Consider the following 57671-nt stretch of genomic DNA (forward strand, 5'->3'; position numbering starts at 1 on the left):
GCCTCTACAGCTTGCTGATAATTTTCCGCATGTCTGGCAATATGCGCTATTACAGGCAGGCCCTCGTTAACATGACAGGCAGAACCAAAACGCGCTGCTGTCGTAACACTGTTCAATGATTTTATATGAATTGCCTCTTCAAGCAGGGGCGCCAGTTTTTCTCCCGAATACTGCAAAGACACGGTTAATGCTGCTTCAATAGGATTACCACTCAGTATATTATTCAGCACAGCAGCAGCATATTTTGCGGCCGCAACCGCAGTCTCGTTATCATTCGTCAGACGCACAGCAATCTCAATTTTTTGCAGCAAAGCATCTAGCGTTCCATGATGCGCCGCCGTGATGACAGGCACAGTCGCCAGCGCTGCAAACTGATCATCATCGGCGCCGGACGCTTCAGGATACGTTTGCGGAGTCAGCGATATCAACTTTAACAGTGTCAGACGTGTAGGTGTGTCGATATAACCCGTATAAGTGCCACCTGGGCCAAAATGATTTCTGTATTCGGATTGAAATTCGACACGATTGAATTCCCCATGAGCCGCCAGATGCCTCAACATCAGTAGACAGACTTCACCATAACCTGACGCATCGCCAACTGTTTTACTGCCGTGTGCAAAAAAACCTTCAGCATCGGCATAATGATCTTTCTGCGGTTGTAAAAATACCAATCCTTTGTTTTGTTCAATTTGTGCGATCCGCTCTGGATCGTACAACCAATGCAAACCCAGTGCGGCTGAATCTGCTATCAACGCGCCCATAACAGCTGCTACGCGCGGCTTTAAACCTGTACTAACATTCATAGGTGTGGTGTTGTATTATTTTAGTGAAACTACAGGTAAGAGTGGGGTGAAACATATCCAGGGCTTTTTAACTGATCTCCACTTCATCGGGTATTCTGCGAGCCTCTTCTTCAAGCATAATGGGTATACCGTCCTTGATCGCAAAGGCCAGTCTATCCGGTTTACAAATCAATTCATTATCCTGTTTTTTGTAAAGCAATGGACCTTTACAAAGCGGACATACCAGTATATCAAGTAGTTTTGAATCCATAATTTTCCTGTTATCAGTTAACGTGATTGATCTGTTTATTTTAAAGCTTGTTTAATATATCTTCCAACTGATCCAGACTCGTGTAATGAATTATCACATTGCCTTTGCCATTCTTCCCGGATTTAATCCTTATCTGCGTACCAAGCCTTTCTGATACCGTTTCCTCCAGTGCCAGCAAGTCACGATCAATTTTTCCAGATTTGGAAATTGGTGATTGATTACGCTGCTGTATCAGTTTTTCTGTCTCGCGCACCGACAGTTTCTGCATCACTATTCGATTTGCCAGCGCAATCTGTTCAGCAGGTGTCAGGGCGAGCAAAGCACGCCCGTGACCCATATCGATTTTTCCCTGCATCATCAATTCCTGTACCGCCTCAGACAGATTAAGCAGGCGTAACAGATTAGAAACCGCGCTACGTGAACTTCCGAGTGCATCAGCAGCAGTTTGATGTGTCATTCCAAATTCATCGATTAATCGTTGGATACCCATTGCTTCCTCGAGAGGGTTCAGGTTCTCACGCTGAATATTCTCGATTAATGAAATTGCCAGTGCCGTTTCATCTGCCACTTCGCGGATTATTGCCGGTACTGCTGTCAAACCTGCCAGTTGTGCAGCACGCCAGCGCCTTTCTCCTGCAATGATCTCGTAACTGTCAACACCGGTTGCCCGAACCAGTATCGGTTGCATAATACCTTGCGATTTGATCGACTCAGCCAGCTTCTCCAGCGCTGGTTTATCCATATTGGTTCTGGGCTGGTATTTTCCGGGTTGTAATGATGTGATTTCGACATCCTGTAATTTATCTGCTACACCATCACCACCGACATCATTTCCGGAAAACAATGCATCCAGTCCCCTTCCCAGGCCTTTCAATCGTGCCATGAAATTTTCCTTCCATAATTGGTACAGTATTGATCAAACATTCAATACCTCTTTTGCCAGTTCAAGATAAGCCTGCGCCCCTTTCGATTGTCTGTCATGATACAGTACTGGTATCCCAAAACCCGGTGCTTCCGCCAAACGGACATTTCGAGGTATGACAGTACGATAGACTTTATTGCCAAAATGCTGCTGTAATTGATCAGAAACCTGTTGCGCCAGTATATTGCGTGGATCAAACATGGTACGCAGCAATCCCTCGATACGAAGTTTTGGATTGAATTTGGCACGTACTTTTTTGATCGTATTGACAAGATCACTGAGCCCTTCCAATGCATAATACTCACACTGCATCGGAATCATCACTGCATGTGCCGCGCATAATCCGTTAAGTGTCAGCAAATTCAGTGCTGGCGGACAATCGATAATAATGTAATGATATTCACTCTCGATTTGAGACAATTCAGTCTTTAAACGCGTTTCTCTTTTCGTAAGCGTCACCATTTCTACTTCGGCGCCAGCCAGTTCACGGTTCGAAGGAATCAAATCGTATTTAGCCTGCAGATTTTTGACGCGTACAGATTCGATTGATATCTCGCCGAGTAATACCTGATAAACTGTCTGCTTTACGGTCAACTTATTTGTGCCACTGCCCATTGTTGCATTGGCCTGTGGATCGAGATCTATCAGTAAGACTTTTTTTTCAGTCGCAGCCAGACTCGCAGCCAGATTGACGCTGGTGGTGGTTTTGCCAACACCGCCTTTTTGATTTGTTATTGCCAAGATCTTAACCAAATCTACCCTCGATCCGAAACGGATGGCCCGGTCGATCGGGCAATAATAATCAATTCCCGTTTTGCCATAACTCCCGGAACGGTCAGCGAAATTTTATTTTCAACATAGAAAGGCGTCTCGACTTCCTTGAGTTCCTGCTCGGAGCAACTACCTTTCATTGCAATCCAACGACACTGCGCATCATCTGCTGACACCAGATGGCATGTCGTTTTAACAAAGATACCCAGATTCGCATATGCTCTCGAAATAATGGTATTTATTCTATCATTCAGCATTAAGCTCTCTACCCGTACCGAGGCAATCGAAACATTGACGAGTCCGAGCTCAATTTTCACTTGTTGCAAAAAAGCGGCTTTTTTTTGATTGCTTTCGACCAATACTATCTGCCAGTCTGGGCGCGCTATTGCCAGTGGTATTCCAGGTAATCCCGCACCACTGCCAATATCGACTATTTGAGGACCCTGCAGGTGCGCTGTGACCGATAAACTGTCCATAATATGCTGATACAACATGCCTTCTATGGTTTTGATTGCCGTCAAATTATATCGCTTGTTCCACTTCTCAATCAGTCGCAAATACTGAATCACCCGACCCTGTATATCTTGTTTCTGTATCGAAGCAGGATTATTCAATTCAGATAATCCCTGTTCGAGTTGTTCAACAAGATTCATGCTCGCTGTTTCAAATTGGAAGAGTCTGATTTTCGCCTGATATGTACCAGTAACAATGAAATTGCCGCTGGTGTCACACCGGAAATTCTGCTGGCTTGGCCTATCGTCTCAGGTTTATGCAGATTTAATTTCTGCCGCACTTCGTTTGATAGCCCTTTGACAAGTGCATAATCCAGATCATCAGGTAAAGGTGTTGTTTCAAATTGTGACTGACGATTGATTTCTTCCAGCTGACGTTTGATATATCCCTGATATTTAATCTGAACTTCAACCTGCTCGGCGACCCGCTCATCCACATCAGCCTTTATTCCCGGCAACAGCATCAGTTGTGTATAGCTTACACCGGGGCGTCGTAACAATTCAGTCAGCGTATATTCACGATCAATTGATTTACCCACGACCTGTATTAACAAATCGTCAGGCACTGATCCGGGATATATACGCATACTGTCCAAGCGTAGTTTTTCTCTCTCGACTGCTTCATATTTACTGGCAAAAGCTTCCCACCTTGCGTCATCCACCAAACCAAGCCGTCTGCCGGTCTCTGTCAAACGCTGATCGGCATTATCTTCTCTCAATTGCAGGCGATATTCCGCTCTGCTGGTAAACATTCTGTAAGGCTCAGTAACACCTGATGTTATCAAGTCATCAACCAGAACGCCAATGTAGGCTTCACTTCTTTGCGGACACCAGACCGGTTTCTGTTGCACACTCAATGCAGCATTGATACCGGCCAGCAAACCCTGGGCGGCGGCTTCCTCGTAACCGGTTGTACCGTTTATCTGGCCCGCAAAAAACAATCCTGAAATTGTTTTAGTTTCAAGAGAGCGCTTTAGATTTCGCGGATCAAAATAATTATATTCAATTGCATACCCCGGTCGTGTCACATGTGCGTTCTCAAGCCCGGCTATCGAATGTATCATATCTATCTGTAATTCATATGGCAGGCTTGTTGAAATTCCATTCGGATAAATCTCGTGCGTATCCAGTCCCTCCGGCTCAAGAAAAATAGCATGGCTTTCTCTGCCAGAAAACCTTACCACCTTGTCTTCTATCGATGGGCAGTATCTTGGGCCGACACCCTCTATTTGACCCGTAAACAAAGGCGATTCTGGCAATCCATTATGTATGATTTCATGCGTCGTTGGATTCGTGTTGGTGATCCAGCAGGACAACTGCCTAGGATGTTGTATCGTATGCCCCATGAATGAGACGATGGGTGTCGGCGTATCTCCGGGCTGCTCTTTCAATTTACTGAAATCAAGGCTACGACCATCAATACGCGGCGGTGTACCGGTTTTCAGCCTGCCAACCGGCAATTTCAACTCATTCAATCTGTGTGCGAGAGTGACTGCCGGCGGATCTCCAGCTCTGCCAGCCTTAAAATTGGTTTTTCCAATATGTGCCAGACCAGCCAGGAAAGTACCTGTTGTTAATACAATTGCTCTAGCATAAAACTTTACACCAAGCTGTGTCACAACACCAACGACACGATCATCAACCATTATCAAATCGTCTACAGCCTGTTGTATCAAACAGAGACAACGCTGATTTTCTATCCTTTTGCGTATTGCCTGGCGATATAATACCCGGTCAGCCTGCACGCGCGTGGCACGGACAGCAGGCCCTTTACTCGAATTCAAAACTCGGAACTGTATTCCTGCCTCATCTGCGGCAAGCGCCATGACGCCACCCAACGCATCTATTTCCTTAACCAGATGACTTTTACCAATGCCACCAATTGACGGATTGCACGACATCTGACCAATTGTATCAATATTGTGCGTGAGCAACAGCGTTCTGCACCCCATTCGTGCAGCCGCCAAAGCTGCCTCGGTTCCAGCGTGACCGCCGCCCACGATGATGACGTCATAGTCTTGATTGTTCATTTTAAAATGCTGATTCAATTACATGAATTATGAGTATTTGAAAGATTGTTGTGCCTGTTTCACGTGAAACATTTACTTGCAAATTATAGGTGGGTGCTGTCTATGATTGCAACACGTATAACAAAAAAACCGGCATGTGTTTATAAAATGCCGGTTTTCAATGTCTGCGACACCCTTTATTTTGTCGGGTGTGAAATGTCACTAAATCAATTCATTTTCCTTTATCAGCGTCCGGGCTGAAATATACATATGACTTCTGCGCAACACTCGACTCTTTAAATCGTTTTTGTTCCTCTCTATTAAGTTGTCTATCCCACCAGATACTTCGGGCTGTCAAGCGTTTTTCCTGAACTTGTGGATTTTTTTCCAGAAATTCCCGCATGAATTTTGTTTGTTCAGATTCGTAACTGTAGTCCATTGTTCAATTATATTGTTGGTTCATGAAAAATGACAGCATGTACTGTACCATACTATTTTTTTACAATACAATATCCTTAGAGACCAGTACCCGAACCAAACCCGTGTGCAATGCAAACAGCCATTCCCTACTAGTCATATTTTTGCATTTTTGCCACAAAATCTGTAAAAGGCAAAGCATACTGCTTTTCTAATTCGTATGCGGCTTTACGAAGAGATTTCCATGAATGCTTGCGTGGATTCCTTTTGAAGGCAAAAACAATCAGGTTACCCCGGATTTCTGACAGCATCGCGATCATCTGACCATTAAAGGACTGCTCGATTCTACGCAAAAGTGTTTTAACCTGCTTGTCCCGACTGAGCAGATTGATTACCAGCATACCGTTTCTGGTCAGCATTCGCCGCGCCTGATCGTAAAACTCCTGACTGCAAAGGGATGGTGCCTGATAATCATCGTCGAACCCGTCAATCATGATCACGTCCGTTGAAAGCGGCTGCTTGGCAATAAATTGCCCGCCTTCGCTGATAATTATTTCAAATCGATTATTTTCCTGCGGTAATTCAAAATACTGACTGGCAGCAGACACTACCTTTGGATTGATTTCAACCACTGTAATCCGGGTATTCGACAGATTGTGATAAATAAATTTAGCCAGAGAGCCACCTCCCAGGCCTATCAATAACATATGAACAGGATCAGGATTAAACAGTAAAAAACCCATCATGCATTGTGTATATACAAGTTCGAGCTCATTGGGCGCTGTAATCCGCATTGCGCTTTGAACCATGGATCCGTTTAAATGCAAAGAGCGAACACCATTACATTCGCTGATTAACACTTCAGGACCATCATAGAACTGTCTATTTGTCGATTTAGTCATTGCCGTACATAAACATCAAAGATGTGTGCCCAAGCTTGCCACAATCAAAGCCCATATAACACCCTGCGATAACAAATTAAATTCTCACAAAATATCATCGTAAATGATGCATTAGAATTGCTCATCTGTCTCCAGATAGCGCCACCGTCCTTCCGGCAGATTTCCGAGCCTGACATTGCCGATACGCACCCGCTTTAGTCCGGTTACCCGCAAACCGACCTGTTCACACATACGACGAATCTGGCGCTTTCTGCCTTCGTGTAGCACAAAACGTAACTGATCTCTGTTCTGCCAGGTAACCTGTGCCCTTTTTAATGCTCTTCCATCCAGTTTCAAACCATAATTGAGTAATGCTAATTGCTCTTCAGAAAAACGACCTCTCACTCTAACCAGATATTCTTTGTCGACAAGTGATTCATTACCGATTAACTGCCGGGCAATGCGACCGTCCTGAGTAAATACCAGCAGACCCTTCGAGTCAATATCCAAACGACCTGCAGGCGCAAGATTTTTCAGGTGTTCGGTTTTAAAAGCTTTTCGGATACCTTTGTTATGAAATTGAGTTTCTGCCTTGATTAATTGAATAGCCGGCCGGTAACCGGATTCAGGCTGGCCGGAAACATAACCGACTGGCTTATTGATGATGATGGTAACAAGCTTCAACTGTTGAGATCGTGCAGCAGAATGCAGTGTGATTTTTTGCTCAGGAAAAATTTTACTGCCAACTTCCAAGATACGCTTACCGTCCACAAAAACCCAACCTCGCTCGATATAATTATCAGCTTCTCGTCGCGAACACAGACCCTGTTCAGCCATCAGTTTAGATATGCGAATTTTTTCCATGAGTACTCGTGAACAGAATAAACTATCTATCAGTGTAAATATCTTATTATAGAGATTATCTATCAGCCAGAGATTTTTCTTTGTACAATATATTTTATGGAGAATACTGAAACTTTATTACTTAAGGCCCAGCGACGGGCCAGAGAGATGGGGCTACCATATAAAGGTGCATTACTGCCCGTTGAAGCGTACCACATACTTCAAGAATCGACGCAGGCACAACTGGTGGACGTACGCACCTACGCAGAATTGGATTGGGTCGGACGCATACCCGGCGCCAAGGAAATAGAATTGCGTTCCTACCCCAGTATGCAACCCAACCCGCATTTTCTAGGCGAACTTGCCAGGCATATCGATAAACATTTGCCTGTACTGTTTATCTGTCGCAGTGGCGCACGTTCTGGCCATGCCGCTGCATTGGCTACAGAAGCCGGGTTTAGCGACAGTTATAATATTCTCGAGGGTTTCGAGGGCGATAAAGATGAAAAAGGACATCGCGGTACAGCTTACGGATGGAAAGCCGCGGGACTGCCCTGGGTACAAAGCTGACAACTTCTGGTCTGCAGGCTTTTACAGTGTTACATCTCATTTGTACAACAGATTTCAGGACGTGTCTGTATAGCCTTTATGACAGCAGACTCTATTTAGCTTGTTGTTGACTGTTTATGCCTATAGCGCTGCCTGCTGGCAGCAGCAACAATACCAAAAAAACAAACTTGATTACGTAGTAAAATTATCAAGCATTTCCAGAACAAAATCGATATCCTGTGTCGTATGATTCGCATTGATCTGAAAGCGGATCTCTTCATCTCCACGAGGAACGACCGGATAATTCAACCCGGTAGCAAGTATCTTATTCTCAAACAGATAATTGTTGAGTCTCATCATCTTGGAGCTGTCGCGTACGATCAACGGTGTAACCGGATGCTCTCCAGGTATAGTTTCAAACCCAAGTGCCTGCAAACCAGATTCAAAATGCGAAGTCAATGCACGTAATTTTTGTAATCGTTCAAGCCCTGCTTTACTTTCCAGTATTTCCAAAGATGCTTTTGCGGCAAGTGCCTCGGATGGGGTAACAGGATTGGAATAAATGTAACAAGGTGAAGATTCGCGCAAATAATCGATCACTGCGTTACTGGCAACTACATATCCACCATTAACGCCCAGCGCTTTACCCAGAGTTGCAATCAAAATATCGACTTTGCATTGTGTGTATTCTTCAGTCCCCCGTCCCGTTGCGCCAAACGCACCAACACCGTGAGAATCATCAACGACCGTGATAATCCCTTCATCAAAATACCGCTCATAATTGCGACAGATTTTGTCAATATCGGCTAACGGCGCATGATCCCCTCGCATGCTGAATATGCCGTCGGTCACCACCAGAACCCGCTTTATCTTTACCGGTTCAGGCTGTTTACCCGTGGCGTAACGTTCAATAACACTATCCAGCTCGGACATATTAAGATGTCGGTAAATGGCTTTGTCAGCAGGGCGTGATAATCGGATTGCATTGATGATACTGTTGTGATTGAGCTCATCGCTGACCACCAGCGTATTACCATCGATCAACGGTGGCAATACACCCAATACAGCTGCATAGGCCGCGCTGAAAATCATTGCTGCCTCCCGCTGATGAAAAGCCGCAAGCCTGTTTTCGAGCTCTACATGCGGCACATACGTGCCGGATATAAAACGTACGGCGCCGGGGCCGGCACCAAATTCATGCACCCCTTTCTCTTCTGCCTGTATGACAGCCGGATGCATGGACAACCCCAGATATGAATTTGAATTCATCAGCAGATAAGGGCTGCTATCTGCAGCCAAAAAATAGCGCGGCCCCGGTGTGTTATCCTCATCGCCAACAGGCAGTAAACCATTTTTTGCCCAATCGGGTAAGCTGATCCGTGCTATAGCACGCTCTGCACCTTTTAGCACACCTCTGTTTTTAATTGCATCCACTTTCTCAGAACATATGACATTCAGTTTTTCCAGTGACATATAATCCCCTACATTTGATTAAAAACGTTAGTCGCCCAGTTTGAACGACAAACGGTCAATCATTTCCTGTGTCATGTTTTCCAGGCTATACCGGGGTTCCCAGCCCCATTCTTCACGTGCCGCCTGGTCATTCATATGACGGGGCCATGAATCGGCTATTGCCTGTCGCACCGGATCAACAGCATAATGCATCGAAAATTCGGGTATAAACTGTTGAATACAAGCCGCAAGCTCCTTTGGCGCAAAACTCATGGCGGTTATATTGAAGGCGTTGCGGTGTTTCAATCTGTTTGCGTCGGCTTCCATCAATTCAATAGCAGCTCTAATGGCATCGGGCATATACATCATGTCCAGATATGTGTTCTGCTTCAGAAAGCAGTTATACTGTTTTTCTGTTAAGGCATGATAGAAAATTTCAACTGCATAGTCCGTGGTTCCACCTCCCGGCATGGTTTCATGTGAAACCAGTCCCGGGTAACGCACGCCACGGGTATCAACACCGAAACGTGTATAATAATAATTGCATAGTAATTCGCCCGACACTTTGCATACGCCATACATGGTATTTGGATGTTGCAATGTATCCTGAGGGGTATTGTCGCGCGGCGTATCAGGTCCGAAGGCACCAATAGAGCTTGGAAAAAATACGGCACACCCGTTTGCGCGACTGACTTCCAGAATATTGTACAAACCATCCATATTGACTTTCCAGGCCAATTGCGGTTTTTCTTCGGCCTTGGCCGATAACAACGCGGCCAAATGAAAAATTGTGTCGATCTTATGTTGTTTTACAACAGCATCAATTATCTTGATCTGGGTCACGTCAAGCGTTGTATACGGACCATTATCAGCTAGACCGGGCTGCGGTTCATTTTGGTGACCTGCAGCAATTACCTGAGCACTTCCGTAACGTTGGCGCAACGCAGGAACCAATTCTGAACCAATTTGTCCAGTTGCGCCAGTAACCAAAATACGTTTCATGACCCTTATTTCTCTATGACTAACACCACCTTGCCTAGCGGGTGCTGATTCTCGAGATAATCCTGGGCAGCCGCGGCTTCTGTAAGATCGAATGTTTTCGCAATTTCAACGATCAGCTTCCCTTCTTCCATCAATATTGAACAGCGTCGCAGAATTTCGCCCTGCAGCTGCATTGCACTGTCAAGCTCCAGCATCACCGGCGTCAACATCAATTCAAAGCTGAAACGAAGATTACGCAGCCTTGCTTCACGCCAGTCGGTGTCTGCAGCCGGTTGCAAAATAGTCACTACATCCCCGTAAGGTTTCACACAACTAAAACAATTTTGCAACACCGATGACCCTACTGTATCCAGCGCTATATCCACGCCGGAATCGTCGGTCCACCGCATTACTGCTTCAGACACATTCTCTAGTTTATAGTTAATCGTCTTGTCCGCGCCCAGTCGTTTGGCAAAATCGGCTTTCTCGTCGGTGCTGACAGTAGTGATCACATGCGCGCCGGCAAGTTTCGCCAGTTGAATTGCCACATGACCCACACCACCAGCGCCAGCGTGGATTAAAACTGTTTGTCCGGCAGATATGCGCGCACGTCCATGCAGCGCCTCCCATGCCGTGATCAACACCAAGGGGGCTGCTGCTGCCTGTTCGTATGATAACGACCTGGGTGTTTTTGCCAGCAGCGCCTGATCCACAAGCACGTATTCGGCATAGGTACCCTGGCGGCGATTGAAACCAGGCTGTGAAAAATAAATTGAATCCCCCGGTTTAAAGGCTTTTACGTTGTTTCCAACAGCCTCTACAATACCGGCTCCGTCACAACCTGGTATCACAGGGTAAGAGACTGGGAAACGATCTGGAGCGGCACGAATTTTACAATCAACCGGATTGATCCCCACAGCCTTAATGCTTACAAGCACCTGATTCTCTCCACAGGGTCCAGGTATATTCCTTTCACCATATTCTAATACTGCAGATGCACCGCCTTTTTCAAAATAAACTGCTTTCATCATAACTTCCCTTCGCTTTTTTCTTTTTCTAGCTGCAACAGTGAGATCACTGGCGGCTATTACAGAAAAACGTGAAAATTGTATCGTTTTCCATCAAATGTATAATGGGACTGATACTTTATTATGGCATTTGCAACCCTTTACGTCGTATCTTTTTCATGAGCACAAAACAGCAAAAACTCAAGATTCTGTTTGCAACCAGCGAAGCGCATCCACTCATAAAAACCGGTGGTCTTGCCGATGTATCAGGCGCTCTGCCTATCGCCCTGCAGAAACTAGGATGCGACCTTCGGGTTATTTTGCCCGCTTACGGCGATATCCTGGATAGCAAACTTCAGATAAAGCCATTAACGGAAACATACCTGCCAGGTATTCCAGGAAAAATTACACTGTATTCTGCTCGTCTGGGAAACAGCCGGGTCAAGGTATGGCTTGTCGAACATGCTTCCGCTTTCACACGCAAAGGGAACCCATATATCAACGGAAACGGCGATATATGGCCCGATAACGCAGAGCGTTTTGCTTTGTTCAGCAGGATTATTGAGCAGGTTGCACTGAACCGAATGCAACTGGACTGGACCCCTGACATTGTGCATTGTAATGACTGGCAGACCGGGCTTGTACCGGTGTTATTAAAACAAACACCCAATGCGCCGCCCTGTTTATTTACCATACACAATCTTGCATATCAGGGCCTGTTTCCGCGCAGCACTTTTAGCGCATTGAGCCTGCCCGCCACACTTTGGTCACCTGAGGCTTTGGAATTTCATGGCCAGTTGTCATTGATCAAAGGCGGGCTTGTTTTTGCCGATCGTATCAACACGGTCAGTGCACAATACGCGAATGAAATACAAACACCTCAAATGGGCTACGGCCTTGAAGGATTATTGCAATATAGGCAACAGGCACTCACAGGGATCGTCAACGGAATTGACGATAAAATCTGGAATCCCCAGACTGATCAGCTAATCGCTCAAAATTATACTGCAAATTCACTCACCAGAAAAAAAGCAAACAAGACTGCATTGCAGCAACTGTATCAATTGCCTGCTGATAGTAACGCATTTGTTTTGGGCTGCGTCAGCCGGCTTGTCGAACAAAAAGGTATCGATTTAATCCTTGAATTTCTCAAAACCATTAAAACCAGGCCACTACAATTTTGTCTTTTAGGTAGCGGAGATCAGGTTTTTCAGAAAAAATTTATCAATATTGCGAAAAAATACCCGGACCGAATTGCAGTCAATATCGGTTACGATGAAAAAATCGCCCATCAGATCGAAGCCGGCGCTGACGTGTTTTTGATGCCTTCTCGCTTTGAACCGTGCGGATTGAATCAGCTTTACAGCATGCGCTACGGCACGATTCCCGTAGTACACCATGTTGGAGGGCTTGTCGATACAGTAACTGATACTACTGAGGAAACAATTGCCGACAACACTGCTACAGGATTTGTGTTTAACCAGCCGTCAGTAGCTGCATTAAATGCAGCAATCAACAGGGCGCATCATTTTTTTAACAAACCCGTAATATGGCAAAAATTAATTAAAAACTGTATGAATGCAAACTTCACCTGGCATAAAAGCGCTGAAAAATATTTCAATCTATATCAGCTCATTCAGCGTCGACGATCATAAATATTAATATAATACAATGGGTTGGTTGCAACATTAATAATTACTCCAAATAAAACTGTAACGAAAAAATAATACACGTATTCCAATTCGTGCAAGTTCCAAGTAAAATTCCGCACTTTCCTTTTACGGATTGACGAGACTCAGAAAAATTTTCAAAGAGTTTCTAAAACAAACATACGCTCGGTCGAAGCCGAATTCTTAACCAGGTGGCTGTATTAAAGTATCAGTTGCCTACGTTGGGTTTTGCACGAATTGAACGAAAACGAAGATTCCAAGATTCTGCCACAAAGCAGCAACTTCAAAATTTTACATTCAACAAATCGTCTTGAACTGTACCAACCATTAAGTCAGGAGTTGCAGACATGAATGGTTTGCATCTGATTGGCGATTTGAGCGGTTGTCGCTGCGATCCGTCGCGACTGCTTAATGGTGTCGATTTTAAAGACCACTGTATAGAAATGGTTCATGCAGCCGGATTAACCGTGATGGATGCCACATTCAAGCAATTTGACGATTCCGGTTTTACAGGTACTGTTGTATTAGCCGAATCTCATCTGGCTATTCATACCTGGCCGGAAAACAATGGATTAACGCTGGATGTCTATGTCTGTAATTACAGTGCGAATAATAGCAATAAAGCACATAAACTGTTTGATGCGATTATCGATTACTTCCTTCCAGCTGAAATCGCCAAACATGAAATCGAACGCGGTGAACACACGCTTGTTGAGCCTCTAAACGATGCAACTGGCTTTTATGTTAAGGCCCGTCGCCAAATTGGAGAATGGCGTACAAAATATCAAAAGCTTTCAATCTACGATACACCCCAATACGGCAAAATTTTTCGTTTGGATGATTTTAATATGACTTCGGAGCAAGAGGAGTTTATCTATCACGAAAACCTGATTCATCCTGCTTTAACGATTCTCGAGGCCCCCAAAAATGTGCTTATAATTGGTGGTGGTGACGGCGGTTCTTCCGAAGAAGCTTTGAAACATCCATCAGTGGAGCAGGTGACGATGGTTGAAATAGATGAAGATGTTATCAAAATCGCCAAGCAGCATTTTCAAGCAGTACACAAGGGTGTATTCGACAATCCACGTTTACGGGTGGTTGTTGATGACGGCATACAGTTTCTGCGTAAGACACAGGATAAATTTGACCTTATTGCACTGGATCTTAATGATCCGGTCGGGCCGGCAGCAGCGCTTTATTCCAATGAATTTTTTTATCTTTGCAACCAGTCACTTAAACCGGAAGGGCTGATGACGCTGCATATCGGCTCACCTACAGCACATCCTTCCCGCGTAGCTGAAATCTCGCATCGGCTGAATCAGGTTTTTCAAATTGTGCGACCATATACGATGTATATACCGCTTTATGGTGCCCTATGGGCATTGGCTGTCTGTTCCAATAAGCTTGATCCAAAAGTATTTACAGCAGATGAAATTGATAACCGTATCAAATCACGCAATCTTCAACAACTTCAGTACTACAACGGTGAAGCGCATTCAGGTGTATTTGCATTACCAAATTACGTAAAAGAAATTGTGACTGGTAATATACACTCTACAAAATAATAAATGCGGCCACCTGTGTCGCGAGGCATTGATACATCGTGCTGAACGACAAGTACCGCACTAACCGACCCACATGCTGATACTACCAAAATCTTGTTTCCTCCACGTTCCCAAAACTGGCGGTACATGGGTAAAAAAAGCCATTAGGGCAGCGGGTATCACCTGCAGTAATTACACTGTCTCGAATAATCCTCATATAGGTTTGGACGATTGCCCGTGCCTCGAGAAATTCAAATTTGCCTTTGTCAGACACCCGGTAAATTTATATCGGTCTTATTGGCAGTTTAAAATGACTTATGGATGGGATCTGGAAAATCAGTTGGATCAAGCATGTCGCTCGGATAATTTTCAAATATTTGTTCGCCAGGTACTGGATAAATTTCCCGGAATCTATAGCAGCAGTTTGATTGAATTTGTCGGTAGTGCAGACAATGAAATTGAGTTCATCGGTAAATATGAGCATTTGATTGATGATTTGATTACAGCCTTAAAAACTGCGGGCGAAGGTTTCAATGAACAGCTCATCAGAACGCTACCACCTCATAATGTCAGCGATAAGGCCAGATACCCTGCTGTCTACACGACTCAACTCGAAGCCGAGGTCAAAAAAGCCGAACATATTGCAATGGACCGGTTCAATTACCAATAAACTACATGCCCTAAATACTGCCTCTCACCATATTGACCATATCCGTCAGCCTGGCAATATTGAGAATATGTAAATCATGTCCTTTACGCAAGACAATCTTTTTTTTTGCCAAACTGCTCAGTTCACGTGTTACCGCTTCGCGATGCGTACTGACCAAGTTGGCAATTTCAAAATGAGTCGGTGCTGGCGAGATCAGGGCTGTATTGGGACCCGTGATATTTTTTTTGGCAATACGCAGTAATTCGGCCTGTATGCGGTTACTGACGGCAAGTGTACTAAAATCGTAAACGCGTTCGGTCAATCTGCGAACTTCACCTGTCAGGCGCTTTAAAATAGCATTTGCAACATAGCGGTTCGAATAAATCATTTCCATAAAGTCGGTTGCCGTCATCGAAGCCAGTAACGTGCTTGTTTTGGCAAATACGGTTGCCGAACGCGGTCTGTTGTCAATTGCTGTCAGCTCGCCAAACATTTCTCCAGCTGCCAGATCACACAGGATTACCTCGTGACCTGTTAACGAATGATAAACAACGCGTATTTCTCCCTGAGCGATAAAAAATACGCTATTTGATTTGTCATGAAAGCGAATGATCTCTTCATTTTCTTCATACCTGTACCAATGACAAACACTGGTAATTTCAAGCAAATCGGTAGAGGACAATGCCTGGAATTCCCGAATGATTGAGAGCATCGCGCATGCCCGTTCGGCAGATATTTGCCGCATAATTGCCATTACTTTTCGTCTCGCAAGGGGTCGTAATCAATTCATCAATAACTTAAAGACTAACACACAACAATAGCTACTGAAATCGAATCAGCAGGTTACGAATCCTTATCAATATCCATATACAACAGGCAGATGATTCAGGTAAATTAGTTTCGTTAGACAGTCTTCTGGAATTGATCTGATATCTGATTATTGCTAGACAGGTTAGACAGGCAAAATAACTGGATAAAGCGGTTGCAGAAAATCTTGTGACACACATTTGATACAAAAAATAGTTATTGGAGCTGTTCCGATTCCCGTATCTCTGCCGTAGTGAAATTTCCTTTAACATCATCCACCCAGGTTGCGTTGAATGGCAAAGTATTTTGTACATGCAACGCCAGATCCTGGTAGTTCTGCAATGAAATATTCGCTTTCGTAACCGGTAATGCGGTAGCGCGTGGATCGAGGATTGTCTCTTTGATTAAGCTATTGTTGAGCGTTTGATGCGGGCGCGCATTTATCTGTGCCTTAAGCGCAGAACGTGTTTCTTTTATCAACTTGCCAAACTGTTTATCATGGTTGCGCTTGTCGTCTTCAAGCACGGGGTATGCCTGCAGATACAACTGATCTCCACGCCAGCCAAGCAGGCGGGGCTGGTTTACAACGCGTACCGGTGTACCGACGGCGACTTCATTAAATAAACCAGCGATATCTTCAGGATACATGCGTATGCAACCGAAGCTGCCACGCATCCCAACGCTCGGTGGTTTATTAGTGCCATGAATGGCATATGTCGGCCAGCCAAGCCTCAACACATGGCTTCCCATCGGATTGTCAGGGCCTGGTGGAACAGCAGCTGGTAGCGGATTTCCGTTTCTGGCATACTCCTTGTGAATGGATGGTGTCGGTCTCCAGACCGGATTTTCGTCCTTGACAGTAATCCGGGTTGCGCCTACCGGCGTTTTCCATTGCAGGCGACCAATGCCAACAGGATGAGTGATTACCTTCTGCATTTCGCCGTCTTCTGCTTTTGGAAAATAAAACAACCGCATTGCTGCCAGGTTGATTACAATTCCCTCGCGAGGCGCATCCGGCAAGATAAATTGGGTGGGAATAATGATGCGCGTACCTGCACCCGGCAACCATGGATCAACGTCAGGATTAGCGGCAACAATTTCTTCGTACCCCAGATTGAATCGTCTCGCAATATCCGAAAGTGTATCTTCATAGTTCGCAGTAATAACCTGTACGTTACCAACTACGTCATCTCGAAATGGATCAAAGCTGAATTCATGACTTGCCACAGGCATAGGCAGTGCATCAACAGCTGAAACCGGTTCTTCAAACATGCGGTTTGTAAACGTCTGACAACCGCTTAACAACAAAAGAAAGCTGAAAAAACATGTCAGGCCGAACCAGCGATTTCGTATAAAACGTGAAATAATTGTAATCATTCTATGATATGGATATGACATTCACTCCAAATTTACCGGGTTTCGTACTACATCTCAATAAAGAAGCATACGTACAGACAATATTTGCGATAATCTTTATACTAATTAACAACAAACAATATTTTTTTACTGTATCAAAAAACAGCTTTATGGCAAATATCGGTTTTATCGGTCTTGGTATTATGGGAAAACCCATGGCATGGCACTTGCTACAAAGCGAGCATACCGTATATCTTCACACACGTAGCGGCGTACCGGATGATCTTGTCTCGAGTGGCGGAATTGCCTGTGCTACCCCTATGGAATTGGCGCAGCATGCGGATATAATCATCATGATGCTGCCTGATACACCGGATGTTGAAACTGTGTTGTTTGGTGACAGTGGTGTTGTCACCGGATTGCTTGCTGAATCCAGTCAACCGGTCACACGACGCGTGATCATAGACATGAGTACAATTTCACCGCTGGCTACGCGAACATTCGCATCAAAAATCAATGAACTCAACCACGATTATGTCGACGCACCTGTTTCAGGTGGTGATATCGGCGCACAAAAAGCCGCGTTAACAATCATGGTTGGTGCCGAAAAGGAAGTTTTTGACCGTATCAAGCCTGTTCTAGAGTTAATGGGAAAACAGGTCACCCTGATCGGCGGGATCGGTTCTGGGCAAATTTGCAAGATTGCTAACCAGATTATTGTCTCACTGACTATCGAAGCTGTAGGGGAAGCACTTTTATTTGTCTCCAGAGCCGGGGCTGATCCTCAAAAAGTTCGGCAGGCTTTAATGGGCGGTTTTGCCGGATCACGTGTTCTTGAAGTTCACGGTGAACGAATGATTGAACGTTGTTTCGATCCCGGGTTCAAAATTGAACTCCAGCAGAAAGATCTGGATATCGTGCTTGCCAGTGCTTCGACACTTGGCATCGCCCTGCCTAACACCGCGACGGTTAACGCGCTTTATAATGCGTGCATCGCACATGGCGGCGCCAAATGGGATAATTCGGCCATAGTAAAAATGCTGGAAAAGCTGGCAAATCATGAAATAACAAAACACAATGATTAATCTTTTTTTCGTCCACTGCAAAACATGTCTACCGATTTAGTCAAGAAACTGCGAACATTTCTACCTGTAGAATCGGTGTTGCACGAAAAGGAAGACCTCAAACCGTATGAATGTGACGGTTTGTCTGCTTACCGGCAAACGCCCATGATTGTCGTATTGCCACAAACGGAAACAGAAATCGTTCAAATTCTTAAACTATGTCATGCAACAAGTACGCCGATTGTTGCACGTGGTGCAGGTACGGGACTTTCAGGCGGCGCATTGCCGCACGCCAAAGGTATATTAATGTCTCTTGCTAAATTAAACCGTATTCTGGAGATAGACCCGCTTGCACGGACCGCACGTGTCCAGCCGGGTGTTCGAAATCTTGCTATCAGTGATACGGCAAGACCACACGGCCTTTATTACGCGCCAGACCCATCATCGCAGATTGCCTGTTCTATCGGTGGCAATGTTGCGGAAAACTCTGGTGGCGTGCATTGTCTGAAATACGGTTTGACCGTACACAATATTCTCAAGCTGCGCATCCTAACCATTGACGGTGAAGTTCTGGAAATAGGCAGTGACAGTCTGGATAATCCGGGTTTCGATCTGCTTGCTTTGATGACAGGCAGTGAAGGTATGCTTGGTATCGTCACCGAGATTACTGTCAGGCTGATTCCTCTCCCAGAAAAAGCGCAACTCGTCATGGCCACATTTGAGGATATTCAAAAAGCCGGCCAGGCCGTGGCCAACGTTATCGCTGCTGGCATTATTCCGGCCGGCATGGAAATGATGGATAAAATCACTATTCACGCCGTCGAAGCATTTCTGCACGCCGGCTATGATTTAAATGCTGAAGCCGTTCTTTTATGTGAATCGGACGGCACCGCCGAAGAAGTCGCCGACGAAATCGAACGCATTCATATCATCATGAAATCCAGCGGTGCTACCCGTATCACCACATCACAGAATGAAGCAGAACGGCTGCGCTTATGGGCTGGCCGCAAGGCTGCATTTCCGGCTGCCGGCCGGGTTTCACCGGATTATTACTGCATGGACGGTACCATCCCCAGAAAACATCTGGCAAATGTGTTAAAAGGTATCGACACATTGTCACAGGAATACGGTTTACGCTGTATGAATGTATTTCACGCCGGTGACGGCAATCTGCATCCGTTGATTTTGTACGACGCCAATACACCGGGCGAACTGGAAAAAACCGAAGAATTCGGAGGAAAGATTCTGGAAATGTGTATTCATGCCGGCGGTACGATTACCGGTGAACACGGTGTCGGTATGGAAAAAATCAATCAAATGTGCACCCAGTTCGCACCTGATGAATTGAGCCTGTTTCACGGTGTCAAAGCCGCTTTTGACCCACAGGGCCTGCTGAATCCTGGAAAAGCTGTACCGACACTGCATCGTTGCGCAGAACTCGGCGCCATGCATGTGCACAGTGGCTCGGAAAAATTTCCCGATTTGCCTCGCTTTTGAAATTATTTACACTGATTTTATGCAACAGACGCTTGTTGATCAATTCTCAGAAACCGTACGGACAGCAGCAAAAGTCAGGCAGCCGCTGCATATACGCGGCGGAAACAGCAAGTCTTTTTACGGTTATCCCCCCTCAGAACAGTCCCAGGTACTGGATATTTCGACATATCAAGGCGTTACTGATTATGAGCCGACTGAACTTGTCATCACTGCACGTGCAGGTACACGAATATCAGACATTGAATCGTTATTGCATCAGCACAATCAGATGCTGGCATTCGAGCCACCATATTTTGCTGATACCGCTACTATCGGCGGATGTATAGCTGCCGGACTGTCCGGTCCGCGCCGGGCATCGGCAGGTGCCGTACGTGATTTCGTGCTTGGGGTGCGCATACTCGATGGTACCGGACGCGATCTGCATTTTGGCGGGCAAGTAATGAAAAATGTAGCCGGTTACGATGTGTCGCGTCTGATGGTCGGTGCAATGGGTACACTCGGTGTTTTGCTTGAAGTTTCGCTTAAAGTGTTGCCGCTGCCGGCTGTTGAACAAACAATCAGTCTAAAAATGAACGAGATGGAAGCGATTGAGTTCATGAATCGTTGGGCCGGCAAACCATTGCCTATTTCCGCTACCAGCTATGTCAATGGACAACTTTATATGCGCCTTTCCGGTGCTGAATCTGCAGTTCGTGCTGCCCATATGCAACTCGGGGGCGAAATTTTCCCTGCAGGCAACACGTTATGGAAATCAATTCGCGAACATACGTACGATTTTTTCAAACCGTCGATACCTCTTTGGCGTCTATCTGTCAAATCTACTACGCCCCCTATTTCCTTTCCACAGACAAAACAATTGATCGAATGGAACGGGGCGCTACGTTGGCTATCCTGTCAGAAAGTACCAGCTGTGGATTCCATACGTCAGGCAGCAATAAAATACGGTGGTCATGCAACTCTTTTCCGAGGGTATTGCAGCACTGCTCCAATATTTCAGCCACTCAGCCCAGCGTTGGCGAGTATTCATCGACAGCTAAAGCAACAGTTTGATCCTGCCGGCATTCTTAACACGGGCCGTCTCTATCCAGAAATTTAAAAATTAAACACTCATGCAAACCAGACTCGCCGACTTCATAAAAAATTCTCCGCAGGGAAAAGAAGCAGACGCCATCTTGCGCAGCTGCGTCCATTGCGGATTCTGTCTGGCCACTTGTCCGACCTACCAACTGCTCGGTGACGAACTCGACAGTCCGCGCGGTCGTATTTATTTGATGAAGCAAATGCTAGAAGGCCAGCCTGTTAGCTGGAAAACCCAGTTACACCTTGACCGGTGTTTGACCTGCCGCGCATGCGAATCCACCTGTCCATCCGGAGTACGATATGCCGAACTAGTCGATATCAGCAGAGATTTAGTTGAAAAACAGGTAAAACGCCCTGCCGGGAAAAAAATGCTGCGCTACCTGTTACGCAAGATTTTACCAAATCCTTTATTGTTCAAACCTCTGATCAAGAGCGGTCGATTCATGCGCCCGCTGTTACCGTCGGGTTTGAAAAAAAAGATACCCACAATACGCAAATCTCAAAGACAATGGCCGGCTGCACGTCACAGACGCAAAATGATGGTACTCGAAGGCTGCGTTCAACCAACATTATCGCCTGACATCAATCCGGCCACCGCCCGAGTTCTGGACACGCTGGGTATTTCACTGATCACGACCGCACAATCCGGCTGCTGCGGCGCGCTTGCCTACCATTTGAATGCACAGGCTGAAGGTGTAAAAGCCATGCGCAAAAACATTGATGCCTGGTGGCCATTTATTGAACGTAATGAGATTGAAGCAATCGTTATGACTGCGAGCGGATGCGGCGTCACCGTCAAGGAATACGGTCATATTCTGCGCCACGATCCAGCATATGCAAATAAAGCCGCACGTATATCAGCGATTACCAAAGATATCAGCGAAATTCTTGCAACCGAAAAAGAATCTCTCAAACTCCTTTTAAACAAGCATAAATCTGGCTCAATTAGCCCCAGGATCGCGTTTCATTCTCCCTGCACACTCCAACATGGCCAGCAGGTTCGCGGTCTGGCAGAGCAAATTCTGCTGGCTGCCGGCTTTCAACTCACCAGTGTACCCGATGGCCATCTTTGCTGCGGATCCGCTGGAACATATTCCATTTTGCAGCCTGAGCTGTCACAACAATTGCTTAAAAACAAGGTAACCGCACTCGAGTCCGACCAGCCAACAGAAATCGCTACTGCCAATATCGGCTGCCTGACGCATCTGCAAAACGGCACAAAACTGCCGGTTCGGCACTGGATTGAGTTGCTGGATGAACAGCTGTCCCAGTGATATTGGGTCGCTTTCATCAGCACTTTACGCCTGACATTCGTCACGAATTCTTATAATTTATGACGTTGTCAACTTTTCACCCCGTAGAAACTATTCCAGATCCAGTGATCCTATACAGAAAAGAAAAGCAGCGTTTTTTCTCAACCAATACGGAGCAACGAGACAATTTTTACAGTAAACCATTTCTATTGACATAGCACAGCCGCCATTCAAAAACCCCACATATCCGAGACAAATTCTTCTCTTCACATTATTCCACCGCACGACTCAGTGTATAATTTACAGTAGATGTTTTTTGTATTTTGCAATGATTCGAAAATTTTTCAACCAAGTCTTTAAACGAAAAATCGCAACTGGAACTGCCAACCTGAAGCTACGCATAATACCGTTCAGCAAGCATGGAATTAACCGTAACCAGATCAGTCCATGTGCACTCAAAACCGCGCATGAGCTGCAAAAAGCCGGTTTTTCCGCATTTATTGTCGGTGGTGCTGTAAGAGATATATTACTTGGTCTCAAACCAAAGGATTTTGACATTGCCACGAATGCTACACCTGAACAAGCCCGTTGCCTGTTCAGACGTTCTCGCATTATTGGTCGGCGCTTTCGCTTACTGCATGTTATGTGCGGAAACGAAACAGTGGAAGTATCGACATTCAGGGGGCCATTACCCGATAGTGACACGCTTACAGAAGTAAAAACCTACACAGATCAACATGGCCGATTGCTACGGGATAATGTATTCGGCAGCCAGGAGGAAGATGCTGTGCGGCGCGATTTTACTCTGAATGCACTTTTTTACGATCCGTTCAGTGAAGAAATTTACGATTACCTCGATGGCTACACTGATCTTAAAGCGCAAACTCTGCGCATTATTGGCGATCCGGTAACCCGCTATCGAGAAGATCCCGTACGCATGCTCAGAGCAGTACGACTGGCGGCCAAACTAGATATGCAGATCGATTCCAGTACCGCTAAGCCCATAGGTGACCTGGCACCGTTACTACAAAACGTACCGCCTGCTCGACTACTGGACGAAATGTTAAAGCTGCTATTGTCAGGTCACGCACTTTCATGTGTTGTCGATCTGCGTCAGCGCGGTCTGCATCACGGTTTATTGCCTATGCTGGATGTTATTTTGGAACAACCGTTGGGTGAACGTTTTATCACTCTTGCCCTAAAAAATACTGACGATAGAATTCAACAGGGTAAGCACGTATCACCAGCTTTTTTATTTGCATCATTATTGTGGCACGAAGTCCTGGCGACATGGAACAGCTACAAAAATTCCGGAGAAAATCCACTTACAGCACTATATCGGGCGATTAATGATGTGTTATCCAAACAGCAAAAAAATCTGGCTATACCGCGCCGTTTCAGTACAACCATTACAGAAATCTGGTCAATGCAGCCGAGATTTGAATCGAGAGTTGGTCGCAAACCTTTCCGGCTGGTTGCTCACCCACGCATTCGCGCCGCGTACGATTTTATGCTGCTGCGTTGTGAAAGTGGAGAAATAAGCCAGGAACTGGCTACATGGTGGACGGATTTTATGTCTGCTGATATGGACACACGGCAAAAAATGATTCCAAAACCGGTTTCAACCAGAAAGCGAAAAAACCGCTCTCGCCGGAAACCATCATCTCACAATGCTTCTACAGATCATACACTTGCCTCGACCGGAAAAACTAAAGACACGCTTTAACAATGCTGCAAACTGATACACAATATAATACTGCTTATATCGCTTTAGGCAGCAACCTTGACAACCCCTGCGAGCAGATAAGTTCTGCTTATCTAGAGATTGACGCATTGCCTGGAACATCTTTAATACAACACTCTTCATTGTATAAAAGCGCTCCCATCGCGCAACAAAAGCAACCGGACTATATCAATGCAGTTGCAAAAATCACAACTGTTCTAACACCTCTGGAGCTACTGGATACGTTACTGTCTATTGAATTGCAGCATGGCCGCGTGCGTGAATACCGCAACGCGCCTCGTACACTTGATCTGGACATTCTGCTTTATGGTGCTATGCAAATAAACAGCAGCCATCTGACGATACCGCATCCACGCATGATACAACGTGCCTTTGTCCTGCAACCATTAATGGAAATCTCTCCGGATTGTTGCATTCCGGGACATGGTAAAATCAGCCAACTGGTTGTCGCATGCTCCGATCAGGTCATATCGCGGCTGAATTATTCCTAGTCAAACATTTTTTTGAATCATATCATTTTTTACCCACATAAATCCTTTAAAATCAAGCTATTTACATGAGAACTTCTATCAGCTCTCTACAGAAAATACATCAAAATGGCGAGAAATTCACCGTGTTGACCTGCTATGATGCGACTTTTTCTCACGTGCTAGAAGCATGCGGTGTTGACGTTCTGCTGGTAGGCGATTCACTGGGAAATGTCATTCAAGGAGAAGAAACGACCTTATCTGTTACACTAGAGCAAATAATATATCATACCCGTTGTGTTGCTCGTGGTGCCAAAAAAGCCTTTATCATGACTGATATGCCCTTTGGCACAGCACAACTATCACCTGAATGCACATTTGATAACGCGTGCCAAATTATGGCAGCAGGCGCCCAGATGGTTAAAATCGAGGGTGGCCGCATTATGACAGACACAATTCAATTTCTAACACAACGTGGTATACCGGTTTGTGCCCATATAGGCCTGACACCACAGTCGATTCACCAATTGGGCGGCTACAAAATCCAGGGTAATACAGAAAGATCAGCAAGTCGTTTATTAAGTGAAGCCAAGTCACTTGAGCAATCCGGTGCAGCAATGTTGCTAATGGAATTGGTTCCAGCACCGCTCGCCAAGAAAATAACTGCGTCCATATCAATTCCTACAATCGGAATTGGTGCGGGTGCAAATTGCACCGCTCAAGTACTTGTTTTACATGACATGCTTGGTTTATATCAGGATAACAAGGCCAAATTTGTCAAAAATTTTATGACCGAATCCTGCAACATTCAAGATGCGATTCGCAATTATGTTAAGGCGGTCAAGACAGGTCAGTTTCCTGATAAAACTCACGAATACCCATAACAGTTTATTAAAAATTGAAAATTGTTGAAACCATAGCAGCGTTGCGCCATACGCTGCAAAATGAAGAGAACATTGCCTTTGTGCCTACAATGGGAAATCTGCACGACGGACATCTGGCGCTGGTTAAAAAAGCAAAAAAGGAGGCTGGTTTTGTTGTCGTCAGTATATTCGTCAATCCACTCCAGTTTTTGCCCAGCGAAGATTTTAATCAGTATCCGCGATCCTTTGAAGCCGATTGCAGACTGTTGCGCAATCTTGATGTCGATGTTGTATTTGCACCCGACGAAAAAATGCTTTTTCCGTTTCAGCAGGAAATCCTGATACGACTTCCTGCTGTTGCAGATATGCTGGAAGGCGAGTTCCGCCCGGGTTTTTTCCAGGGTGTAGCTACCATTGTTATCAAATTTTTTAATATTATTCAACCAGATATAGCTATTTTTGGAAAAAAGGACTACCAGCAGCTGCATATTATCCGATTAATGGTGCAACAACTCAATTTTCCGATTAGAATTCTGGATACGGAAATTATTCGTGCTACTGATGGTCTTGCACTAAGCTCCCGTAATCAATACTTAAACGGACCAGAACGCCAGGAAGCCTGTCAACTTTTTCAGGTATTAAACAACATCGTTTGTGGAATAACATCCGGGCAACGCGACTTTCTATTCTTAGAAAAAGAGGCGATTGAATATCTTTCAGGAAGAGGCTGGCTTGTTGACTATGTTTCGATTGTTAATCAGCAAACCCTGTTACCGGCACGAACTGGAGAACAACAACTTGCAGTACTGGCAGCAGCAAGAATTGGAAAAACCAGGTTGATCGATAACATTGAATTTACAGTTAAATCCGATATTGGTTGAAATCTGTACCGAATACTACAGTTTTTAAAACCTGTCATTATCTGATACCGATTAAATTTTAATTAAAGTTGAATTATGCAGGCATTTGATAGTTTCTGGTTAGCTTGTCTTGAACACTTTAAAAAAGAATTGAATGCACAGCAATTCAACACCTGGATCAAACCGTTACAGCTGGAAGGAAACAACCTGGATAACTGTGCCGAAGTCGTCATTATTGCCCCCAACCGATTTGTTCTGCAATGGGTTCAAGACAATTTTATAAACCATATTAAAACCATGGCAAAATCGCACTTTTCGCGAGAAATTCAGTTCCAGCTGAAAATCGCCGACCCGGCAACAATCAATAACAAAACCATCCGTGCAGAAAAAAAAACCCCAGTTGCAGCACAATCTGAACGACCGAAAAGCAGTAGAAGAACACCGAGTCAGCTCAATCCTAATTTTACCTTCGATAATTTTGTAACCGGGAAAGCCAACCAGCTGGCACGAGCAGGTGCTTTACAGGTTGCCGAATCACCAGGAATCGCATACAACCCGCTCTTTATTTATGGTGGCGTTGGTCTAGGCAAAACACATCTGATTCAGGCAATCGGCAATTCAGTTCACGAAAACAATAAACAGGCGAAAATCCGTTATGTACATGCGGAAAAATATGTTTCCGATGTCGTCAATGCCTATCAGCATAAATCATTTGATCAGTTCAAACTCTACTACCACTCACTGGATCTTTTACTTGTCGATGACGTACAATTTTTCGGCGGTAAAAACCGTACTCAGGAAGAATTCTTTTATGCCTTTAATGCACTCATAGAAGCACATAAACAGGTTATTATCACATGTGATTCCTACCCAAAAGAAATTTCCGGATTGGAAGAACGACTAGTTTCACGTTTTGGCTGGGGTTTAACGGTAGCCATCGAACCGCCTGAGCTGGAAATGCGTGTTGCCATTTTGATTAAAAAAGCAGAACAAGAGGCATTAAAACTCGACGAAAACGTCGCTTTTTTCATTGCTAAATATATCCGTTCAAATGTACGCGAACTGGAAGGTGCATTAAAAAGGGTCATGGCCTTCTCTCGTTTTATAGAACAAGATATTACACTGGATATCGCCAAAGAAGCTTTGAAAGATCTACTTGCTGTCCAAAACCGCCAAATTTCAATTGAAAACATCCAAAAAACAGTGGCAGATTACTATAAAATAAAAGTATCCGAAATGTATTCAAAAAAAAGATCCCGCGTAGTGGCAAGACCCCGTCAAATGGCCATGGCAATTGCAAAGGAATTGACAACACTAAGCCTGCCCGATATCGGTGAAGCGTTTGGAGGCAGAGACCATACAACCGTTCTCCATGGTCATAGAAAAATCAACGAACTTCGTGCTTCTGATCCTGCAATTAGTCGAGATTACAATACACTAATGCACATTCTACGCGGCTAAAAAACCTTATTAATAACTCTTTAATAAATTGTGAATAACCTTTCTATTAAGCAACCAGTTATTGTTTTCCACAAACAATTCACTGAATTATTCTGCTTTTATACAAAAGTTATAATCGATTCAAATGATTGATTTTTATATAAAATATTAATTTATTCATATTTTCACATGACATTTATTAATTATTACCAAATATATATATGATATTAATCAAAACAAACCGGGACAATTTGATCAAACCTCTGCAAATAGTCACGGGTATTGTAGAAAGACGGCAAACATTCCCCATATTGTCAAATGTTTACATACAAAATCATGATAATGAAATGCGTTTTTTGACGTCGGATTCAGAAATGCAAATTGAAACTGCATTCGTTCATGAAAAAAGCAAGAAACAGAATTTTGCATTGACAGTGCCGGCAAAAAAAATGCAGGATATACTTCGATCTCTTGATCCTGACACTGAAGTATCACTTTTAAGAAAAGATGAAAAACTTCAAATTAGATCAGGTAACAGCCAATTCAGTTTACAGATCCTGCCACCCGAGGATTTTCCTATAATTACAGAAGAACATGAAGCGACAGCCGAGTTCTCTCTACCACAAAATATTCTCAAAAATCTGCTGAACAAAGTTCAGTATGCGATTGCAGAACAAGACATTCGTTATTTTCTGAACGGCGTGTTACTATCGGTTCAAAATGGGGAACTGATCACTGTAGGAACGGATACCCATCGTTTGGCATTTGCGTCTACGCCGACACAATTGAATGAAAATAATCTTTCTGTAATTTTACCGCGTAAAACGGTAGCCGAACTACTCAAGTTGCTTAAAGACGATGAAACCCCTGCCAACATCAAAATTTTTCCTAAGAGAGTCATGCTGTCATTTTCCGGTATTGAGCTGGTTTCAAAAGTAATCGATGGTCAATACCCCAATTTCAACCGTGCCATTCCAGCTCAGAACGACAAAACATTCGATCTTGACCGGGTATCTTTTCTCCATGTGTTGCAGCGAGTGTCCATACTTTCAAATTCAAACGAACTGCTCAGGGGTGTAAGGCTGCTTATCAACAGAGATAAGCTATGTGTAATCTGTAAAAATGCCGAGCAAGAGGAAGCTTATGATGAAATCGCTATTAGCTACGATGGTGAGGAAATTGATTACAGTCTGAATATTACCTATCTCATGGATCTTTTGAACAATGTATCGACAGATACATTTCGTTTGGCATTTGCCAATGCCTCATCGAGTGTTTTAATTACGATTCCTGACCACGATGACTTTAAGTATGTCATTATGCCCATGAGGATTTAATCTGTTATTACATTGATTTAACTTTAAAAAAGTATATACATGAATAAAGATAAAAAGAATTTTCCTGAAAACGAAAATGACTATGGTTCAGACAGCATCAGAATACTGAAAGGACTCGATGCTGTACGCAAGCGTCCCGGTATGTATATCGGAGATACCAGTGATGGTACAGGCTTACATCATATGGTATTTGAGGTAGTGGACAATGCAATTGACGAGGCACTGGCTGGATACTGCGATGAAATTATTGTAGCCCTGCATCCTGACAATTCTGTCAGTGTTCATGATAATGGCAGGGGTATTCCAACAGGTATTAAGCACGATGACGAGCAAAAACGTTCAGCGGCAGAAATCGTTATGACAGAATTACATGCCGGCGGAAAATTTGATGATAATTCCTACAAAGTTTCCGGTGGCTTGCACGGTGTCGGTGTATCCGTAGTCAATGCATTGTCGGAATGGCTGCATTTAACGATCCGCCGCGACGGCAAGATCCATGAAATGGAGTTTCGCATGGGCACTCCCGTCAAGCCACTTGAAATAGTGGGTACCGCAGAGCGGCATGGTACTGAAGTACATTTTTTGGCAAGCAAGGAAATTTTTGGGAATGTTGAGTATCACTACGACATATTTGCCAAGCGTCTACGTGAACTTTCTTTTCTAAACAATGGGATAAAAATTCATCTAGTGGACCAGCGTCAGGGGAAAGAAGAAACATTTGCTTTTACAGGTGGTATCAAAAATTTCGTTGAATATATCAACCGCACCAAAACAGTGTTGCACCCCAGCATTTTTTTCACTTCGGGAATAAAAGATGGTATTACAGTTGAAGTTGCCATGCAGTGGAGCGACAGTTATAGCGAGCAGGTACTATGCTTTACCAACAATATACCGCAGAAAGATGGCGGCGCCCATTTAACCGGTCTACGGGCGGCCATGACGCGTACGCTCAATAGCTATATTGAAAAAAATGAGTTGGCAAAAAAGGCCAAAGTGGAGACAACAGGTGATGATATGCGCGAAGGATTGTCATGCGTGCTGTCAGTAAAATTGTTCGAGCCGAAATTTTCCTCTCAAACCAAGGAAAAACTGGTTTCCTCGGAAGTCAGACCCGTAGTTGAAGAAATTGTATCTCAGAAGCTGGCAGAATTTCTTCTGGAAAACCCGGCTGATGCCAAGCTTATCTGCAACAAAATACTGGATGCTGCAAGAGCGCGGGAAGCGGCGCGCAAAGCACGGGAGTTAACCCGCCGCAAAGGAGTGCTTGATAACATGGGGTTGCCCGGAAAGCTGGCAGATTGCCAGGAGAAAAACCCTGAACTCTGCGAGCTTTATCTGGTGGAGGGAGATTCTGCCGGCGGATCGGCAAAACAGGGCCGTGATCGTAAATTTCAGGCAATTATGCCGTTGAAAGGTAAAATTCTAAATGTCGAAAAATCGCGTTTCGACAAGCTGATATCCTCGCAGGAAATTATTGCATTGATAACTGCATTAGGTACAGGCATAGGTAAGGATGAATATAATCCTGACAAACTGCGCTATCACCGAATTATTATCATGACTGACGCAGATGTGGATGGTTCGCATATTAGAACGTTGCTGTTAACATTTTTTTACCGGCAAATGCCGGAGTTGATTGAACGGGGACATGTTTATATAGCGCAACCTCCGCTATACAAAATCAAACATGGAAAAAAAGAACATTATCTGAAAGATGACTATGAACTGAAACAATATATACTGGGGCTGGCATTAGCAGACGCAAAATTTTATAACGAAAAAGAGAAACCACCGCTAACCGGAGAAACGCTGGAAAAGATCGCTACAGAATATTTATTAGCAGAGGCCGTGATTGAGCGCATGAGTCGCTCCACCGATAGTTCAGTCATGTATGCATTATTGCATCAACCGGAAATAGATTTAAGCAGTGAAGAGAACGCGACAAATAGTACTAAGCGCTTGGCTAATTATGTTCATGATACTGAAATAAAAGCAGAATATGACGAAATGAACGAACGCTATCGTCTTCGAATTGAGCGTTTGTCGCATGGAAATGTAAATGTCAGCTATTTGGATCAGGAGTTCCTACATAGTGGTGACTATGCTCAGATTAAAAAAACCTATCAGCTGTTTGATGGTCTCATTAAGGAAGGCGCCTATATTGAGCGCGGTGAAAAGAAACAGCTTGTCAGCAACTTTAAACAAGCGCTTGAATGGCTGCTCGAGGAAGCAAAAAAAGGGATTAACATTCAGCGCTATAAAGGGCTTGGCGAAATGAATCCTGCGCAGTTGTGGGAAACGACTATGGATCCATCAAACCGCAGGCTGCTGCGTGCACAGATTGAGGATAGTATTTTGACAGATGAGATTTTTACAACATTGATGGGTGATGTGGTTGAGCCACGTAGAGCGTTTATTGAAAATAATGCGCTACGTGCTACAAATATCGACGTGTAGATGATGGTGAGAGTCTTTATCATTGTCAAGAAACGCTATAAAAGTAACGCAAGGCGAGATGTATCGATATAACATCTTCCGTTGAATTTCTCATAATCCTATTTTAAGTATATTCAAGTAAATCGTTTCTGTAGGGTTTGTTTGCAAATACCCAGCATGGTCAGTACGCGGGTTGATAATTGCCATCTTTCTGTACCCTGGTGAGTGAGGAAAATCAGGACCCAGGGACAAATAATCTGAATCGCCATGCAGTCGCGATTTTCAGTACAAATTCTCATAATAACTTGGTTACACCAATCCAGTCGATATAAGGGGCAGCCTCATTGAAGCACTTATATGATTGGCTTTGGCGTGTTTATAGGGTTCCGGTATACGATCAACAAGTCCATGAATTATTGGATGAAGTACTAGGGGGATTGTGAAAACTCAGGATCCTGTTACATTTTCCTCGTGTACTATTTCCCAAGCAAACAGAAGCTAAATATGCCTTTCTAAATATACAGTGTTGGTATAGAGGCTTATGATGGTTTTATGATCGGTTTTGCATTGATATAAACTTTTGATCGTACTTATATCGAGTATGAATTGGACGTTTCGTGGAAAAGAGGTTATTCTGTCTGGTTTACTGGTACGGTTAGTTTTTTATTCATGCGCCCATAGCTCAGTTGGATAGAGTACCGCTCTCCGAAGGCGGGGGTCACACGTTCGAATCGTGTTGGGCGCACCACCATTATCAGGTTACCAGACTGTTCACATCCATATCTGCTTATTTGCGGTTTTGATTGATTTGTTATTGATTTAAGATATTTTATTGATATCGACTGGTTCAATCATTTATGTGTACAGCAAAAATACGGTTTGCCACTATCATACTATATGGCGTTTTTCTGTCAGGGTGTATGCCGTCGAACAAACCGGTTCCACCTTTTGCAATGACTAATGAGTTGGTGGTCATAACAATTGCGCACGCTGATAATTTTCATATTGATTCCGAAGGTAATTTTTCTGGCATTACTTTTGATTTAGTGAATGAATTTGCTGCGGAAATTGGATTGGAAATACGTTTTATAGTAATGCCCAGACTTGAATTGGCGCTGGCAGCGTTAAAGCAGCATCAGGCTCATTTTGCAATTGGTCTGGATATTCCTGACCAGTATGCCTATCGTTTTATTCTTGGGCCAGTTTATTTACATACACATCATCAAATTGCTTTTAATGCAGGTAATTTCGAGCCTACAGATTTACAGCAGCTTATTGGTAAGAAGATCGAGGTTCCGGTGGGGTCAACGCACGAGAACCTGTTACAGAAAATGAAGGTTAAAATACCTGGTTTGGCATGGTCTGCAGTTCCCCAATCGAGCGAAATATTACTCATAAAACTGGACAAAGGGGAAATTGACTATACAGTTGCAGATTCGTTAGATATCAAAAAAGCCAATCACTTTCATCACCGAGTCAAAGGTGCTTTTGAACTGGATGTATCAGCAAGTCGTTGGATTTTTCCTAAATACACTGAAAACCTGTTGATTGACAAAGTCAATGAATTTTTTGAAAGGATCAAGCAGGAGGGCGTGCTGGGCCAGTTGCTGGATAGTTATAGTGGATCTTATTATCAGCTCAGTCCGGGAGATATTTATTTTTTTAAGAAAAAAATATATTCGCGACTGCCAGTTTTAAAGAAATATTTCATGCAGGCTGCCAGAATAACCGGTATCGACTGGCGGCTGCTCGCTGCATTGGCGTATCAGGAATCACACTGGAACCCGCGAGCCAAATCACCAACAGGTGTCAGCGGCATCATGATGTTGACGCGGGAAACGGCAAGGAGGATGGGAATCGATAATCTTGCAGATACACGTATGAATATACTTGGAGGTGCACGATATTTGAAACTGTTGAAGGAAAAAATTCCGGAGAGTGTTCCAGAGCCAGACCGGACCTGGATGGCGCTGGCTGCTTATAATCAAGGATATGGACGGGTTATTGATGCGCGTGCACTGGCAATGCGCTTTAATCTAAACCCGGATTTATGGATCGATCTAAAAAAAATGTTGCCATTACTGAACAAACAGCACTACGCTGAGGAAATCAAATATGGTCATGCAAGGGGTGATGAAGCGGTGACGCTTACAAATTCAGTAAGAGCGTACTACGAGATATTAAAACGCATCACAATTGAAGAATAATTTTTTCTCTGATTATTTTAACGAAACAATGTTTACGGGAATAGTCCAGGCAACTGGAGAAATAGTTCAAGTTGATAGGGTCAAAATTAATGGCCGGAATAGTTTATGCCTTGGAATCTTCCCAGGATCTCTGGATATGAGTGATGCATCGATCGGGGACAGTATTGCAGTTAATGGAGTTTGCCTGACTGTAACAGCTTTGTTGGAAACAATGTTCACGGTTGATGTGTCACAGGAAACTTTAAGTTGCACCTGCGGCCTGAATAAAATAAACAAACGGGTGAATCTTGAAAAGGCACTGCGTTTGTCTGATCGATTGGGTGGCCACCTTGTCAGTGGGCATGTCGATGCAGTCGGTGAAGTTACCCGGTCTGAAGCTTCGGAAACAAATGGGAGTAATTACCTGGTTTCGATTCGTTCTCCCAAACATTTGCTGCGCTATATTGCCTGTAAAGGCTCAATAACAGTCAACGGCGTCAGTTTAACCGTCAACCGGATCATGCAGGAAGAATTTTGCGTCAATTTAATACCGCATACCTTGTCTAACACGACATTAAAAGAGCTGGAACCAGGTTCACGGGTCAATTTGGAGGTTGATATGCTGGCACGTTATGTCGAGAGGTTATCTGAGTATTCAAGGAACCTGGAAAATGAAAATCAGTACCGTTGAAGAAATAATTTCTGAAATCAAGTCGGGTAGAATGGTTATTCTGGTCGACGAAGAAGATCGGGAAAACGAGGGTGATCTGGTTATTGCAGCTGATTTTGTGACGCCAGAAGCTATTAATTTCATGGCAACCCATGGCAGAGGATTGATTTGTCTGACCTTAACAGAAGAGCGCTGTCGTAGATTAAATCTGCCGTTAATGGTGTCCGCTAATCGTTCACCACATGGCACCAATTTCACATTGTCTATCGAGGCAGCAAGTGGTGTGACTACTGGTATTTCCGCAGCTGATCGTGCAACAACGGTACGGGCGGCTGTCAAAGCGGATGCACAAGCGGAGGATATTGTTCAGCCGGGTCATATTTTTCCATTGATGGCACAAAAAGGCGGGGTGCTTGCCAGGGCAGGTCATACCGAAGCAGGCTGTGATCTGGCCAGAATGGCCGGCCTGACATCCGCATCAGTAATTTGTGAAATTCTGAAGACTGATGGCAGTATGGCGAGATTACCTGATCTATTCGAGTTTGCTGGAAAACATCAGCTCAAAATCGGTACAATTGTGGATTTAATCCAATATCGCAGTCAGACTGAAAGCTTGATCAAAAGGATTGCTGAGCGAAATATTGAAACAGTATACGGTCATTTTTTTCTGACTGCTTATCGTGACGAGACAGCCGGTATGATTCATCTTGCTTTATCAAAAGGAAATATATCGCCTGATATTGAAACCTTGGTTCGGGTGCATGAACCTCTGTCCGTAATAGATTTGTTCGATATTCACGATAAAACGCATTCCTGGAGTATTTATGAGTCCATGAAAATGATAGCTGATGCGGGATGCGGTGTTATCGTATTTTTACGCAGCGAGGAAAATGCGGATATGTTGATTGAACGTATTCAGTTAAAACAGAAAGATTATTCGGATCGGAATAAATCCGATTTACGCGATCATGGTATAGGAGCACAGATTTTGAAGGACTTAAATGTCGGAAAAATGCGGCTGTTGGCTACACCGAGGAAAATGCCCAGTGTTACAGGCTTCGGCTTAGAGGTAATCGGCTATGTTGATGGTTGAAAGCGGTTACGGAAAGATTTGTTCGTGTATTTGAAACAATGCGTTGTTCTTCCCGAAAATTTGAAAATGTTAAATGTTAAATGTTAGGTACCTAGAGGAGTAACAATGGCTTACTATGACGATATACTGGAGTTTGAATCCGATCTAGATGGCGAAGGTTTGCGTGTCGGCATTGTAATGAGCCGGTTTAACATAGATATAGGGGAGGGTCTGCTTGGCGCATGCACAGCCGAGTTGAAAAATCTTGGTGTTCAGGATGCGGATATTTTACTGGTAACTGTTCCGGGTGCATTGGAAATACCAGCTTCTTTATTGAAACTGGCTTATTCAAATCAGTTTGATGTACTGATTGCTTTAGGTGCTGTTATTCGGGGTGAAACTTATCATTTTGAAGTGGTGGCAAACGAATCTGCACGAGGAATTGTACAGGTACAACTGGAAACGGAAATACCGGTTGCAAACGGCGTTTTGACGACCGAGAACGAGGATCAGTCTATTGAGCGTATGAGTCAGAAAGGCATGGAGGCGGCGAGGGCTGCGGTAGAAATGGGGAATTTGTTGATTAAACTGGATGAATACAGTGTTGACTGAAATGCAATCGTCCGTACAGAAAAAAACTGTAAGGTGTAAAAGCCGTCGTCGAATGGCGCGTGAATTTGTGTTACAGGGAATTTACCAGTGGCGTTTAGCTGGTGGATCTGCCGGTACCATCGAAGCGCAATTGCGTCAGTCAAGGGAATTCATTCGTACGGATGAACAATTTTTCACAAATCTGTTCAAAGGTGTTTTGAGTGATATCAGCACGCTTGAAAACACGATACAACCGTTTCTTGACAGGACATTATCAGAACTCAGTCCGGTTGAATACGCAATTTTGTTGTTAAGTACCTATGAGCTTGTTCATTTTCTGGAAGTACCCTACCGAGCCATTATTAATGAAGCAATAGAATTGGCACGAACATATGGCGGCAGCGATGGTTACAAATATGTCAATGGTGTGTTGGATAAGCTGGCGTTGAAAATACGTGCTGTTGAAATCGAGTCAAAAAAATAGTTGTTTCAATATACCCCAGTAATTTTTGAATTTTAGCGCAAGTGTCTCAAACAAAGCTGTCTGAATTCGATATTATCCAGCGATATTTCAAACGGCCAGTAACGGATGTTGATCTTGGGATTGGCGATGATGCTGCGGTCGTATTGCCAACGCCAGACAAGCAGCTGGTTGTTTCGATGGATACCCTCGTTTCGGGACGGCATTTTTTTGAAAATACAGATCCCTATAAACTTGGGTATAAATCATTGGCTGTCAACTTGTCCGATATGGCTGCGATGGGAGCGAAACCACGGTGGGTAATGCTCTCATTAACACTGCCAGAAATTCTGAATGAACCGCATCCGGTCTGGTTAAGTCAATTTGCAAGCGGTTTCCATGATTTGGCGAGAACACATCAAATTGCATTGATCGGTGGTGATACAACGGGTGGTGCACTTAATATATGCGTGCAGATTATGGGTGAAGTTAAAAAAAAATGTTACTTACGGCGCGACGGAGCAAAGCCTGGCGATGATATCTGGGTTTCTGGCCATCTCGGTGATGCTGCTTTGGCACTTAAACATATACTGGGGATTATCAGATTGTCTCAAACCGAAATAAATTATTGCATGCCTGCTTTGCACACACCAAAGGCGCGCGTTGAACTGGGCCAGCATCTCGTTGGCCTGGCGCATAGCGCTATAGATATTTCTGATGGATTACTGGCTGATCTAGGACATATACTGACCTGCTCAACATGTGCTGCAGAGATAAAACTGGATGCTGTGCCATGCTCGCGGGTAATCAAACAGCATATTTCTTCAGCGCTGGCCCTAGAATGCCTACTGACAGGAGGAGATGATTATGAGCTCTGTTTTACAGCGCCCAAAAACAAACGTAGCGCCATTGAGCAAATCTCACAGGTATTAAGGGTTCCACTTTCAGTTATTGGAGAGATCAAACAAGGTGTAGGTCTGTCAGTGATTGATATGCAGGGTAAGGAGGTTATCATGCAAAAAAAGGGGTATGACCACTTTGCTAGCTAAAACGTATAACAATAGTAGCGACAACCGTAAAGAATTGATGGCTGTAAAGCCAGATATCGTATTTGTTTGCAAACATCCTGCCTATTTTATAGCCTTCTCAGGTGGTTTTGGATTAAGTCCGAAAGCGCCGGGTACAGTCGGTACGTTGATCGCATTTCCATTGTTTTGGATACTCGAGCATTATTTTGATCCTATACATCTGCTGTTACTAATTGACATTTTTTTTATTGTCGGTATTTGGGCTTGTGGTGTAACGGGAAAAGCATTGGGAGATTCAGACCATGGCGGCATGGTATGGGATGAAACCGTTGCGTTTTTACTGGTATTGTACTTTACGCCAGCGGGTCTGGCGTGGCAACTTGCTGCGTTTGTGCTCTTTCGATTTTTTGATATCGTTAAGCCGCAACCTATTCGGTATTATGATCGGTGTCTGAAAGGTGGTTTTGGTGTAATGTTGGACGATATCATTGCTGCATTTTTTACACTTTTATGTTTGTCGGGATGGAAGGCCTGGATTTTGTTTGAAACATTTTTTTAAATAGTATTGGAAACAGGATGAGCATTGGCTGTGTACAACCCGATGATAATGAACATGTTATTATTCGTTTGGCGGCCAAGGTAGGTGAAAGCCTTCAACAGAGAGGATTGCTTCTGGTCAGTGCGGAATCTTGTACCGGGGGCTGGCTTGGTCAGGCTGTTACAGCTATCGCTGGAAGCTCTGCGTGGTATGAGCGCGGGTTTATAACTTACAGTAACTTGTCTAAAAATGAGCTGCTAAATGTCAGCCTGGATACTCTAAGAGAGTATGGTGCAGTCTCCGAGGAAACTGCGAGAGATATGGCTATTGGTGCTCGGAAAAACAGTCGTGCTCATGTTAGTGTAGCAATAACCGGGATTGCCGGGCCTGATGGTGGAAGTAAAGCCAAGCCTGTTGGAACAGTCTGTTTTGCATGGCTGTTGAATAATGACGTTTTGATTAGTAAGACATGTGTTTTCAAGGGTGATCGAGAATCCATCAGACGTCAATCTGTAACCAAAGCGTTAAACGGAATTCTGGATTTGTTAAGTAAATAGCTTAATTAATTAACGCACAAAAAGATTGGGATATTATTAGTTAGGTTAGGCAAAAAAAGTTGGATCACGAAAAGTCTGATTTGCCTGAGATGGTTTGAGTGAAGATACGGTGTCTTTCATCATCAGGGCAAGCTTTATGCGGTCCGTGATTTGAAGTTTTCGGAAAATTTCAGTCAAATGGGCTTTTACAGTACGTTCTGTGATATCAAGTCGATTTGCGATTCTTTTGTTGCTTTCACCGCGCCCAACCAGAGTAGCAATTTCATATTCTCGTTTGGTTAGGTTCGATAGCAGATCATGGATAGCAGTTTCTATTCTGTCTTTTTCCAGAGTGACTTCCACCAGTTCTTGTAACATATAACTTGTCAGCGAGCGCCGTATCCACAATTCTCCCTTTTGAACAGCTTTGATCGCCAGGTTGATTTGTTTTGGATCCATGTCATAGTGGCAGTTTCCCCGGGCACCGCATTTAAATAATACCCATTCTTCGTTATCATCGATTTCGGGGCCGAAAATGATGATTTTCAGTTTTGAATTCAAACTGGTTATATTCAGAATTTCTTTTTGAAGATCCTGTCCAAAAAACGCATAGTCCAGTAAAAGCAAGTCCGGGTTTGTTCTGATAATTCTATCTTTTAACTGCCTTGGGTTATTAACTGTACAGGTTGAAGACAAACCGAAAATACAATTTTCCCAATGGGTAATTAAAGCTGTATTGGAACTGGCAAGTGTAATTAACATAAGTTTTAGATTAATTAACATTTCATACTATCTTTATTGATAGCAAGCTAATAAAGTAGCTAGTGATCAACTGTAACCGGTATTAGCGTTACTTTGAAAAGCAATACATATGGCAACAAATCTGAATAATTGATTTATTCAGGTTCGCTGTATTTATAAGTAACGGCAATTTATCGCGGGACTTGAGAATACTGTTATTTGTTTGCAGAAGAAATTTCAACAGCAACACGTATGTGGGCTGAAGAGGATTTTAAGGTAGGGAATGGCCTGATATTGATGTAAACTAAACGTGAGTATTTGATTGATTTGCAATCGGGGTTTTATATTGTCGATTGATGCGTTGACAGAAGCAAAAATTTTAATTTTGATTATTGAATAAATTACAAATGAAACGCTTTACTATTTCACTGGACAACCAGCTATCAGCGCAGTTTGATGCGCTTATGCGGTCTAGAGGTTATACCAATCGTTCTGAAGCAGTGCGTGATATGATTCGGGAGCTTCTTGAAAACGAGCATCTTAAGAATGAAAATGAGGGTTACTGTATTGCTTCGCTCAGTTATATTTATAATCATCATGAAAGTGATCTCGCAAATCGAATCACGTCAGTACAACACAGTCATCATGATTTGACTTTATCCAGTTTGCATGTACATCTGGATCATTATAACTGTCTCGAAGTAGTCATTTTGCGGGGTACAATTCAAAACGTATCTGATTTTGCAAATCAGATAATTGCTACACGTGGTGTTCGGCATGGCAAGCTTTTCATGGTTCCAATTGAAATCAAGCAGGAACATCATTCTCACGAGCATTTGTCACATACACACAGTAATCCGCTGGTCTAGAGATTAATGAGTTACAGAACTTTTGACCGGGCTTTTTAGCTAACCACGTTCTAGGTGCAAGCGTAAAATCATTTGTGCAAAAATTGTTATGAAATTATTTTGTGTCGACTTGAACGCATTAGGTTTTTATCATTAAATGATGTGTCGGGAATTTTTAAATTACTGGTACTAAGCGATCAATTCAACGTTGCCTGTATTTAAATGATAGACGCCGCCGACGATCTTAAGTTTTTTATTGTCAACCAGCTGACTAAGAATCGGTGGCTGTTTTCTTAATTCTTCAACATTTAAAATTACGTTCTTTTTAACAATATCGAAATAACGGTTGTTGCCAACATAGTCCGGGGTCTTGCGTACAGCTCGGACTGCAGGGGTTAGTGCTGTAGCTATTGACTGTATGTGTCCTGGAAACTGCTCGTAGTTATCTGTCGCATCAATAGCCGCCTTGATCGCGCCGCAACTTTCATGGCCCAAAACCATGATCAATGGAACATGCAAAATAGCGGCAGCATACTCCAGCGTTGCAATAAAATCTGTCGTGATGTAATTGCCGGCAACACGTGCAACAAACAGATCTCCACGTTGTTCATCGAAACAGAATTCCGGACTCACCCGTGAATCCGAGCAACTCAGAATACAAGCAAAGGGATTTTGTCCTCTGACCAAATCCAAGCGTTCGTCTTTGAAATTTAATGGGGTCGAGTTATTCGTTACATATCGCTCATTTCCTTTCATCAGCCGTTCAAGTGCTGCTTCGGCGTTTAATACATTCTCTGGAATGGGTGGCATTTTAACCATACCAGACATTGCATTTACTGTGCTCGATAGTGGTAGGCCCATGCCTAGCATGGATGCCGTAGTCATTTTAAGCAACAAACGCCTTTGTTGCGCTTCTTGCTTTAACTCGATATTCGAAAAAATTTTTTTATTCATTCTATTTATACACATTACTGAATTATTCTGATGACCAGTGTTTTGATACAGAAGCAGCAAACAGAAACATCCACATTGTCAAAACAAATGGAAATGTCAGCGTGGGTAAACCAATCGGTGTCAGGAAATTAGCCAGACCAGCCTGGCAAACGACTGTTAAAATACCTGCAATCAATGCCAAAAAAGCTGTTCCGACAGATGGTTTGAGAAAAACCCAGCCGATTGCCATCATGGTCAGTACAGGGTTAAACGCATATAGTCCCATTTCTATCAGATTTTGACTGGCACCAAGTAATACGGGAACCAGTACACCAACAAATGTTCCGCATAGTGCCATAAAAGCACCCCGCAAAGAAGTAATGGCGATACCGATCAAAAACAGAATTCCGACAAGAACATTATCAGCGAACATGACTTCCGCAATACCTTTTGTTAAGGCGACATACCACAGTTCGGCTGTTTCATCTGTCATGGCAGAAACCCAGGCTGCTACTGGAAGGTCTGCACTTACCAGCGTTTCGGGTATACCTGGTGGTGGCAGAACGGGGCCGTGTGAGAGGTTGTCGAATGAATAAACTGCAACCATGAACATCCAGCATGTTAGAACGAAAGGTGAGGTCGATGCAGGTATCTTGTAAGGTGTCAAAATTCGAATCAAAGCCGCAAGAACTACGCTCGATAATATGGCAGCAAATACGACGTATACCCAAAGCAAAGGCGTATTTTCAAGAAAAAGAAAGAGGCAGGGTCCAACCAGGGTGCCGTTAAAACCGTAAAGACCGGCATCGATATCATCTTCTGAAAAGCCGAGCAGATAAGCAGTAATAGTACTGGTTACAACGCCAACTGTGGCCGCTAGCCCGGCAGTTATACCACCGATATATAGCGCCACTAAAAAAACCAGTCCTGTAACAGCGTTACCGCAAAAAAATACCTGACCCACACCACGAAAAATGACCCGAATCGGACGCGGCAAAGCCATGTCAAGTTTCACTGCCCATTGCATTTTTTTCTCCGAATTATTTCTAGATTAAAAATTACCTGAAACAAAGTAGTTACTGATACATCTTTTGCCTATACAAATTGGTGATAAGGATATATCCAACAAAAATGCATTCAATTAATGCATTTTTACTTCTTCAAGCAGACCTTGTTTGACAATAAAGTCAATTATTTCTTGTATGCCCTGGCCAGTACGCATATTGGTAAACACAAATGGCCGGTCTCCGCGCATACGTTTGGCATCACGGGCCATCACGTCAAGATCTGCACCGACATACGGCGCCAGATCGATTTTATTGATAACCAGCAAAGCAGAACGCGTGATGCCTGGGCCACCTTTTCTGGGGATTTTTTCACCAGCGGCTACATCGATAACGTAAATAGTCAGATCGGACAATTCGGGACTGAATGTAGAGGCCAGATTGTCACCGCCGGATTCAACCAGTACTAGATCCAGATTGGGAAATTCATGCGTGATACGAGAGATAGCCTCGAGATTTATCGAAGCGTCTTCTCTGATAGCGGTATGGGGACAACCGCCGGTTTCAACCCCGATCAAACGTTCTGCAGGCAGTGCTTCTGCGCGCAATAAAATTTCAAGATCTTCTTTAGTGTAAATATCATTGGTAATGACAGCCATTTCGTAATGGTCACGCATTTTTTTGCTTAATATTTCGCATAGCGCTGTTTTGCCGGATCCGACTGGACCACCTATGCCAACACGGAGAGGGTTAGATTTGTGTGCCATGATATATATGTATTCCAAGTTATTGTTTTAAGATCGATAAATACGGCTATATTGTATTTCATGCATCATTGACAGAATGGATAAACCGGGTGCCCAATTGGAAAGTTCGTGATCTTCGAGCTGCATTGCGTGGTTAGCTGCCATTTCGATTTTTGGATGTAGCGAGAGCAATAAGCGCTGGCCTGAAACTTGTCCAAGCGGTATGGATTTAACACATACAAGCACCTGATTTTCAATTATTGAAAATAAAAAACCAAGCAGCGCAGCCTCTTGTGATATTTTCAATGCAGTAGCTGCGCAGGCAAATGCGGTTGGTAGTGGAACCTCTACCTGAAGCGCCATAATTCTCTGCAGCGGTTCTTCAGCGATATTCAAGTCATAAACCAATTTACTCAAGGAGTAGCCCATCTGAATGGTTTCAGCTCGCAATTCATGAGTATCGCGTGAAGCAAGAAATAACTCAGTCCAATATGTAACATCCGGTTCATTCTGATTTGAAAATGCATGTAGCAGACGCCAGAAAATGGGTGCTTCAAAATCAGTGACTACGGATAGGGATTCTGTAATCCAGGCATTCGCAGAATTTTCATCCGTTACGCTGCCTGTTTCTATTGCCGCTTCCAGCCCTTGTGAGTAGGTGTAGGCCCCGATCGGTAACGTTGGGCTTGCCAGATGTAGCAACCGCAACAATTCTGTAGGGTGTTTTTCACTGATCATTTTTTTAAAATGCCGTAGAGTGTTCAGTAGATTATCAAATATTGTTTGCTGATGCTGAAAATGATCTTTTACTGTTCGATCAAAAATGCCTCGTGCAGCTACTTGTAATTAATTATGGCGATCATGAAAAAACTCAGCATTTGTTTTTCAGTTTGTTCTTAGTAAACTTTTGATACGATTAAAAGCGTCGGTTCAAATCTGGTATAAGTAAAAGAAAGATTAACAATCTTTCTTTTACTTTATACATCAAGAAACTTTCTCAGAATAAAAAGTAGCGCTGTGCCAGCGGAAGTGTATTTGCGGGCTCACATGTCAGCAGCTCACCATCGGCCCGGACTTCATAGGTTTCAGGATTGATTTCCATTTTTGGTGTGGCACTGTTATGAACCATATCCTTTTTGCGCAATCCTCGTGTATTTTTTACAGCAATTAATGGCTTGTCAGTTTTAAGATGATCTTCAAGGCCGGCATGCAAAGAAGCCTCTGACACAAAGGTATAGCACGTGTTTCTGAGCGCGGTACCATACGCGCCAAACATATACCGATAATGAACGGGTTGTGGTGTAGGGATCGACGCATTCGGATCTCCCATCAGTGCAGCCGCAATCATGCCGCCTTTAAGAACCATTGACGGTTTTGCACCAAAATGTGCTGGCCTCCACAGTACCAGATCAGCATATTTGCCGACCTCTATTGAACCTACCGCATGCGAAATACCATGACATATGGCTGGATTGATAGTGTATTTTGCAATATAGCGCTTGACTCTAAAATTATCATTTCTTGCTGAATCTTCTTTGAGTGCGCCACGCTGAACTTTCATTTTATGCGCGGTTTGCCATGTTCTGGTCACAACCTCACCAATACGACCCATTGCCTGCGAGTCTGATGCCATCATGGAAATGGCGCCTATATCGTGCAAAATATCCTCAGCGGCAATGGTTTCCTTGCGAATCCTGGATTCAGCGAAAGCAACGTCCTCCGGTATGGCAGGACTCAAATGGTGGCAAACCATCAGCATATCCAGATGTTCGTCGAGAGTATTACGCGTGTAAGGGCGGGTCGGATTGGTTGAAGAAGGTAATACGTTTTCCAGTTCAACAACCTTCATGATATCCGGTGCGTGACCGCCACCAGCACCTTCGGTATGAAACGTATGTATCGTTCTGTTTTTCATCGCCTTGATTGTATTTTCCAGATAGCCGCCTTCGTTGATCGTATCGGTATGAATTGCAACTTGAACGTCCATCTTATCGGCAACTGTCAAACAGTTATCGATCGCACCAAATGTCGTGCCCCAGTCTTCATGTAGTTTCAGACCGCAGGCGCCAGCCAGAACTTGTTCTTCGTTAGGTGTTGGCAAGCTGACATTGCCCTTGCCAAAAAAGCCGGTGTTCATGACCATGCCGTCTGAAGCGCGCAGCATTGACTGAATATGCCATGGTCCCGGCGTACAGGTTGTCGCCAGTGTTCCGACCGCAGGGCCGGTGCCGCCGCCCAGCATTGTGGTTATACCGTTCATCATGGCGTCTTCTTCCTGCTGAGGACAGATAAAGTGTATGTGTACGTCCAAAGCACCTGCAGTCAGAATTTGTCCCTCGCCGGCAATAATTTCTGTAGCAGCACCGATAGCCATTGAAACGCCAGGTTGGATGTCGGGGTTGCCAGCCTTGCCGATAGCGGCAATTCTGCCGTTCTTAAGTCCTACATCCGCTTTTACAATTCCCCAGTGATCGATAATTACTGCGTTGGTAATTACCGTATCCATAACGTCTGCATGATTGCGCTGAGACTGCCCCATACCATCACGAATGACCTTGCCCCCACCAAATTTAACTTCCTCGCCATAAATGGTGTAGTCGTTTTCAATTTCTATAAACAGTTCGGTGTCTGCCAGACGAACCCTGTCTCCAGTCGTTGGTCCCATCATTTCGGCATATGCCTGGCGCGAAATTTTAAAGCTCATGTTTTCTGCTCCCTTTGATTGTTTGTCCTGTGATTGCTGTTTATCGCTGGTACGCTTAAACAAGCGAGCCCATAACTTTTTGGTTAAATCCATAAATTATTCTGCTCCCTGCAAGATCAACGAGCTCAACTGTGCGTTCCTGCCCCGGTTCAAAACGAATCGCGGTGCCAGCCATAATATTCAATCGCATTCCATAGGCTTCTTGCCGATCAAAGTCAAGAGCGGAGTTTGCTTCATAGAAGTGAAAATGCGAACCAACCTGTATAGGTCTGTCGCCAGTATTTTTAACTTTAATTGTGTTCGTTTTTCGGCCGGCATTTAATTCTATTTCGCCTGATTCAACGATGGTTTCTCCAGGAATCATGGTCTTATTCTCCTTCAATTCAAGATTAAGATATGGGATTATGAACGGTCACCAGTTTAGTGCCATCCGGAAAGGTTGCTTCAACCTGAATGTCGTGAATCATTTCAGGAACACCTTCCATAACGTCAGCCCGCGTTAACACGCGTGCACCCTCGGACATGAGTTCGGCCACCGTGCGACCGTCGCGCGCACCTTCCAGAACCGCGCAAGTAATCAGAGCGACTGCTTCGGGATAATTCAGCTTTACACCGCGCGCTTTGCGTCTTTCAGCGAGCAAACCGGCAGTGAAGATTTGAAGTTTATCTTTTTCTCTTGGGGTCAGATCCATGATTACCTCCTTACAAACAAGTTATAAATAGTGTATGAAACAATTGTCGAACTGAAAATTTATTCATGTATTCCACATGCGGGGTACTTCAGCTGTGCGTCCAAGTAGTGTCGGACGCAAAACGTCCCAGAGTTTTAACATAACAGCACGTGCAACTTCACTTGAATCACCTAGATAGCGCGCTACGATTATAGATTTTACCTGCGATACGCCGAGCATCCCGGTGCCTTGTGCAACACAGGCAGCCTGTTCGCGCAGTGCACTGATCAAATCGCTGGAATGAATTGAATCGCTCGCGGCAATTAGTGTTGCACAAACGGTTTTATTTGCCAGAACAAGCTGGCTGCGCATGTCTTTATCACCGCCACGCAAGTTGAGTTGCTCATACCAGATTAATTTTCTGTCGCGGTGTATTTTTACTCTCTGTCTGATTTGTCCTGTGTTGAATGATTCACCAAAAGCTGTACGGCCCAGGCAAAAAATTTCGCATCCGATATAGGTGGAATCCTTTTCCAGATTGATATTTTGAACAAGTTCTACTTGTGCATCGTCAAAGAAGATTGTTTCCTGTGGCAACCATTCCATTGTGCCGCCGGTTTTAACGTCAAGCGTTACAGTCTGAAACGATGTCCGGCCATTGGATCGATACCATTTTGCTGCACCCGGCGTTGTTATTTGTACGCTGGAATCTGTGCCGACATGGCCGGCTATTTCCAATCTGTCTCCTCCGACTACCCCTCCAGGTGGATGAACCAGCACGATATGGCATACTTCCGGGCCTTCCGGGTAGAATGGCTTTTGTACATACAGTTGTCCAAAATGTGTACGTGATGCCAGGCGGCATTTTCCTGCAACTTTATCAAACGTCAGAGAAATACTTGCATCCGGTTTGGTATCGGAGTGCGATATTGTCGATTTATCATGCGTCTGGTCAGGTGCTCTCGTTTCATTGTGCGCTGACTGATTGCTGTTGCTTGTATTGTTCACCGATAATATTGGTACATCAGATTCTGTAATTTTTTTTAAATTTGAATAAATGGACATTTTTTGCGTTATATGGGTCGGTCAATTGTTGCCACTAAACAGGTTTAATTTTATTTAACATTGTTTTGTATGACGTTGTATGATTTAAACAGCATTCAGTATTGACCTTGTCTATCATCTGTTTGAAACATGTATTTCAACAATGTACTAGATCTGTATCTGAAACGACAATTTAAATACATTGACTTTCTCTCCAAACGCATCAGGCGCATAGTTCAAGCCTTTTGTAAACAGGTCACCGTATTGATAGTATGCTGAAATACGTGCATTAAAACCATCAATGATATAGTTTATACCACCCTCAACTTCTTCCCGGTTGCTGCTGTTATCCGGCTGAACGCTGGTATATCTTCCGTATGGCTGGAATTGACCAATTCCAATTTTGGTGGGAAACAAATACAGTCCTGTTACTGTCCAGGATTGTCCGTCAAAAATACAAAAGCAATCAGGGTCGGCAAACGCCCTGCTGTCGTAATCCGCATAGAAATGTTTGTATTCGCCGTTAACAGTGAATACGCCCAGATTCTGCGGCATAACTTTTTCAAACAATACATCGGTGACCAAACCCAGAAAATCGCTGCGGCTTGCAAAAGATCCCGCACCATTTTTTTGATAAGCGAATCCAAATGCAACAGCGAGTATATCGCCGGCAGTTCCGTAATAAGTGCTGCTGGTGTAGTAACCCGGGTTATTCTCGGGATTTAAAAAATTGTAGGTAACACGGCCGGCCCACTTAACATCATCGGTCTGATTGGGTCCCATGTCGTTTTTTGATGATAGGCCCCTGAAAACACCGCCAGCATAACTTAATGTACCTGGAATTAAACCGGGTTCAAAGCTTCCCCAGAAAGTTCCACCGTCATCACGTCCGTAGCGACCCGCACCGCCAGCGCCAAAATGGGTGCTGAAGTCACTTGGAAAGAAAGGGGTTTTGAACGGATCGTGTGTGGCCTGAAAGTAAGGACCGCTCAATTCTCCACGTTCTGTCGGGACGAGCATGCGGCCACCCCAGATATTGAAATAGCGGTTATATTCGAATTTGCCGACCGCATCCAGCACAGTGAAAAGTATTTTTGGATTATCGCCTTTATCGGTGTTATTACACCAGAAACATTCGGTATTAAATTCAAATTTAATAAAGCGGTGAATCTGACCATTTACATAGATACGGGCATTATCATTGCTGTAGCGGTCCCGGTAATTATTCTGCTCATTTTGCGCCCACACACCTGATCCTCGATAACCGGCGCCAATAGTTAACCATCGATAATCATCATATTCCATTCGAAATTTGAATTTATCAAATCCGACTTTCACATCACCTATTTTGGCGTGATTGGCTTGAAAATTATTGCCTCGAAGCCACCAATCCTGTTCTTCTCTATTTCCAACACCGCCTGTTTCATCATGATCCGGATTAGCTTCGAATCCGTTGTCGTCGAAAAAGTCTGCATGAGCGTTCGTGAAAAAGACTGTGCCTGACAGTGTCATGATTATTGCAAAAACCATGCATCTCAGAATTTTCCTTGTTTTATCAGTTAAATGCGTATATTGCAGCGTACTTTCCGATTTGTTCCAGTGTATGCTGAACTTGCTAGGCATACCGATGAAAAATAACTTCATTCATGTGTCTCCCTCTTTTTGACGCTATATGATAGGCGGCATACAGTTAATATCAGACCAAAAACCAAATTCTGTATACTTTTACGTATTGACTGTCTGGACTCGTTAACAATGTTTCAATTACCAGTCAGTTGTTCAGTTTTTTGTACTGTCACAAAATTGAATGTGAGTACGTATTATTCCGGTTTCTTTCAAATTGTTAATACGAATTGCTCAATGCAATTAGATATTATGCTGGCTAATGATCATCTGACTATTAGGGAATGTTTTGTTTTAGACTCGGGGAATGTTTTATTTTCTTATCAGGCAAAATTTTATTTTTATCTAAGAAAAACCATTAGATTTTTACGCTATAAATAGTCAAACATAGACAGGCAAATTGGAATTTTTGCATACGGAATCTTTGGAAGATGTAAATTGAGGTTTTTTTCCGATTATCGGTAGTCAATAGAAAGTATTGACAGTTTTACACAAGTTGCAGTCTACTAGTAACAGGCCATAGCGCCTGTTCCGCTATACACGCGTGCTGCAGTGCCAGCGATCAAGTGCTGGCGAATTTCAGGCATCAGGAAAAAGTATGAATTTTATATCGCTGTTGTCAGTTGACTGAAACAATGACAATTCTGATTAAGATCTGTATTTTTAATTTAATGAAGAGGCTTGCCAGAAATGGAATCAAAAAAACTATTGGTTACTACAGATTTCTCCGATGTGTCATTCGCTGCTCTGACCTATGCAGCAAAAATGCAGGGACACCAGATTACACTAATAAGTATTCTGCAAACCGGTGATGTGCCGCCCGATCTGTTGAAACAGATGCCGGACCCAGGCGCGATTCAGGATTATCGTAAAAAAGTATTGGAGCAAACAAGAGAAAAACTTGAATCCGTTGCCCGCCAGTTTTTTAGCAATACAAACGTAACGACTGATGTTGTTGTTTGCGATGAGGATGTAGCGGCTGAAATATGTGCATATGCAGATGACAATGCTATCGATATGATCGTGATGACAGGACAGGGAAGAGGTGCGTTGGGCAGTTTGTTTGTCGGCAGTACTGTGCAAAAAGTCCTAAGAATGGCCAAAATACCGGTTCTGGTGATCCCAAAAACGGCAAAATGAGATAGTAGTGGATCAGGATTTGCTAGCTCACGGCATTTGTTTTGACGGTATAACGCTGGTTAATAATTGTAATAGCAATCGAATGATTGGGTAACAGTATCAAAGGAATATTAATGCTTATTTTGAATAAAAAAGTGTCGCACGCTGATTCGATCTACGCACAGCTGGTTTTGCCATATGAGTTACGTGTAAACAGCCGTTTGCGAACCACGCTGGCTTCAGGCGAGGAACTAGCCATTTTTACGCAACGGGGTACAGTGCTGCATAATAACGACCTGCTTTGCAGCGATGATGGTAAGGTTGTTCAAATCATATCCGCCGAAGAACCCACGTACCGTATCACCTGTAATTCGGCTCATGATCTTTTACGCTGCGCTTTTCATCTTGGTAATCGCCATACTGTTACCCAGGTGGGTGATGGTTTTTTGCGAATTCACCAGGATAGCGTACTAAAAGAAATGCTGGAGGGGCTCGGTGCGGCGGTAGTAGAAGAGTCGGCGCAATTCGAACCAGAATCCGGTGCGTACAGTTCAGGAGGTCACCATCATCACGGGGAACATGATCACAGCCACGGCGACAGCCATAGTCACAGTCATGCACATGGTCCGTTAGCTCCGATTCCGACGCGTCAGCGAATACATCGCGCCACCGAGAAAAACTGAAAACCCAAATGAATAAATTACTTCCATTTGCGAGCAGACAGGTTTGGTTATTTACAACGCTGCTGCTGGCTACAAATCTGGTCCATGCTGAAAATTCGGAAAAGATGCTGCGTATTGCAACAACCGTACCGCCAATAACGAATATTGTAGAAAATATCGGCGGTTCGCTGGTTACAGTTTCCGGTATCGTTCCCAACGGGACGGATTCGCACACATTCGAACCTGTTCCGTCTGATGCCAAAACACTGGCCCACGCAGATATTATTTTTGTAAATGGAATGAGTCTCGAGGTACCGACAATTAAACTGGCTGAAAAAGTAAAAAAATCCAATACACCGATTGTACGACTGGCGAACGAAACGTTGCCCGAGGAAGAATGGCAGTATGATTTCAGTTTTCCAAAAGAACAAGGTAATCCCAATCCACACTTGTGGCCGAACATTGCACTGACCATCCGATATGCGGAGATTGTCCGTGATAGGCTGGCTGAGCATGATTCCCGGCATGCTGATTTGTATGCTGCAAATGCAACTGCTTATATAACCAAGTTGCAGCGACTTGATCAGGCTATATTTGCATGTATCGAAACCATTCCGGAAAGTAACCGCAAACTGATCACTTACCATGATTCATTTGCCTATTTTGCTCCCCGCTATGGAATGGAAGTTATCGCGGCAATACAACCGGCCAGCTTCACGGAGCCGGGCCCTCGTGATATTGTGTATATCATCGAGCAGATCAAACGTGAAAAAATTCCGGCAATTTTCGGTTCCGAAGTTTTTCCCAGTAAAATTATGGAACAGATCGCCCGCGAATCGGGTGCAAGGTTTGTTGATGAACTATCGGATGACGAGCTGCCGGAAAAACCGAATCATTCATTTATTGGCATGATGGTCAACAACATTGTAATAATGACTGAAGCGTTAGGCGGTGAATCAGCATGCGCCAGTCATATTGATGCCAGCAATTTGATTGATTCAGTTACGGGATGAATCCCGCCATACAGTTAATTGATGTTACAACCAGTTATGAAAATAATGTCGTTTTTACGCGCTTATCGCTTCAAATTGAGCCAGGCCGGTTTGTCGGCATAGTCGGCCCAACCGGTTGCGGAAAAACGACGCTGCTTAAAACGATACTGGGTGTGCAAACGGTATTCTGCGGTCAGGTACTCATGAACGGTCAACCGGTTGACCGCGTCCAAAGCAAAAAAATCGGCTATATACCCCAGCTGGAGAGTGTTGACTGGAATTTTCCAGTCACCGTTGAAGACGTTATTATGATGGGGCTTTATACCGGCCGGCGCTTCCTGCCCTGGCAGAGTAAAGAGGAGCGTGAACGAGTCGAGGATCTGGCTGGAAAACTGGGCATTTATAATTGCCTGCGACAGCATATTTCTCACACCTCCGGCGGACAGCGCCAGCGGGCGTTTCTGGCACGCGCCTTGATCAGTAACCCCAGTCTGTTAGTGCTTGATGAACCAACTTCTGGCGTGGATATTAAGACGCAACACGAGGTTCTCCATCTGCTGGGCGATATCAACAGCCAGGGGATGACTGTAATACTCACAACGCACGATTTGAATGCTGTCGCCTCTCATTTGCCCTGGGTTATTTGTTTTAACAATGGTATCGTTGCTGAAGGTCGGCCGCGCGATATTTTTACCAACGATATTCTCACCAAAACCTATGGCAGCGACATTATTATAATTGAACATGGGGATTATCAATTAATAGCCAATAGCACGCCATTAAAATTCAATTACGACCTATAGCATCAATGCAGTTTTTTTGGGAACCGTTATCTTATGAATTTTTCCGACACGGGCTGATAGCTGCTGTTTTGGTTGGTGCTTTGTGCGGGCTGGTTGGAGTGCATGTTGTACTGAGAGGTATGAGTTATGTCGGCCACGGTTTGTCTCATGCCGCTTTTGGGGGTGCCGTGATTGGGTTCGTATTCAATTTCAATTTTTATATAGGCGCCGGGGCTATGGGCCTGTTTGCTGCATTAATGATTAATCAGTTGACAAAAAACAGAAAAATCAAATCAGATGCAGCTATCGGTATTGTCACAACCGCTGTTTTTGCGCTTGGAGTAGCGGTCATTAGCCAGCAGCGCAATTTAAACAAAAGTCTTGAGGCAGCATTGTTTGGTAACATTTTGGGTATAACAGACGGCGATTTGATAATTATCGGGCTGGTTGCGGCGGTGACACTATTCGTCATGTTTCTATCATACAGGCCGCTGCTTTTTGCTACGTTTGATGAGGAAGCTGCGCAGATTTTCGGTATCAGAACAGGAGCGCTGCAACTACTTTTTGCGCTATTGCTCACCTTATCGGTCATTGTTGCCATGAATATCGTGGGTGTAACCATGATTGCAGCAGCATTGATTATGCCTGCAATGACAGCACGCATGCTGACGGACCGGTTCAGTATGATGCAGTTATATTCCGTTTTAATTGGTGTCACGATCGGCGCAGGTGGTATGTTTCTGAGCTATTTTTTTAATGTTGCTTCTGGTGCAACAATTGTCTTGTTCGGCGCGCTGATATTTTGTTTTTCCGTTCTGGCCAGGCATATTCGTGAAAAAATCCTCCTGCAGGCCAACTTTCATCGTCACGGAAATTTGATTCATTCACATCCGCTCGACCACGAGTCTCATAGCCACGATCATTCTGAATCTATCAATAAAGAAGATACGCGTTGAAGCAGAAATCGGGTGATTAACGGATCTATTGTTGTCCACTTACCCAGCGTGTGGCATAACGTATCAGATCGGTGCTGTCTTTAAGATTCAACTTGGTTCGAATATTAAAGCGGTGAGTTTCGATTGTTTTAACGCTGCGGCCAAGCAACTTGGCGATTTCCTGGCTGCTGTGCCCCTGACCAATTAAATTCATTACCTCAAACTCACTTGGTGTCAGTGTATTGATCAACTGCTCAGCATCCGAGCGTTTGATGTTTATTTTATTTAATAGCCCGGCATACATTTTCTGGCTCAGAAAAATGTTGCCGTTGAGCACTTCTCGTATGGCGTTGATCAATACCTCGCCGGATTCCTGCTTCATCACATAGCCTCGAGCGCCCGCCTGCAAAGCCCTTTCTGCGTAGATCTCTTCATTATTCATGGAAACAAAAAGTACAGGTAACGCAGGGTATAGGGACTGAATGTCCTTGATTATTTCAAATCCTGATATGGTTTTGAACGTTACGGCAAGCAGCACGATATCCACCTGACAGCCTTGCTTTAAAAAATTTATTGCTTCGCAACCGTCTTTGGCTTCAGCACAAACTTCCATATCAGGCTCAAGATTGACAAGTATGGCGATGCTTTGCCGCATCATGGCATGACCATCCACCAGCATAACTTGTGCTTTTGAAGTTGGCATATTCATCATTCATTATTGGCCTAATATGTAGAGCGTACTTCAGTGGCGCATTCTGCACAAGATGGTTATTTTTTCTCAATACTGCAGTGCTGTTGCTACCAGGGCCGTTTCAAATTTCAATCACTTTGATTGACTGCAAAGTTGCCTGGATTGTTGAATCAGATAATTTAATTTCGTAAATCACCAATTAGAAAAACTGATAAATAGTCAGGAAAATCGCGACCGACTGCTGGCAGGCGCCGATACTGTGGCAGTGTCAGAGTCAGTTGACTGCTACTACATCGATTTTCTGAGTTCAGCTAAATTCCATTGTGTTGCATAGCGGATCAAATCTGCGCCATCTTTCAGGTTTAATTTAGTGCGGATATTGAAACGATGCGTTTCAATTGTTTTGACACTACGATTAAGCAATCTGGCGATATCCTGGCTGCTGTGTCCTGTTCCAATCAAATGAAAAACTTCAAATTCGCTGAGAGTTAACGTATTGATCGACTGCTCGGGTTCGGAATAACTGGATGAAATTTTGCTCAGCAGTTTTGCGTGCATTTTTTTACTCAGATAAATATTGCCTTTCAATACTTCGCGTATCGCCGTGATTAATACAGTGCTGGGTTCCTGTTTCGAAACATAACCCCGCGCACCAACCTGGAGAGCACGTTCGGCATAAACTTCTTCGTCATGCATGGAAACAAAGAGCACTGGTAAATCAGGCAGCATAAGGTGCATGCTTTTAATGACCTCGAAACCAGGGACGGTTTTGAGTGTTATATCGAGCAGAACAATGTCGATGCGCCGATTTCGTTTAAGCAGGGCCAGTGCGTCACTGCCGTCACCAGCCTCGGCACATACCTGCATATCAGGTTCCATATTGACAAGTAGTGCGATGCCATGGCGCATCATGGCGTGATCGTCAACCAGCATTACTTGTGTTTTTGACTTTGACATACTGAAACATTCGTATTAATACGGCATTATATGTTTTTGTCTTTTCCGTTGCCAGTTTTCCATTATTCAAGAACCGTTGGCATTTTAAAAATGGTAACGGTTTTTGCCTGGCACCCATTGCGGAGCGTTCGTGCAAGCTTGGTTTACTTTTTTTTGTTGTCTGATAAAGGATTTGGTTTGTACATTGTAAAAAGTGGTTTCAAACAACCAGAAATAGCAGGATGGATAATTGACATGACACCATACAGCATTTTAAGTATGATGGATGTGTGGCTTGCGCTGCTATTTGGGACAACAAGATAAGGAGTTTTGCATGTATAAGAAAATTGTTGTTGCAGTTGATGGGAGTGAGACTGCCCAGCGGGCTTTAGTTGAGGCGGAAAATATAGCAAAAACATATAATGCAGCATTGCGTATTGTTCATGCAATCGTCCTGACTATGGGTGGTGATTTGGAGGCAGACAAAAAAACAGGCCAGGGCATTATTGATGATGCCAAATCAACCGTTAACCTGCCGAATGTGGAAACACAATTACTGATTTCTGAGTCTGGCTTCGGCTTGATTGGTATTATTGAAACCATTGCTGCTGCAGTTGCAGACTGGGATGCGGATCTGGTTGTCGTTGGAACAGCGAATCGTCGTGGATTGAAACGGTTCCTGATAGGTTCCGTTGCGGAGCAGCTTATTACTCAAGTTGACGCATCCATTTTGCTGGTTCGGCCGACCAAAGCTTGATGAGAATTACCCGTTCTTTTCAGATTCCTCTGTTGCCGGCAGGCATCGGCTTCAATGATGGCGCGATGTTTGCCGGTCATTTTTTAATAAACATCGCTATCGAGCAATTCAAGACCAAACTGTGACATAGCAAAAGTTGCTTACACACTTTTGATAGCGATTTTCTTAACGTCGGATTTACTGGTTTCCTTGCGCGGCATGTTGATTGTCAACAGACCTTTATCCATGTTTGCCTGAATAGCGTCAATATCGGCATCGTCCGGTATCGCAAGCACTCGTTCAAATACGCCATAGCGGCATTCCCTGTGATAATAGTGCTTGTTTTTGTCTTCCTGTTCCTCTTGCTTGCTTCCCTTGATTACCAGCACTTGATCTTTTAACTCAATTGACAAATCATCCTGAGAAAGTCCGGGTGCCTCAAGCGTAATCGTATATTGCCTGTCATCGCTTGCGATATTAATGCTGGCTCTAAAAGTCGGCGCTGAATCATCAGAAATAAACTGGTTTAGAAATTCTGATCGCGAATGTAATGGCAGACCAAAACCGCGAAAGGCATCATCAAACAGGCGATCAATTTCCCGGTGCAGCTGATTCAGATTGTTGATATGAGAAACTGGTGATAATGACTGATTGTCTGATTTAACCAGAATAACATTCTGTTTGTGATTTTCGGGTTCTTCATGCTTAAACCAGTTCCAAGGATACAGTTTGTGAAAATCCATGTTTCATTCTCCTCTCGGTCACATTGATAACAACTTATCCATTTATTTTCATAAGCTTAATTTGAAAAATAGGGATTTATGAATTTTTTCAATATGCCGGTACGGACTGATACACTAAACGTTCCTATTTCAGGGTAGCGCTGTGGTACCCATCAGATACCGGTCGCATTCGCGAGCAGCTCCGCGCCCTTCGTAAATGGCCCAGACCACCAGGCTTTGACCGCGGCGCATGTCACCGGCTGCGAAAATGCCTGCTATATTGGTGGCATATAAACCTTCTTCTGCTTTGATATTTGTGCGTGCGTCCCGTTCCAGAGCCAGTTGATCCGCAATTGGATCTTCGGGGCCAAAAAACCCCATTGCCAGCAACACCAGATCAGCCGGCCATGTTTTTTCACTATTCGGAATTTTTTTGGGAAAAAAACGGCCATTTTCATCCTGCGTCCATTCAATGTCGACAGTGTGTAGTGTTTTGACGTGGTTGTCGTCGTCTCCTGCAAACTGTTCAGTCATGATCAGATAGCTGCGTGGATCATCGCCAAAGCAGGCTGCGGCCTCTTCCTGTCCGTAATCGAGGCGGTAGATTTTAGGCCATTCAGGCCAGGGATTGTCGGGTTGGCGCGTATCCGGTGGTCGAGCCATGATCTCAAATTGAGTGATACTTTTGCAGCCATGGCGCATTGCCGTTGCCACACAGTCGGTTCCTGTATCTCCGCCGCCAATGACGATCACATGTTTGTTTTTTGCCGAAATTTCTGTCTTGCTGTTGTAATCGTTGTCCAGCAGGTGCCTGGTATTGGCATGAAGAAAATCGATAGCAAAGTGAATTCCTTCAAGATTGCGCCCTTCGATGGCCAGATCGCGTGGCCGGGTGGCACCGCAACACAATACCACGGCGTCAAATTCCTCGCGTAATGCAGTTGCAGGAAAATCATCCGTGCCAATGGCAGTGCCGGTGATAAACTGAATGCCTTCCTGAGCCATTAGCTCGACGCGCCGTTGCACAACTGTCTTGTCGAGTTTCATATTCGGGATACCGTACATGAGCAGGCCGCCGATCCGGTCGGCGCGTTCATACACTGTTACCAGGTGGCCGGCGCGATTCAGCTGGGCAGCGCATGACAGGCCGGACGGCCCAGAACCGACAACGGCCACTTTTTTTCCGGTACGGTATCGCGGCGGTTCAGGGACAATCCAGCCTTCTTCAAATCCCTTG

58 protein-coding genes and 1 tRNA gene (2 of these 59 running past the window's edge) are annotated in these 57671 nt (G+C 44.1%); 31 read left to right on the forward strand and 28 right to left on the reverse strand.

Features of this window, described 5'->3' with window-relative positions:
• The 9 genes from BMX44_RS05125 to BMX44_RS05165 all read right to left on the reverse strand — a co-directional run.
• Window positions 1-803: the 5' portion of an ADP-ribosylglycohydrolase family protein gene (locus tag BMX44_RS05125; RefSeq protein ID WP_090628947.1), read on the reverse strand. The gene continues 166 nt to the left of window position 1, outside the view; the window shows 803 of its 969 coding nt (coding positions 1-803); it begins with the start codon at window positions 801-803; its stop codon lies beyond the left edge, outside the window.
• Between the two features lie 67 nt (window positions 804-870).
• Window positions 871-1053, reverse strand: a complete 183-nt coding sequence (locus BMX44_RS05130; protein WP_090628950.1) for a Trm112 family protein — start codon at window positions 1051-1053, stop codon at window positions 871-873.
• 40 nt (window positions 1054-1093) lie between these two features.
• Window positions 1094-1936 (reverse strand): ParB/RepB/Spo0J family partition protein, encoded by an 843-nt coding sequence (locus BMX44_RS05135; protein WP_090628953.1) that lies wholly within the window; start codon window positions 1934-1936, stop codon window positions 1094-1096.
• Window positions 1937-1969: 33 nt separating this feature from the next.
• A complete protein-coding gene (locus BMX44_RS05140; RefSeq protein ID WP_090628956.1) occupies window positions 1970-2728 on the reverse strand; it encodes a ParA family protein in 759 nt (252 codons plus the stop codon).
• Window positions 2729-2730: 2 nt separating this feature from the next.
• Window positions 2731-3399: a 16S rRNA (guanine(527)-N(7))-methyltransferase RsmG gene (rsmG, locus tag BMX44_RS05145; RefSeq protein ID WP_090628958.1), complete on the reverse strand. Its 669-nt coding sequence runs from the start codon at window positions 3397-3399 to the stop codon at window positions 2731-2733.
• The gene (gene mnmG / locus BMX44_RS05150; protein WP_090628961.1) at window positions 3396-5288 is read right to left on the reverse strand and encodes a tRNA uridine-5-carboxymethylaminomethyl(34) synthesis enzyme MnmG; all 1893 of its coding nucleotides are present in this window, start codon (window positions 5286-5288) and stop codon (window positions 3396-3398) included. The genes rsmG and mnmG overlap by 4 nt, the downstream gene beginning before the upstream one ends.
• 211 nt (window positions 5289-5499) lie before the next feature.
• Window positions 5500-5706 (reverse strand): DUF3460 family protein, encoded by a 207-nt coding sequence (locus BMX44_RS05155; protein ID WP_090628964.1) that lies wholly within the window; start codon window positions 5704-5706, stop codon window positions 5500-5502.
• 130 nt (window positions 5707-5836) lie between these two features.
• Window positions 5837-6586: a polyamine aminopropyltransferase gene (locus tag BMX44_RS05160; protein WP_090628967.1), complete on the reverse strand. Its 750-nt coding sequence runs from the start codon at window positions 6584-6586 to the stop codon at window positions 5837-5839.
• Window positions 6587-6697: 111 nt separating this feature from the next.
• Window positions 6698-7429, reverse strand: a complete 732-nt coding sequence (locus BMX44_RS05165; protein WP_090628970.1) for a pseudouridine synthase — start codon at window positions 7427-7429, stop codon at window positions 6698-6700.
• Window positions 7430-7525: 96 nt separating this feature from the next.
• Here BMX44_RS05165 and BMX44_RS05170 point away from each other — a divergent pair, with 96 nt between their 5' ends.
• Window positions 7526-7978: a rhodanese-like domain-containing protein gene (locus BMX44_RS05170; protein ID WP_090628973.1), complete on the forward strand. Its 453-nt coding sequence runs from the start codon at window positions 7526-7528 to the stop codon at window positions 7976-7978.
• Between the two features lie 171 nt (window positions 7979-8149).
• Here the strand turns inward: BMX44_RS05170 and BMX44_RS05175 are convergent, their stop codons facing one another.
• The 3 genes from BMX44_RS05175 to BMX44_RS05185 are packed head-to-tail and all read right to left on the reverse strand — an operon-like array spanning window position 8150 to window position 11418.
• Entirely contained in the window at window positions 8150-9430 is a 1281-nt protein-coding gene (locus BMX44_RS05175) for an aminotransferase class I/II-fold pyridoxal phosphate-dependent enzyme (protein WP_090628976.1), read from the reverse strand.
• A gap of 27 nt (window positions 9431-9457) precedes the next feature.
• Window positions 9458-10411, reverse strand: a complete 954-nt coding sequence (locus tag BMX44_RS05180; RefSeq protein ID WP_090628978.1) for an NAD-dependent epimerase/dehydratase family protein — start codon at window positions 10409-10411, stop codon at window positions 9458-9460.
• A 5-nt stretch (window positions 10412-10416) separates the two neighbouring features.
• Complete coding sequence (locus BMX44_RS05185) at window positions 10417-11418, reverse strand: zinc-dependent alcohol dehydrogenase family protein (protein WP_090628981.1); 1002 nt, start codon at window positions 11416-11418, stop codon at window positions 10417-10419.
• 158 nt (window positions 11419-11576) lie between these two features.
• On the opposite strand from BMX44_RS05185, the gene glgA reads away from it, so the two are divergent.
• From glgA to BMX44_RS17465, 3 genes are all read left to right on the forward strand, one after another.
• Window positions 11577-13052 (forward strand): glycogen synthase GlgA, encoded by a 1476-nt coding sequence (gene glgA / locus BMX44_RS05190; RefSeq protein WP_090629135.1) that lies wholly within the window; start codon window positions 11577-11579, stop codon window positions 13050-13052.
• A gap of 362 nt (window positions 13053-13414) precedes the next feature.
• Window positions 13415-14632 carry a polyamine aminopropyltransferase gene (gene speE, locus BMX44_RS05195; protein WP_090628985.1) on the forward strand — a complete coding sequence of 406 codons (1218 nt, stop codon included), beginning with the start codon at window positions 13415-13417 and terminating at the stop codon, window positions 14630-14632.
• Window positions 14633-14921: 289 nt separating this feature from the next.
• Window positions 14922-15281 (forward strand): hypothetical protein, encoded by a 360-nt coding sequence (locus tag BMX44_RS17465; protein WP_090628988.1) that lies wholly within the window; start codon window positions 14922-14924, stop codon window positions 15279-15281.
• A 10-nt stretch (window positions 15282-15291) separates the two neighbouring features.
• Here BMX44_RS17465 and BMX44_RS05205 read toward each other — a convergent pair whose 3' ends face one another.
• Entirely contained in the window at window positions 15292-16005 is a 714-nt protein-coding gene (locus BMX44_RS05205) for a Crp/Fnr family transcriptional regulator (protein ID WP_090629137.1), read from the reverse strand.
• Window positions 16006-16283: 278 nt separating this feature from the next.
• Complete coding sequence (locus tag BMX44_RS05210) at window positions 16284-17339, reverse strand: L,D-transpeptidase family protein (RefSeq protein WP_177167677.1); 1056 nt, start codon at window positions 17337-17339, stop codon at window positions 16284-16286.
• Window positions 17340-17593: 254 nt separating this feature from the next.
• On the opposite strand from BMX44_RS05210, the gene BMX44_RS05215 reads away from it, so the two are divergent.
• From BMX44_RS05215 to BMX44_RS05310, 20 genes are all read left to right on the forward strand, one after another.
• On the forward strand, window positions 17594-18508 hold the full coding sequence (locus BMX44_RS05215; RefSeq protein ID WP_090629141.1) for a 2-hydroxy-3-oxopropionate reductase: 915 nt from the start codon (window positions 17594-17596) through the stop codon (window positions 18506-18508).
• Between the two features lie 24 nt (window positions 18509-18532).
• Window positions 18533-19984, forward strand: coding sequence for an FAD-linked oxidase C-terminal domain-containing protein (locus BMX44_RS05220; RefSeq protein WP_090628995.1), 1452 nt, complete (start codon window positions 18533-18535; stop codon window positions 19982-19984).
• A gap of 19 nt (window positions 19985-20003) precedes the next feature.
• Complete coding sequence (gene glcE / locus BMX44_RS05225; RefSeq protein WP_090628998.1) at window positions 20004-21080, forward strand: glycolate oxidase subunit GlcE; 1077 nt, start codon at window positions 20004-20006, stop codon at window positions 21078-21080.
• Between the two features lie 13 nt (window positions 21081-21093).
• On the forward strand, window positions 21094-22338 hold the full coding sequence (gene glcF, locus BMX44_RS05230; RefSeq protein WP_090629000.1) for a glycolate oxidase subunit GlcF: 1245 nt from the start codon (window positions 21094-21096) through the stop codon (window positions 22336-22338).
• A gap of 307 nt (window positions 22339-22645) precedes the next feature.
• Window positions 22646-24043 carry a polynucleotide adenylyltransferase PcnB gene (gene pcnB / locus BMX44_RS05235; protein ID WP_090629143.1) on the forward strand — a complete coding sequence of 466 codons (1398 nt, stop codon included), beginning with the start codon at window positions 22646-22648 and terminating at the stop codon, window positions 24041-24043.
• 2 nt (window positions 24044-24045) lie between these two features.
• Window positions 24046-24552 (forward strand): 2-amino-4-hydroxy-6-hydroxymethyldihydropteridine diphosphokinase, encoded by a 507-nt coding sequence (folK, locus tag BMX44_RS05240; protein ID WP_090629003.1) that lies wholly within the window; start codon window positions 24046-24048, stop codon window positions 24550-24552.
• Window positions 24553-24617: 65 nt separating this feature from the next.
• The gene (gene panB, locus BMX44_RS05245; protein WP_090629005.1) at window positions 24618-25412 is read left to right on the forward strand and encodes a 3-methyl-2-oxobutanoate hydroxymethyltransferase; all 795 of its coding nucleotides are present in this window, start codon (window positions 24618-24620) and stop codon (window positions 25410-25412) included.
• A gap of 14 nt (window positions 25413-25426) precedes the next feature.
• On the forward strand, window positions 25427-26272 hold the full coding sequence (panC, locus tag BMX44_RS05250) for a pantoate--beta-alanine ligase (protein ID WP_090629008.1): 846 nt from the start codon (window positions 25427-25429) through the stop codon (window positions 26270-26272).
• A gap of 75 nt (window positions 26273-26347) precedes the next feature.
• Window positions 26348-27712 carry a chromosomal replication initiator protein DnaA gene (gene dnaA, locus BMX44_RS05255; RefSeq protein WP_090629010.1) on the forward strand — a complete coding sequence of 455 codons (1365 nt, stop codon included), beginning with the start codon at window positions 26348-26350 and terminating at the stop codon, window positions 27710-27712.
• A 200-nt stretch (window positions 27713-27912) separates the two neighbouring features.
• A complete protein-coding gene (gene dnaN, locus BMX44_RS05260) occupies window positions 27913-29028 on the forward strand; it encodes a DNA polymerase III subunit beta (protein ID WP_090629013.1) in 1116 nt (371 codons plus the stop codon).
• 39 nt (window positions 29029-29067) lie between these two features.
• A complete protein-coding gene (gene gyrB / locus BMX44_RS05265) occupies window positions 29068-31485 on the forward strand; it encodes a DNA topoisomerase (ATP-hydrolyzing) subunit B (protein WP_090629016.1) in 2418 nt (805 codons plus the stop codon).
• 650 nt (window positions 31486-32135) lie between these two features.
• Window positions 32136-32212 (forward strand) — tRNA-Arg (locus BMX44_RS05270).
• A gap of 172 nt (window positions 32213-32384) precedes the next feature.
• Window positions 32385-33671: a membrane-bound lytic murein transglycosylase MltF gene (gene mltF, locus BMX44_RS05275; protein WP_177167678.1), complete on the forward strand. Its 1287-nt coding sequence runs from the start codon at window positions 32385-32387 to the stop codon at window positions 33669-33671.
• 28 nt (window positions 33672-33699) lie between these two features.
• Window positions 33700-34341 (forward strand): riboflavin synthase, encoded by a 642-nt coding sequence (locus BMX44_RS05280; RefSeq protein ID WP_090629022.1) that lies wholly within the window; start codon window positions 33700-33702, stop codon window positions 34339-34341.
• Window positions 34322-35413: a bifunctional 3,4-dihydroxy-2-butanone-4-phosphate synthase/GTP cyclohydrolase II gene (ribBA, locus tag BMX44_RS05285; RefSeq protein WP_090629023.1), complete on the forward strand. Its 1092-nt coding sequence runs from the start codon at window positions 34322-34324 to the stop codon at window positions 35411-35413. Before BMX44_RS05280 ends, ribBA begins: the two co-directional genes overlap by 20 nt.
• A gap of 105 nt (window positions 35414-35518) precedes the next feature.
• Window positions 35519-36004, forward strand: coding sequence for a 6,7-dimethyl-8-ribityllumazine synthase (ribH, locus tag BMX44_RS05290; RefSeq protein WP_090629026.1), 486 nt, complete (start codon window positions 35519-35521; stop codon window positions 36002-36004).
• Window positions 36005-36056: 52 nt separating this feature from the next.
• A complete protein-coding gene (gene nusB / locus BMX44_RS05295; protein ID WP_245738838.1) occupies window positions 36057-36467 on the forward strand; it encodes a transcription antitermination factor NusB in 411 nt (136 codons plus the stop codon).
• A 41-nt stretch (window positions 36468-36508) separates the two neighbouring features.
• Window positions 36509-37492, forward strand: a complete 984-nt coding sequence (gene thiL, locus BMX44_RS05300) for a thiamine-phosphate kinase (protein WP_245738839.1) — start codon at window positions 36509-36511, stop codon at window positions 37490-37492.
• Window positions 37493-37529: 37 nt separating this feature from the next.
• Window positions 37530-38030 (forward strand): phosphatidylglycerophosphatase A family protein, encoded by a 501-nt coding sequence (locus BMX44_RS05305; protein WP_425433709.1) that lies wholly within the window; start codon window positions 37530-37532, stop codon window positions 38028-38030.
• Window positions 38031-38047: 17 nt separating this feature from the next.
• The gene (locus BMX44_RS05310; RefSeq protein ID WP_090629034.1) at window positions 38048-38566 is read left to right on the forward strand and encodes a CinA family protein; all 519 of its coding nucleotides are present in this window, start codon (window positions 38048-38050) and stop codon (window positions 38564-38566) included.
• Window positions 38567-38611: 45 nt separating this feature from the next.
• Here BMX44_RS05310 and BMX44_RS05315 read toward each other — a convergent pair whose 3' ends face one another.
• Window positions 38612-39307 carry a LuxR C-terminal-related transcriptional regulator gene (locus BMX44_RS05315; RefSeq protein ID WP_177167679.1) on the reverse strand — a complete coding sequence of 232 codons (696 nt, stop codon included), beginning with the start codon at window positions 39305-39307 and terminating at the stop codon, window positions 38612-38614.
• Window positions 39308-39693: 386 nt separating this feature from the next.
• Here BMX44_RS05315 and nikR point away from each other — a divergent pair, with 386 nt between their 5' ends.
• Window positions 39694-40155 carry a nickel-responsive transcriptional regulator NikR gene (nikR, locus tag BMX44_RS05320; protein ID WP_090629039.1) on the forward strand — a complete coding sequence of 154 codons (462 nt, stop codon included), beginning with the start codon at window positions 39694-39696 and terminating at the stop codon, window positions 40153-40155.
• Window positions 40156-40323: 168 nt separating this feature from the next.
• Here nikR and BMX44_RS05325 read toward each other — a convergent pair whose 3' ends face one another.
• The 9 genes from BMX44_RS05325 to BMX44_RS05365 all read right to left on the reverse strand — a co-directional run bounded on the left by BMX44_RS05325 (window position 40324) and on the right by BMX44_RS05365 (window position 48880).
• On the reverse strand, window positions 40324-41088 hold the full coding sequence (locus BMX44_RS05325; RefSeq protein ID WP_218143924.1) for a carbonic anhydrase: 765 nt from the start codon (window positions 41086-41088) through the stop codon (window positions 40324-40326).
• Between the two features lie 22 nt (window positions 41089-41110).
• Window positions 41111-42094 (reverse strand): urea transporter, encoded by a 984-nt coding sequence (gene yut / locus BMX44_RS05330; protein WP_090629042.1) that lies wholly within the window; start codon window positions 42092-42094, stop codon window positions 41111-41113.
• Window positions 42095-42208: 114 nt separating this feature from the next.
• Complete coding sequence (gene ureG, locus BMX44_RS05335) at window positions 42209-42838, reverse strand: urease accessory protein UreG (protein WP_090629044.1); 630 nt, start codon at window positions 42836-42838, stop codon at window positions 42209-42211.
• Between the two features lie 27 nt (window positions 42839-42865).
• Window positions 42866-43555, reverse strand: coding sequence for an urease accessory protein UreF (locus BMX44_RS05340; RefSeq protein WP_090629046.1), 690 nt, complete (start codon window positions 43553-43555; stop codon window positions 42866-42868).
• 259 nt (window positions 43556-43814) lie between these two features.
• Window positions 43815-45521: an urease subunit alpha gene (gene ureC, locus BMX44_RS05345; RefSeq protein ID WP_090629149.1), complete on the reverse strand. Its 1707-nt coding sequence runs from the start codon at window positions 45519-45521 to the stop codon at window positions 43815-43817.
• Window positions 45522-45576: 55 nt separating this feature from the next.
• Complete coding sequence (locus BMX44_RS05350; protein ID WP_090629050.1) at window positions 45577-45885, reverse strand: urease subunit beta; 309 nt, start codon at window positions 45883-45885, stop codon at window positions 45577-45579.
• Window positions 45886-45910: 25 nt separating this feature from the next.
• Window positions 45911-46213, reverse strand: coding sequence for an urease subunit gamma (gene ureA, locus BMX44_RS05355; protein WP_090629052.1), 303 nt, complete (start codon window positions 46211-46213; stop codon window positions 45911-45913).
• Window positions 46214-46276: 63 nt separating this feature from the next.
• Window positions 46277-47200: an urease accessory protein UreD gene (locus BMX44_RS05360; RefSeq protein WP_245738840.1), complete on the reverse strand. Its 924-nt coding sequence runs from the start codon at window positions 47198-47200 to the stop codon at window positions 46277-46279.
• Between the two features lie 204 nt (window positions 47201-47404).
• Window positions 47405-48880: a hypothetical protein gene (locus tag BMX44_RS05365; protein WP_245738841.1), complete on the reverse strand. Its 1476-nt coding sequence runs from the start codon at window positions 48878-48880 to the stop codon at window positions 47405-47407.
• Window positions 48881-49549: 669 nt separating this feature from the next.
• Between BMX44_RS05365 and BMX44_RS05370 the strand changes: the two genes are divergently transcribed.
• The 5 genes from BMX44_RS05370 to BMX44_RS05390 all read left to right on the forward strand — a co-directional run bounded on the left by BMX44_RS05370 (window position 49550) and on the right by BMX44_RS05390 (window position 53370).
• Complete coding sequence (locus BMX44_RS05370; RefSeq protein ID WP_090629058.1) at window positions 49550-49999, forward strand: universal stress protein; 450 nt, start codon at window positions 49550-49552, stop codon at window positions 49997-49999.
• Window positions 50000-50112: 113 nt separating this feature from the next.
• The gene (gene ureE, locus BMX44_RS05375) at window positions 50113-50661 is read left to right on the forward strand and encodes an urease accessory protein UreE (protein ID WP_090629061.1); all 549 of its coding nucleotides are present in this window, start codon (window positions 50113-50115) and stop codon (window positions 50659-50661) included.
• Between the two features lie 8 nt (window positions 50662-50669).
• A complete protein-coding gene (locus tag BMX44_RS05380; RefSeq protein WP_090629063.1) occupies window positions 50670-51653 on the forward strand; it encodes a metal ABC transporter substrate-binding protein in 984 nt (327 codons plus the stop codon).
• Window positions 51650-52435 (forward strand): metal ABC transporter ATP-binding protein, encoded by a 786-nt coding sequence (locus tag BMX44_RS05385; protein ID WP_090629066.1) that lies wholly within the window; start codon window positions 51650-51652, stop codon window positions 52433-52435. The genes BMX44_RS05380 and BMX44_RS05385 overlap by 4 nt, the downstream gene beginning before the upstream one ends.
• A 5-nt stretch (window positions 52436-52440) precedes the next feature.
• A complete protein-coding gene (locus BMX44_RS05390) occupies window positions 52441-53370 on the forward strand; it encodes a metal ABC transporter permease (RefSeq protein ID WP_090629068.1) in 930 nt (309 codons plus the stop codon).
• Between the two features lie 25 nt (window positions 53371-53395).
• Here the strand turns inward: BMX44_RS05390 and BMX44_RS05395 are convergent, their stop codons facing one another.
• Together BMX44_RS05395 and BMX44_RS05400 are read right to left on the reverse strand one after the other, a co-directional pair.
• A complete protein-coding gene (locus BMX44_RS05395) occupies window positions 53396-54052 on the reverse strand; it encodes a response regulator transcription factor (protein WP_090629073.1) in 657 nt (218 codons plus the stop codon).
• 276 nt (window positions 54053-54328) lie between these two features.
• On the reverse strand, window positions 54329-54997 hold the full coding sequence (locus BMX44_RS05400) for a response regulator (RefSeq protein WP_090629076.1): 669 nt from the start codon (window positions 54995-54997) through the stop codon (window positions 54329-54331).
• A gap of 313 nt (window positions 54998-55310) precedes the next feature.
• Between BMX44_RS05400 and BMX44_RS05410 the strand changes: the two genes are divergently transcribed.
• Window positions 55311-55733 (forward strand): universal stress protein, encoded by a 423-nt coding sequence (locus tag BMX44_RS05410; RefSeq protein WP_177167680.1) that lies wholly within the window; start codon window positions 55311-55313, stop codon window positions 55731-55733.
• Between the two features lie 140 nt (window positions 55734-55873).
• On the opposite strand, the gene BMX44_RS05415 is transcribed toward BMX44_RS05410, so the two are convergent.
• On the reverse strand, window positions 55874-56455 hold the full coding sequence (locus BMX44_RS05415; RefSeq protein WP_090629084.1) for an Hsp20/alpha crystallin family protein: 582 nt from the start codon (window positions 56453-56455) through the stop codon (window positions 55874-55876).
• A 129-nt stretch (window positions 56456-56584) separates the two neighbouring features.
• Window positions 56585-57671: the 3' portion of a glutamate synthase subunit beta gene (locus tag BMX44_RS05420; RefSeq protein ID WP_090629086.1), read on the reverse strand. Its footprint extends 401 nt past the window's final position; only the last 1087 of its 1488 coding nucleotides appear in the window; its start codon lies off the right edge, out of view — the gene reads right to left on this strand; its stop codon occupies window positions 56585-56587.

Origin of the sequence: Nitrosomonas marina, from assembly GCF_900110145.1 — a bacterium.
Lineage (GTDB): Bacteria > Pseudomonadota > Gammaproteobacteria > Burkholderiales > Nitrosomonadaceae > Nitrosomonas > Nitrosomonas marina.

Coding starts and splice junctions, on each gene's coding strand:
- BMX44_RS05130 (WP_090628950.1), bottom strand. CDS start 1,053: ATGGATTCAAAACTACTTGATATACTGGTATGTCCGCTTTGTAAAGGT.
- BMX44_RS05135 (WP_090628953.1), bottom strand. CDS start 1,936: ATGGCACGATTGAAAGGCCTGGGAAGGGGACTGGATGCATTGTTTTCC.
- rsmG (WP_090628958.1), bottom strand. CDS start 3,399: ATGAATCTTGTTGAACAACTCGAACAGGGATTATCTGAATTGAATAAT.
- mnmG (WP_090628961.1), bottom strand. CDS start 5,288: ATGAACAATCAAGACTATGACGTCATCATCGTGGGCGGCGGTCACGCT.
- BMX44_RS05155 (WP_090628964.1), bottom strand. CDS start 5,706: ATGGACTACAGTTACGAATCTGAACAAACAAAATTCATGCGGGAATTT.
- BMX44_RS05160 (WP_090628967.1), bottom strand. CDS start 6,586: ATGACTAAATCGACAAATAGACAGTTCTATGATGGTCCTGAAGTGTTA.
- BMX44_RS05165 (WP_090628970.1), bottom strand. CDS start 7,429: ATGGAAAAAATTCGCATATCTAAACTGATGGCTGAACAGGGTCTGTGT.
- BMX44_RS05170 (WP_090628973.1), top strand. CDS start 7,526: ATGGAGAATACTGAAACTTTATTACTTAAGGCCCAGCGACGGGCCAGA.
- BMX44_RS05175 (WP_090628976.1), bottom strand. CDS start 9,430: ATGTCACTGGAAAAACTGAATGTCATATGTTCTGAGAAAGTGGATGCA.
- BMX44_RS05180 (WP_090628978.1), bottom strand. CDS start 10,411: ATGAAACGTATTTTGGTTACTGGCGCAACTGGACAAATTGGTTCAGAA.
- BMX44_RS05185 (WP_090628981.1), bottom strand. CDS start 11,418: ATGAAAGCAGTTTATTTTGAAAAAGGCGGTGCATCTGCAGTATTAGAA.
- glgA (WP_090629135.1), top strand. CDS start 11,577: ATGAGCACAAAACAGCAAAAACTCAAGATTCTGTTTGCAACCAGCGAA.
- speE (WP_090628985.1), top strand. CDS start 13,415: ATGAATGGTTTGCATCTGATTGGCGATTTGAGCGGTTGTCGCTGCGAT.
- BMX44_RS17465 (WP_090628988.1), top strand. CDS start 14,922: ATGACTTATGGATGGGATCTGGAAAATCAGTTGGATCAAGCATGTCGC.
- BMX44_RS05205 (WP_090629137.1), bottom strand. CDS start 16,005: ATGCGGCAAATATCTGCCGAACGGGCATGCGCGATGCTCTCAATCATT.
- BMX44_RS05210 (WP_177167677.1), bottom strand. CDS start 17,339: ATGTTTGAAGAACCGGTTTCAGCTGTTGATGCACTGCCTATGCCTGTG.
- BMX44_RS05215 (WP_090629141.1), top strand. CDS start 17,594: ATGGCAAATATCGGTTTTATCGGTCTTGGTATTATGGGAAAACCCATG.
- BMX44_RS05220 (WP_090628995.1), top strand. CDS start 18,533: ATGTCTACCGATTTAGTCAAGAAACTGCGAACATTTCTACCTGTAGAA.
- glcE (WP_090628998.1), top strand. CDS start 20,004: ATGCAACAGACGCTTGTTGATCAATTCTCAGAAACCGTACGGACAGCA.
- glcF (WP_090629000.1), top strand. CDS start 21,094: ATGCAAACCAGACTCGCCGACTTCATAAAAAATTCTCCGCAGGGAAAA.
- pcnB (WP_090629143.1), top strand. CDS start 22,646: ATGATTCGAAAATTTTTCAACCAAGTCTTTAAACGAAAAATCGCAACT.
- folK (WP_090629003.1), top strand. CDS start 24,046: ATGCTGCAAACTGATACACAATATAATACTGCTTATATCGCTTTAGGC.
- panB (WP_090629005.1), top strand. CDS start 24,618: ATGAGAACTTCTATCAGCTCTCTACAGAAAATACATCAAAATGGCGAG.
- dnaA (WP_090629010.1), top strand. CDS start 26,348: ATGCAGGCATTTGATAGTTTCTGGTTAGCTTGTCTTGAACACTTTAAA.
- dnaN (WP_090629013.1), top strand. CDS start 27,913: ATGATATTAATCAAAACAAACCGGGACAATTTGATCAAACCTCTGCAA.
- gyrB (WP_090629016.1), top strand. CDS start 29,068: ATGAATAAAGATAAAAAGAATTTTCCTGAAAACGAAAATGACTATGGT.
- mltF (WP_177167678.1), top strand. CDS start 32,385: ATGCCGTCGAACAAACCGGTTCCACCTTTTGCAATGACTAATGAGTTG.
- BMX44_RS05280 (WP_090629022.1), top strand. CDS start 33,700: ATGTTTACGGGAATAGTCCAGGCAACTGGAGAAATAGTTCAAGTTGAT.
- ribBA (WP_090629023.1), top strand. CDS start 34,322: ATGAAAATCAGTACCGTTGAAGAAATAATTTCTGAAATCAAGTCGGGT.
- ribH (WP_090629026.1), top strand. CDS start 35,519: ATGGCTTACTATGACGATATACTGGAGTTTGAATCCGATCTAGATGGC.
- nusB (WP_245738838.1), top strand. CDS start 36,057: ATGGCGCGTGAATTTGTGTTACAGGGAATTTACCAGTGGCGTTTAGCT.
- BMX44_RS05305 (WP_425433709.1), top strand. CDS start 37,530: ATGGCTGTAAAGCCAGATATCGTATTTGTTTGCAAACATCCTGCCTAT.
- BMX44_RS05310 (WP_090629034.1), top strand. CDS start 38,048: ATGAGCATTGGCTGTGTACAACCCGATGATAATGAACATGTTATTATT.
- BMX44_RS05315 (WP_177167679.1), bottom strand. CDS start 39,307: ATGTTAATTACACTTGCCAGTTCCAATACAGCTTTAATTACCCATTGG.
- nikR (WP_090629039.1), top strand. CDS start 39,694: ATGAAACGCTTTACTATTTCACTGGACAACCAGCTATCAGCGCAGTTT.
- BMX44_RS05325 (WP_218143924.1), bottom strand. CDS start 41,088: ATGAATAAAAAAATTTTTTCGAATATCGAGTTAAAGCAAGAAGCGCAA.
- yut (WP_090629042.1), bottom strand. CDS start 42,094: ATGCAATGGGCAGTGAAACTTGACATGGCTTTGCCGCGTCCGATTCGG.
- ureG (WP_090629044.1), bottom strand. CDS start 42,838: ATGGCACACAAATCTAACCCTCTCCGTGTTGGCATAGGTGGTCCAGTC.
- BMX44_RS05340 (WP_090629046.1), bottom strand. CDS start 43,555: ATGATCAGTGAAAAACACCCTACAGAATTGTTGCGGTTGCTACATCTG.
- ureC (WP_090629149.1), bottom strand. CDS start 45,521: ATGAGCTTTAAAATTTCGCGCCAGGCATATGCCGAAATGATGGGACCA.
- BMX44_RS05350 (WP_090629050.1), bottom strand. CDS start 45,885: ATGATTCCTGGAGAAACCATCGTTGAATCAGGCGAAATAGAATTAAAT.
- ureA (WP_090629052.1), bottom strand. CDS start 46,213: ATGGATCTGACCCCAAGAGAAAAAGATAAACTTCAAATCTTCACTGCC.
- BMX44_RS05365 (WP_245738841.1), bottom strand. CDS start 48,880: ATGAAGTTATTTTTCATCGGTATGCCTAGCAAGTTCAGCATACACTGG.
- BMX44_RS05370 (WP_090629058.1), top strand. CDS start 49,550: ATGGAATCAAAAAAACTATTGGTTACTACAGATTTCTCCGATGTGTCA.
- ureE (WP_090629061.1), top strand. CDS start 50,113: ATGCTTATTTTGAATAAAAAAGTGTCGCACGCTGATTCGATCTACGCA.
- BMX44_RS05380 (WP_090629063.1), top strand. CDS start 50,670: ATGAATAAATTACTTCCATTTGCGAGCAGACAGGTTTGGTTATTTACA.
- BMX44_RS05385 (WP_090629066.1), top strand. CDS start 51,650: ATGAATCCCGCCATACAGTTAATTGATGTTACAACCAGTTATGAAAAT.
- BMX44_RS05390 (WP_090629068.1), top strand. CDS start 52,441: ATGCAGTTTTTTTGGGAACCGTTATCTTATGAATTTTTCCGACACGGG.
- BMX44_RS05395 (WP_090629073.1), bottom strand. CDS start 54,052: ATGCCAACTTCAAAAGCACAAGTTATGCTGGTGGATGGTCATGCCATG.
- BMX44_RS05400 (WP_090629076.1), bottom strand. CDS start 54,997: ATGTCAAAGTCAAAAACACAAGTAATGCTGGTTGACGATCACGCCATG.
- BMX44_RS05410 (WP_177167680.1), top strand. CDS start 55,311: ATGTATAAGAAAATTGTTGTTGCAGTTGATGGGAGTGAGACTGCCCAG.
- BMX44_RS05415 (WP_090629084.1), bottom strand. CDS start 56,455: ATGGATTTTCACAAACTGTATCCTTGGAACTGGTTTAAGCATGAAGAA.